Annotated in this window: 53 protein-coding genes (1 of these 53 cut by a window edge); 19 read left to right on the plus strand and 34 right to left on the minus strand. The window is 37.5% G+C overall.

What is annotated here, in order from left to right:
- The first annotated feature begins 183 nt into the window (after window positions 1–183).
- Window positions 184–699, plus strand: coding sequence for a shikimate kinase (locus V6R96_RS17500; RefSeq protein WP_223558424.1), 516 nt, complete (start codon window positions 184–186; stop codon window positions 697–699).
- A gap of 12 nt (window positions 700–711) precedes the next feature.
- Here V6R96_RS17500 and V6R96_RS17505 read toward each other — a convergent pair whose 3' ends face one another.
- Window positions 712–1,152: an RNA-binding S4 domain-containing protein gene (locus V6R96_RS17505; protein ID WP_336379732.1), complete on the minus strand. Its 441-nt coding sequence runs from the start codon at window positions 1,150–1,152 to the stop codon at window positions 712–714.
- A 55-nt stretch (window positions 1,153–1,207) separates the two neighbouring features.
- Between V6R96_RS17505 and V6R96_RS17510 the strand changes: the two genes are divergently transcribed.
- On the plus strand, window positions 1,208–1,954 hold the full coding sequence (locus tag V6R96_RS17510) for a hypothetical protein (protein ID WP_336379733.1): 747 nt from the start codon (window positions 1,208–1,210) through the stop codon (window positions 1,952–1,954).
- Window positions 1,955–2,023: 69 nt separating this feature from the next.
- Here V6R96_RS17510 and V6R96_RS17515 read toward each other — a convergent pair whose 3' ends face one another.
- The 5 genes from V6R96_RS17515 to V6R96_RS17535 form a co-directional block, all read right to left on the minus strand.
- A complete protein-coding gene (locus tag V6R96_RS17515) occupies window positions 2,024–3,541 on the minus strand; it encodes an FMN-binding glutamate synthase family protein (protein WP_111959186.1) in 1,518 nt (505 codons plus the stop codon).
- 51 nt (window positions 3,542–3,592) lie between these two features.
- Window positions 3,593–4,939 (minus strand): tRNA (N(6)-L-threonylcarbamoyladenosine(37)-C(2))-methylthiotransferase MtaB, encoded by a 1,347-nt coding sequence (gene mtaB, locus V6R96_RS17520; RefSeq protein ID WP_223558421.1) that lies wholly within the window; start codon window positions 4,937–4,939, stop codon window positions 3,593–3,595.
- Between the two features lie 70 nt (window positions 4,940–5,009).
- Window positions 5,010–5,597, minus strand: a complete 588-nt coding sequence (locus V6R96_RS17525) for a DUF1572 family protein (protein ID WP_336379734.1) — start codon at window positions 5,595–5,597, stop codon at window positions 5,010–5,012.
- A gap of 96 nt (window positions 5,598–5,693) precedes the next feature.
- On the minus strand, window positions 5,694–7,802 hold the full coding sequence (locus V6R96_RS17530; RefSeq protein WP_336379735.1) for a T9SS type B sorting domain-containing protein: 2,109 nt from the start codon (window positions 7,800–7,802) through the stop codon (window positions 5,694–5,696).
- Window positions 7,803–7,970: 168 nt separating this feature from the next.
- On the minus strand, window positions 7,971–8,768 hold the full coding sequence (locus V6R96_RS17535; protein WP_111959311.1) for a hypothetical protein: 798 nt from the start codon (window positions 8,766–8,768) through the stop codon (window positions 7,971–7,973).
- 203 nt (window positions 8,769–8,971) lie between these two features.
- Here V6R96_RS17535 and glgP point away from each other — a divergent pair, with 203 nt between their 5' ends.
- Window positions 8,972–10,627 (plus strand): alpha-glucan family phosphorylase, encoded by a 1,656-nt coding sequence (gene glgP / locus V6R96_RS17540; RefSeq protein ID WP_336379736.1) that lies wholly within the window; start codon window positions 8,972–8,974, stop codon window positions 10,625–10,627.
- 78 nt (window positions 10,628–10,705) lie between these two features.
- Here glgP and V6R96_RS17545 read toward each other — a convergent pair whose 3' ends face one another.
- Together V6R96_RS17545 and V6R96_RS17550 are read right to left on the minus strand one after the other, a co-directional pair.
- Window positions 10,706–10,891 (minus strand): DUF6496 domain-containing protein, encoded by a 186-nt coding sequence (locus V6R96_RS17545; protein ID WP_111959176.1) that lies wholly within the window; start codon window positions 10,889–10,891, stop codon window positions 10,706–10,708.
- Window positions 10,892–10,903: 12 nt separating this feature from the next.
- Entirely contained in the window at window positions 10,904–11,377 is a 474-nt protein-coding gene (locus V6R96_RS17550; protein ID WP_111959174.1) for a hypothetical protein, read from the minus strand.
- Window positions 11,378–11,498: 121 nt separating this feature from the next.
- Here V6R96_RS17550 and V6R96_RS17555 point away from each other — a divergent pair, with 121 nt between their 5' ends.
- The 8 genes from V6R96_RS17555 (at window position 11,499) to recG (ending at window position 23,374) form a co-directional block, all read left to right on the plus strand.
- Complete coding sequence (locus V6R96_RS17555; RefSeq protein ID WP_111959172.1) at window positions 11,499–13,628, plus strand: S9 family peptidase; 2,130 nt, start codon at window positions 11,499–11,501, stop codon at window positions 13,626–13,628.
- A 4-nt stretch (window positions 13,629–13,632) separates the two neighbouring features.
- The gene (locus V6R96_RS17560) at window positions 13,633–14,346 is read left to right on the plus strand and encodes a hypothetical protein (protein ID WP_336379737.1); all 714 of its coding nucleotides are present in this window, start codon (window positions 13,633–13,635) and stop codon (window positions 14,344–14,346) included.
- Between the two features lie 122 nt (window positions 14,347–14,468).
- Window positions 14,469–16,124, plus strand: coding sequence for a peptide MFS transporter (locus V6R96_RS17565; RefSeq protein WP_223558413.1), 1,656 nt, complete (start codon window positions 14,469–14,471; stop codon window positions 16,122–16,124).
- A 132-nt stretch (window positions 16,125–16,256) separates the two neighbouring features.
- Window positions 16,257–18,011, plus strand: a complete 1,755-nt coding sequence (locus tag V6R96_RS17570) for a peptide MFS transporter (protein WP_336379738.1) — start codon at window positions 16,257–16,259, stop codon at window positions 18,009–18,011.
- A gap of 58 nt (window positions 18,012–18,069) precedes the next feature.
- Window positions 18,070–19,065, plus strand: coding sequence for a PDDEXK nuclease domain-containing protein (locus tag V6R96_RS17575; RefSeq protein WP_336379739.1), 996 nt, complete (start codon window positions 18,070–18,072; stop codon window positions 19,063–19,065).
- A gap of 21 nt (window positions 19,066–19,086) precedes the next feature.
- Entirely contained in the window at window positions 19,087–20,598 is a 1,512-nt protein-coding gene (locus tag V6R96_RS17580) for a peptide MFS transporter (protein ID WP_336379740.1), read from the plus strand.
- 41 nt (window positions 20,599–20,639) lie between these two features.
- Window positions 20,640–21,173 (plus strand): thioredoxin fold domain-containing protein, encoded by a 534-nt coding sequence (locus V6R96_RS17585; RefSeq protein WP_336379741.1) that lies wholly within the window; start codon window positions 20,640–20,642, stop codon window positions 21,171–21,173.
- A gap of 116 nt (window positions 21,174–21,289) precedes the next feature.
- Window positions 21,290–23,374, plus strand: coding sequence for an ATP-dependent DNA helicase RecG (recG, locus tag V6R96_RS17590; protein WP_336379742.1), 2,085 nt, complete (start codon window positions 21,290–21,292; stop codon window positions 23,372–23,374).
- A 594-nt stretch (window positions 23,375–23,968) separates the two neighbouring features.
- On the opposite strand, the gene V6R96_RS17595 is transcribed toward recG, so the two are convergent.
- From V6R96_RS17595 to dapA, 4 genes are all read right to left on the minus strand, one after another.
- A complete protein-coding gene (locus tag V6R96_RS17595) occupies window positions 23,969–24,415 on the minus strand; it encodes a response regulator (RefSeq protein WP_111959154.1) in 447 nt (148 codons plus the stop codon).
- Entirely contained in the window at window positions 24,408–24,989 is a 582-nt protein-coding gene (locus V6R96_RS17600; RefSeq protein ID WP_111959152.1) for an AraC family transcriptional regulator, read from the minus strand. The genes V6R96_RS17595 and V6R96_RS17600 overlap by 8 nt, the downstream gene beginning before the upstream one ends.
- 293 nt (window positions 24,990–25,282) lie before the next feature.
- A complete protein-coding gene (locus V6R96_RS17605; RefSeq protein WP_336379743.1) occupies window positions 25,283–25,786 on the minus strand; it encodes a GNAT family N-acetyltransferase in 504 nt (167 codons plus the stop codon).
- 167 nt (window positions 25,787–25,953) lie between these two features.
- Window positions 25,954–26,826, minus strand: a complete 873-nt coding sequence (dapA, locus tag V6R96_RS17610; protein WP_223558408.1) for a 4-hydroxy-tetrahydrodipicolinate synthase — start codon at window positions 26,824–26,826, stop codon at window positions 25,954–25,956.
- 194 nt (window positions 26,827–27,020) lie between these two features.
- On the opposite strand from dapA, the gene V6R96_RS17615 reads away from it, so the two are divergent.
- From V6R96_RS17615 to recO, 4 genes are read left to right on the plus strand one after another with little or no spacing between them, the layout of a single operon-like run.
- On the plus strand, window positions 27,021–27,779 hold the full coding sequence (locus V6R96_RS17615) for a 5'-nucleotidase (RefSeq protein WP_336379744.1): 759 nt from the start codon (window positions 27,021–27,023) through the stop codon (window positions 27,777–27,779).
- Entirely contained in the window at window positions 27,779–28,729 is a 951-nt protein-coding gene (locus tag V6R96_RS17620) for a bifunctional UDP-sugar hydrolase/5'-nucleotidase (protein ID WP_111959145.1), read from the plus strand. The genes V6R96_RS17615 and V6R96_RS17620 overlap by 1 nt, the downstream gene beginning before the upstream one ends.
- Window position 28,730: 1 nt before the next feature.
- Window positions 28,731–30,989 carry a hypothetical protein gene (locus V6R96_RS17625; protein ID WP_336379745.1) on the plus strand — a complete coding sequence of 753 codons (2,259 nt, stop codon included), beginning with the start codon at window positions 28,731–28,733 and terminating at the stop codon, window positions 30,987–30,989.
- On the plus strand, window positions 30,989–31,675 hold the full coding sequence (recO, locus tag V6R96_RS17630) for a DNA repair protein RecO (protein WP_336379746.1): 687 nt from the start codon (window positions 30,989–30,991) through the stop codon (window positions 31,673–31,675). Before V6R96_RS17625 ends, recO begins: the two co-directional genes overlap by 1 nt.
- A 32-nt stretch (window positions 31,676–31,707) precedes the next feature.
- Here the strand turns inward: recO and V6R96_RS17635 are convergent, their stop codons facing one another.
- The 4 genes from V6R96_RS17635 to V6R96_RS17650 all read right to left on the minus strand — a co-directional run bounded on the left by V6R96_RS17635 (window position 31,708) and on the right by V6R96_RS17650 (window position 36,535).
- Entirely contained in the window at window positions 31,708–34,365 is a 2,658-nt protein-coding gene (locus V6R96_RS17635; protein ID WP_336379747.1) for an MGH1-like glycoside hydrolase domain-containing protein, read from the minus strand.
- Between the two features lie 191 nt (window positions 34,366–34,556).
- A complete protein-coding gene (locus V6R96_RS17640; RefSeq protein WP_336379748.1) occupies window positions 34,557–35,366 on the minus strand; it encodes a glucose 1-dehydrogenase in 810 nt (269 codons plus the stop codon).
- A 73-nt stretch (window positions 35,367–35,439) separates the two neighbouring features.
- Complete coding sequence (locus V6R96_RS17645; RefSeq protein ID WP_336379749.1) at window positions 35,440–35,913, minus strand: GNAT family N-acetyltransferase; 474 nt, start codon at window positions 35,911–35,913, stop codon at window positions 35,440–35,442.
- Window positions 35,914–35,917: 4 nt separating this feature from the next.
- Entirely contained in the window at window positions 35,918–36,535 is a 618-nt protein-coding gene (locus tag V6R96_RS17650; protein WP_111959135.1) for a DUF1684 domain-containing protein, read from the minus strand.
- 138 nt (window positions 36,536–36,673) lie between these two features.
- Here V6R96_RS17650 and V6R96_RS17655 point away from each other — a divergent pair, with 138 nt between their 5' ends.
- Window positions 36,674–38,257: a GMC family oxidoreductase N-terminal domain-containing protein gene (locus V6R96_RS17655; RefSeq protein ID WP_336379750.1), complete on the plus strand. Its 1,584-nt coding sequence runs from the start codon at window positions 36,674–36,676 to the stop codon at window positions 38,255–38,257.
- Window positions 38,258–38,259: 2 nt separating this feature from the next.
- Here the strand turns inward: V6R96_RS17655 and V6R96_RS17660 are convergent, their stop codons facing one another.
- Genes V6R96_RS17660 through mqo form a run of 3 tightly spaced genes read right to left on the minus strand, consistent with a single transcriptional unit; the run spans window position 38,260 to window position 41,119 of the window.
- Window positions 38,260–39,126, minus strand: a complete 867-nt coding sequence (locus V6R96_RS17660; protein ID WP_336379751.1) for an AadS family aminoglycoside 6-adenylyltransferase — start codon at window positions 39,124–39,126, stop codon at window positions 38,260–38,262.
- 8 nt (window positions 39,127–39,134) lie between these two features.
- Complete coding sequence (locus V6R96_RS17665) at window positions 39,135–39,560, minus strand: hypothetical protein (protein WP_336379752.1); 426 nt, start codon at window positions 39,558–39,560, stop codon at window positions 39,135–39,137.
- 53 nt (window positions 39,561–39,613) lie between these two features.
- Entirely contained in the window at window positions 39,614–41,119 is a 1,506-nt protein-coding gene (gene mqo / locus V6R96_RS17670; protein ID WP_111959126.1) for a malate dehydrogenase (quinone), read from the minus strand.
- Window positions 41,120–41,378: 259 nt separating this feature from the next.
- Here mqo and V6R96_RS17675 point away from each other — a divergent pair, with 259 nt between their 5' ends.
- The gene (locus V6R96_RS17675; protein ID WP_336379753.1) at window positions 41,379–42,776 is read left to right on the plus strand and encodes an aminopeptidase P family protein; all 1,398 of its coding nucleotides are present in this window, start codon (window positions 41,379–41,381) and stop codon (window positions 42,774–42,776) included.
- 281 nt (window positions 42,777–43,057) lie between these two features.
- Here the strand turns inward: V6R96_RS17675 and V6R96_RS17680 are convergent, their stop codons facing one another.
- Window positions 43,058–44,098 carry an NAD(P)H-dependent glycerol-3-phosphate dehydrogenase gene (locus V6R96_RS17680; protein ID WP_111959122.1) on the minus strand — a complete coding sequence of 347 codons (1,041 nt, stop codon included), beginning with the start codon at window positions 44,096–44,098 and terminating at the stop codon, window positions 43,058–43,060.
- 226 nt (window positions 44,099–44,324) lie between these two features.
- Here V6R96_RS17680 and V6R96_RS17685 point away from each other — a divergent pair, with 226 nt between their 5' ends.
- On the plus strand, window positions 44,325–45,353 hold the full coding sequence (locus V6R96_RS17685) for a peptidoglycan DD-metalloendopeptidase family protein (protein ID WP_336379754.1): 1,029 nt from the start codon (window positions 44,325–44,327) through the stop codon (window positions 45,351–45,353).
- 113 nt (window positions 45,354–45,466) lie between these two features.
- Here the strand turns inward: V6R96_RS17685 and V6R96_RS17690 are convergent, their stop codons facing one another.
- The 5 genes from V6R96_RS17690 to V6R96_RS17710 all read right to left on the minus strand — a co-directional run bounded on the left by V6R96_RS17690 (window position 45,467) and on the right by V6R96_RS17710 (window position 49,502).
- Window positions 45,467–46,642 carry an MBL fold metallo-hydrolase gene (locus tag V6R96_RS17690; RefSeq protein ID WP_336379755.1) on the minus strand — a complete coding sequence of 392 codons (1,176 nt, stop codon included), beginning with the start codon at window positions 46,640–46,642 and terminating at the stop codon, window positions 45,467–45,469.
- Window positions 46,643–46,660: 18 nt separating this feature from the next.
- Window positions 46,661–47,314 (minus strand): NAD(P)-dependent oxidoreductase, encoded by a 654-nt coding sequence (locus V6R96_RS17695; RefSeq protein WP_223558393.1) that lies wholly within the window; start codon window positions 47,312–47,314, stop codon window positions 46,661–46,663.
- Window positions 47,315–47,374: 60 nt separating this feature from the next.
- Entirely contained in the window at window positions 47,375–47,785 is a 411-nt protein-coding gene (locus tag V6R96_RS17700) for an Rrf2 family transcriptional regulator (protein ID WP_336379756.1), read from the minus strand.
- A 66-nt stretch (window positions 47,786–47,851) separates the two neighbouring features.
- Window positions 47,852–48,802 (minus strand): hypothetical protein, encoded by a 951-nt coding sequence (locus tag V6R96_RS17705; protein ID WP_223558392.1) that lies wholly within the window; start codon window positions 48,800–48,802, stop codon window positions 47,852–47,854.
- A gap of 265 nt (window positions 48,803–49,067) precedes the next feature.
- Entirely contained in the window at window positions 49,068–49,502 is a 435-nt protein-coding gene (locus V6R96_RS17710) for an FKBP-type peptidyl-prolyl cis-trans isomerase (RefSeq protein ID WP_111959114.1), read from the minus strand.
- A gap of 359 nt (window positions 49,503–49,861) precedes the next feature.
- Between V6R96_RS17710 and V6R96_RS17715 the strand changes: the two genes are divergently transcribed.
- The gene (locus V6R96_RS17715) at window positions 49,862–50,866 is read left to right on the plus strand and encodes a catalase (protein ID WP_223558391.1); all 1,005 of its coding nucleotides are present in this window, start codon (window positions 49,862–49,864) and stop codon (window positions 50,864–50,866) included.
- Window positions 50,867–50,938: 72 nt separating this feature from the next.
- Here V6R96_RS17715 and V6R96_RS17720 read toward each other — a convergent pair whose 3' ends face one another.
- The 9 genes from V6R96_RS17720 to V6R96_RS17760 form a co-directional block, all read right to left on the minus strand.
- Window positions 50,939–51,352: a nuclear transport factor 2 family protein gene (locus V6R96_RS17720; RefSeq protein WP_223558390.1), complete on the minus strand. Its 414-nt coding sequence runs from the start codon at window positions 51,350–51,352 to the stop codon at window positions 50,939–50,941.
- Window positions 51,353–51,356: 4 nt separating this feature from the next.
- Window positions 51,357–51,884 carry a TetR/AcrR family transcriptional regulator gene (locus V6R96_RS17725; protein ID WP_336379757.1) on the minus strand — a complete coding sequence of 176 codons (528 nt, stop codon included), beginning with the start codon at window positions 51,882–51,884 and terminating at the stop codon, window positions 51,357–51,359.
- 168 nt (window positions 51,885–52,052) lie between these two features.
- Complete coding sequence (locus V6R96_RS17730) at window positions 52,053–53,096, minus strand: TerC/Alx family metal homeostasis membrane protein (protein ID WP_336379758.1); 1,044 nt, start codon at window positions 53,094–53,096, stop codon at window positions 52,053–52,055.
- A gap of 163 nt (window positions 53,097–53,259) precedes the next feature.
- Entirely contained in the window at window positions 53,260–53,868 is a 609-nt protein-coding gene (locus tag V6R96_RS17735; protein ID WP_111959109.1) for a TerD family protein, read from the minus strand.
- A gap of 59 nt (window positions 53,869–53,927) precedes the next feature.
- Window positions 53,928–54,725 (minus strand): hypothetical protein, encoded by a 798-nt coding sequence (locus V6R96_RS17740; protein WP_336379759.1) that lies wholly within the window; start codon window positions 54,723–54,725, stop codon window positions 53,928–53,930.
- Window positions 54,726–54,890: 165 nt separating this feature from the next.
- Window positions 54,891–56,060 (minus strand): toxic anion resistance protein, encoded by a 1,170-nt coding sequence (locus V6R96_RS17745; protein WP_174772335.1) that lies wholly within the window; start codon window positions 56,058–56,060, stop codon window positions 54,891–54,893.
- Between the two features lie 2 nt (window positions 56,061–56,062).
- Window positions 56,063–56,620, minus strand: a complete 558-nt coding sequence (locus V6R96_RS17750) for a TerD family protein (RefSeq protein WP_111959107.1) — start codon at window positions 56,618–56,620, stop codon at window positions 56,063–56,065.
- Window positions 56,610–57,434 carry a phosphoribosyltransferase family protein gene (locus tag V6R96_RS17755; protein ID WP_336379760.1) on the minus strand — a complete coding sequence of 275 codons (825 nt, stop codon included), beginning with the start codon at window positions 57,432–57,434 and terminating at the stop codon, window positions 56,610–56,612. Before V6R96_RS17755 ends, V6R96_RS17750 begins: the two co-directional genes overlap by 11 nt.
- Before the next feature lie 6 nt (window positions 57,435–57,440).
- A protein-coding gene (locus V6R96_RS17760; RefSeq protein WP_336379761.1) for an HAD family hydrolase crosses the window boundary here: on the minus strand, window positions 57,441–57,671 show its end. It continues 438 nt past the right edge of the window; 231 of the gene's 669 nt are visible here — the last part of the coding sequence; the start codon falls outside the window, past its right edge — the gene reads right to left on this strand; the stop codon is at window positions 57,441–57,443.

Raw genomic sequence — 57,671 nt, forward strand, 5'->3', positions numbered from 1 at the left:
CCGGCTGGGATTCGAACCCAGGACCCATACATTAAAAGTGTATTGCTCTACCAGCTGAGCTACCGAGTCGGTCACTTTGCAACGATTTTACATTTGAATAATGTCCCTCGTTTTCAGTGGTGCAAAGATAGGAGTTTTTTCATTATCTCAAAACTTTTTTGCAAATTTGTTAAAAAAAAATTCATGGTTATTTCACTGATCGGATACATGGGATGTGGCAAATCTCACATTTCCAAAATTTTAAGCGATAAAATAAATTTTAAACTCATTGACCTTGATAAAGAGATTTCCAGAAGAAATAAATTAACCATTCCTGAGATTTTTGAAAAAAAGGGAGAAATTCAGTTTAGAAAGCTGGAAAGAGAGGCATTGGAAGAAATTCTTGCTTCGGAAGAAAACCTGGTTTTAAGTCTGGGAGGGGGAACGCCGGTTTATTATAATAATATGGAAATTATCAACCTCAACTCTAAAAGTATTTTTTTAAGAGCTTCTGTAGGTACTTTATACGAAAGACTTTCCAAACAGAAAGAAAAAAGGCCTTTAATAGCTAACATTTCTGATGAAGATCTGCCTGAGTTCATTGCCAAGCATTTATTTGAAAGAAATGCTTTTTACAGCAAGGCACAGTTTAGCATTAATACGGATTCCAGGGATCCTGAAGATATTGTCCAGGAAATAGTAGAAAAGCTCTATCTCTAGAGCTTTTTTATTTTAATCTTCATTTCCTTCGGGGCCATCTGCCGTTTCTCCAAAGAAATCATCCCAGTCTGTAAAGTCTGAGGTTATATCATTTCCTACATATTCATCCATCTCGCGTCTGTCTTTTTTAGTAGGTCTTCCTTCGCCCTTATTTCTATAATAATCCTGCGACATTTTGCGGAGCTTTAATAGTTCATACTGCTCTTTGTCCGTCACATCCTGGATATGAAGAGGGACAAGCTTTGCTCCCATCCTGCTTTTGGGGATCTGGGTAACTTTTATTTTATAATCGATTTGATTTTTGCGGATCTTGATAACATCTCCCTCTTTTACCTCTTTAGACGACTTTACGGCAGATGTTCCAATAGAAACTCTGTTCTTTTTAATTTCCTCTGTTGCAATACTTCTCGTCTTATAAAAACGAATGCACCATAAAAATTTATCTATTCTCATAATTTTTTATACTTTTGCCGTTATATTATTTGTAAAGTAATTAAAGTTTTTTGAAATGAAAAAAATATTTTTATATATCCTTGCGGGATCTTTATGTTTTTCTGCATGTAAGAAAGATGATGAAGTTGAAACTTATAAAGAACCGGAAGACATTTCCGTTCAGAACAGTTATGACGATCAGGCTATTAAGAAGTTTATGAGCGAAAATTATCTGGACGCCCAGGGAAATATAAAAGCTTTCAGCACAACAGATACCAGTGATGACAATGAAAAAAAATTAATAGATCTGCCGTATCAAACGCTTCCTTCCGGGACCATATACATTGTGAGAGAAGGCGCGCAGCCAGATCCGGCTACTGCTAAAACTATTGGCTCGAAAGACATTCTTACCATGATGATCAGAACTAATGCTTATTTAGCAGTTAATACCGATGGAAATGTTGCTTTTGCAGCGGCACTGCCCATTACCAATACAATTAATGGCAATGGACTTCCAATAATAGACCCAATGTATTATTATGTAAAGCAGTCTGTGTTAGATGCGGCAACAACAGATGCCGCGAAACAGAGAAGTTATTATGAAATTGAAGGCTTCCGTGAAGCTATACAGAAATTCAAAGCATTTGATAATCTTCCCAATTCAAGCCCTTACAATCTTCAGGGTGTTATTATAGTACCGTCAAGAGCTGCCTTTGCAAGAGATCCACATTATCCTTACAGCACGCAATACTCTTTAAGAAATTATTCTATGGTATTTAATTTCCAGGTATATAAGAGACAAGACAGACCAGACGGACAATAATTAAGATCAATATATTTCACATAAAAAAACCGCCCTCAGATGAAGGCGGTTTTTGTTTTTATATGCTTTTTAAGATCTTGCTTTTTGCTTTACATTTCCTAAGATATCCGGAAAATATAAATCTGCCAGATGATCAAACTCGTCTCCTCTCATGAACATAGTGGCATCTACTTCTTCATAAGAGCTTCTTCCTGCCGCCGCAATCAGCTCATTACAGGTATGCAGAGTATTTTTATGGAAATGGTATACTCTTTCACTTTTATCAGTAACATCAAGTCCCTTAACTAACATTTTATCCTGAGTGGCAACTCCCGTAGGGCAATTATTATTGTTACATCTTAAGGCCTGTATGCATCCTAACGAGAACATAAATCCTCTTGCATTATTACACATATCCGCACCCATAGCTATTGCTCTGAGGATATCCAAGCTTGTCAGTACTTTTCCACTGGCTATCACTCTTAACTTACTTCTTAAATTATAATTATTAAGGGTTCTGTTAACGAAAATCAGGGCTGGTTCCAGAGGCATTCCCACGCCATCCGAAAATTCCGGAGGTGCAGCTCCTGTTCCTCCTTCTGCCCCATCTATGGTAATAAAATCAGGATAGATTTTTAAAACATTCATCTGTACACAGATGTCCTCAAATTCTTTAGTATCACCAATACAAAGTTTAAAGCCAGTTGGTTTCCCTCCTGAAAGTTCTCTCAGCTGCTGTACAAACCTCAACAGACCTGCAGCATCAGAAAATGAGCTGTGGGATGGTGGTGAAATAACGGTCATTCCTGGGGTGACGTGACGGATCTTTGCGATCTCCGGTGTGTTTTTCACACCCGGAAGTACACCTCCGTGTCCTGGCTTTGCCCCTTGGGACAGCTTAATTTCAACCATCTTTACATTTGGGAGAGTGGCGTACTTTTCAAACAGTTCAGGATTAAATTTCCCTTCCTCGTCACGGCAACCAAAATATCCGGTTCCAATTTGCCAGCAAAGATCTCCTCCTTCCAAATGATAGGGAGAAATACCTCCTTCTCCGGTGTTATGATAAAAATTTCCTTTTTTTGCACCTCTGTTTAAAGAAATCTGTGCCCTATCGCTTAATGCCCCAAAACTCATTGCTGAAATATTGAACAGAGAAGCATGGTAAGGCTGCGTACACTGCTCTCCTCCTACCCATACTCTTGGGAGCTCTTCCACAGGCGATTTTGCATAAATAGAATGCTTGATTCCTTCATATTTTCGGTGATTAACTTCCAGCTGGGTTCCGAAAGCTACTGTATCACTCAGGTTTTTAGCTCGTCTGTATACTGCAGAACGCTGGTTTCGGGGAAATGGTTTTCCGTCTGTCTCCCTTTCTATGAAATACTGCTGCATTTCGGGTGAAATACTTTCAAAAAAGTATCTGAAGTATCCCAGTACCGGGAAGTTCCTCAAAATAGCGTGTTTCGACTGGTAAGCATTGTAAACACCCAATGCATAAATGGCAGATAACAGGATGGGTATCCAGTAATGCGCTCTGATCAGTAATGCGACGACCCATGTAGCAATTACTAATACAATTCCCCAAGATAAAAACTTATCTCTCATGAATGTAGTATTTAAAGTTAAAATAAATTTAGTAGAAATTTTGCAAAGAGACTACGCTTTTGCTAAAAAACTTTCGAAGGATGACTGCACAGAAACCGTGCCATCTGACAGGATTTTTTCTAAATTTAGAAATTCAATCTGATTAACGAATGCGGGATCAAAATCTTTCTGGACTCTCACATAGTTTTCAGTGAAGCCATACATTTTACCGTCTTTATTTTCATGCTCCCAAAGAACGGGAAGCGTTTTTCCAAGTTGAGTCTGATAAAATGCCATTTTTTTCTTTTCAGAAAGTATTCTCAGCATTTTATTACGTTTTTTTCTTTCAGGAATAGGCACTACTCCATCCATACCGACTGCTTCCGTATTTTCTCTTTCGGAATAAGTGAATACGTGAAGGTAGGTAATAGGAAGTTCGTTCAGGAAGTTATAAGTTTCCATGAATTTCTCCTCTGTTTCACCAGGGAATCCCACAATAACGTCTACACCGATAGCTGCATCAGGCATTACCTCGCGGATCTTATTGACTCTGTCATTATACAGCTTGGTAAGATAGCGGCGCTTCATTTTTTTCAGTAGATCATCACATCCGGACTGTAACGGGATGTGAAAGTGGGGAACAAAGCTTTTGCTTTTTGAAACCAGATCAATACTTTCGTCTTTCAAAAGGTTCGGTTCTATGGAAGAAATACGGATTCTTTCAATTCCTTCTACTTTATCGAGCTCTGATATCAGGTCCAGGAAAGTATGTTCGTGTCTTTTATTTCCGAACTCACCTTTACCGTAATCACCGATATTAACTCCTGTAAGAACGATTTCTTTGATGTCTCTTTCGGCAATTTCTTTGGCGTTTTTGAGAACATTTTCAATAGTATCTGATCGTGAGATCCCTCTTGCCAGTGGAATGGTACAGTACGTACATTTGTAGTCGCATCCGTCCTGCACTTTCAGAAAGGCTCTTGTCCTGTCCCCTATTGAGTAGCTTCCGATAAAGAAATCAGTTTCCTCAATTTCGCAAGAATGTACAATGCCTTCATTTTCCGATTTTTCCAAATCATCCAGGTAGCTTAAGATATTGAATTTCTCTTTGGCTCCCAAAACAAGATCTACTCCATCGATCTGTGAAATTTCTTCAGGCTTTAACTGCGCATAGCATCCTACAATAACGACCAACCCTTCCGGATTGGCTTTCATAGCCCGTTTTACATGCAATTTGCATTCACGGTCTGCGTTTTCAGTTACCGAACAGGTATTGATGACATAGACATCAGCTTTATCATCAAAACTTACTTTATCATAACCAGCATCTGTCAATTGACGGGCAATAGTAGATGTTTCCGCAAAATTTAATTTGCAGCCGAGTGTATGAAATGCGGCAGTTCCGTGAAAAGTAGACATTTATTTACTCCTGAATTTTCTGGGTGCAAAGATAGTAATTTTAATAATAATTCTAAATCGATTCAGTCTATTATTTATATTCGTCCCTTACTTCAGGGCTGTTTTGAAAGCATACCGGAGATGAATTGGAAACATCTTTTTGTTTAGAAAACTTATCTTTCATTCCGGCATTAAACTCCTGAGACTTATTTCTTTCAATAGAAAGCGTTTTCCAGTCATTATTTTTTATCATTTTCGCAATGGAAACGATCTGCCCGATATGATAAGGATAATGGGCGAGCTGACGCAAAACTGCATCTAAGACCAAATGTCCTTCTCCCCTGATATAAATAGTAGAATATAAATTTTCATCATTGATCTGGCTCAAAGCATCAAAAAAACATTCCCAGCCCTTTTCCCAGAAATCAATAACCTCCTGTTTGGTTTTAAAGGTATTGATAAATTCTCCATCGCGGTTGCGCCAGGCTTTTTCTCCGTCTTCCGTTAGAAAGTTGGTCCACCTTGAAAGCATATTGCCGGCAATATGTTTAACAATGACTGCAATGGAATTACTTTCATCATTGTACTGCCAGAACATCTGCTCATCAGAAAGCTGACCGAATGATTTATCTCCGAGAGATTTATAATATTGAAAACGTTTTACAAAAAGATCCTTCATTTTTTCTGTTATTGATCAGACTAATTTAAAATTATTTTAACGACAAAACCATCTCTTTCGAAATGGTTTTATCTATATAGTTTATTATTAAAAAGCTTAATCTCTGTTTTTAACTACGATCCATCCTGAATACTTAATTGGAGTGTTCATTTTATCATTTTCATTCCAGCCTACAGAATACCAATAGTTTCCGGTAGGTACCTTCACTCCGCCCCTACTGCTTCCGTCCCATTTATAGCCGGTAGATTTATCGATCTGATAGATCATATTTCCATAGCGGTCGAAAATATTCATTACCAAATTTTTCTTATTGGCTAAGGCAGAATAATCAATAACATCATTGTAACCGTCACCATTTGGTGTAATCACGTTAACAAGATTAGGGACAACAATACTGATATCTATCGGATCACAGTCGTAAGAATCTTTTACAAATATGGTAGCATCTCCTCTTTTAACATTGCTGAATTCATTAGAATCCTGCCAGTTTATATTATCCATGGAATATTTGTAAGGTGCCGTTCCTCCTATCACAAATACCGTAACGGTAGTATTTGAAATTTCTATACTTGAAACAACCGGTTGTTCAGAAGGATATACTTTTACGTTCTGCACCACGGTACAATCTCCTGTTTTAAGTTTTACCCAATAGGTACCTACTCCAACGTTTGTGACCGTCTGCGTAGTTGCTCCTGTGCTCCATTCATAACCATTAAATCCCGGGCCTGCATCCAAAGTTGTTCTGTCTTCTACACAAATAACTTTATCTTTAAGTATGGTGGAATAAACCGGCGGAATAACCACTAGTGTAATTTTAGCTATGTTATAGCAACCCTGCGCATTGAAAACCCGCACATAAACCACACCGCTGGGAGCAATGTATGCTGTGGGCGTTAAAATTTCATTGGTCTGATTCACGGCATCTGTTGCAGAGGGATAGTATTTTTTACCTGCCCCAGTCTGAGAGGTTACCGATGCACCTGTAAGGTTAAAAGATGCCGTAGACGGATTACCTTCAATAGCACAGGATCTTAATGTAGTATCATTTACCACAACAACCGGGTAGAATTTCAATGTTATCTGTGCAACAGCAGTACATCCGAAGGATGAAATCACTTTGACAAAAATGGTTCCTTCCGCAGAAGTAAATGCTGACGGATTTGTAATTTCATTGATACCTGCATTCAGATCTGAAAGCGTATTGTAATATTTCTTGGTCACGGTTGGATCTGTAATAACATCTGCTGTTGTAAGATCAAATACTGCTGTTCCCGCATTATTATTGTTACATTGTGTGAGTGTTGCATTTTTTGCCGTGATTTTACCGTCCTTAAATTTAAATGTTCCAATCTGTTTACATTTATTGAGCGGACTGTTTGGATTAGTTGGATCCGTATAGCCTATACTGTAATAATAAATAGATGTTGTATTTACAGTAGTAGGAACTGTAATGGCATTATTTCCGGTTAACGCATCATTCTGACTTGTGTGATAGCTTACGCTAAAGTTCGGATTTCCATTTAAAATTCCTGCAGAAAGAGTAGAAAAATCAAATACAGCAGGATTTACACATATGATTACTTCCTTTGGATCGGCCGGATTAGCAGCAGGAATCCCCGGAGGAATGAAAGGATAGGGCTGTAAAGTCGGATCTGTAAATGGGGAAGCCAATGTTGCAGTTCCACCCCATGTTAAAGAAAACGGTGCTGTTGTAGTACTGGTACTGCTCACCCAGTTGTCAATAAACAAATAATAAGTCTGGCCCGGCAAAACATCCAGATATTTACAATAAGGTGTGAGCGAACCTCCGACAGCACTGATAAGGGTGCTTGTCATATTTAAGCCGGTAGCCGGTCCGGGTCCTATAACCGTTGCAGCATTGCATCGTATGGGTGCCCCTAAAGCTCCACAGTTTACATTAGGACCGAAAATGGCCCAGTCATAATCAGCATCCGGGTTATTCGGAACCAGATCGAAGGTAAGTGTTCCTCCTGTAGCAATCGTTATTTTATACCAGATTGAATTGTGTTCACCAGTTCCGTCTATACAACTTCCTGAATTAACCAATTCTTTAATATTGCCATATCCGGTGGGACTGTAAGTAATGTTGGAATTTCCGCAGACGGCAAGCGCGGTTGAACAGTCTGCCTGCGCAAAAAATACCTGAGAAATACCTAAAAAAATAAGGAGTAAAAGTTTTTTCATAGATATATAGTTTTTAGTGAATGATTTGAAAACCACACGCATATGTTGATTGACAACACATAGATCAAATATACCTATATTTTAATCACAAACAATGGATTTTTAAAAATATTGAATTATTTTAAATAAAAACACATAATAATTATGATATCATGCAATAAATACCAACTATTTTATGCTTGTAATATTTCCGCATAGATTTTCAAGATGGAAAATTTTATGAAACGGACTCTTCACTTCCTTCAAATGCTCTTTATCCTGAATAAACGTATATCTTGAGGCAATGGAGTTCATATCGGAAACAATCACCAACCAGCATTCATCTACGGACGTATCGTAATAGGGAAATTTTTCATTTTTCTTATCGATAAGCTCAAGGATCTTTTCTGAGCAAAGCTCATCAAAAAGGTTCATGCTGTATTCATGGGTAATAAAAACATTTCTACGGTGAAAAGATTTTCTCATCCCTTTTACACAGCCTAAAGGTTTGTTCTTTTTAATGCTTCTGTAAATACTGAGAATATTTTCCTCCTGCTGTTCTATATTGTCAAATTTAATATTCGGGTAAAATTCTAAAAAATAAACACCACGATATTTCGCGGTGTCTTCCTGTTCTAATAATATTTCTGCCTGGCGGAACATCTTATTTAAAGTACTTTCCACTTTTTTCATTTCCAGATGATTGATCACTTCGGTCAGTTCTATTCCAATCTTCTTGTCGTTGAGTTTAGCGATAAAGTCCGGACTTTCGCAGGTAAGGTCTTCAAATTTGACATCGGGAAAGTGATGCATAAACGAATTAAGCAATAGAATCTCAGATTTCTTTCTGTATTTTTCTCGGTCATGAAGAAGAGATTCGTCTATTTTACGGTGATACTTTTCCATCGGCTTTTTTTTCAAATGCCGGTTCATATAGTATAGGCTTAGATTCTTTATTAAATCTTCATCAGAAAATGTCTTTTTCATAGGTGATTTTTTTATGTGACCAAAGAACACATGCCATATTGGTTTCACCGTTAGAAGTTTTTGATTTTCAAAAATTTACATAATAAAGGTAAGTAAAAAAACTATTCACAGGATACTTTTAAATTAATTTATCAAATAATTAATGTAAAGTTTATTTTCATAATCAATACCTTTAGCGTTCAAATTATAAAACTGTGATTTATATGGATTTTAAAAATTTTAAAATACCTTACAGCATCAATCCACAATATTCTAAAAAAGCCGTCTATTTTTCGATGGAATTCGCTATTGAACAGGTTTTAAAAATATATTCGGGTGGTTTGGGATTCCTTGCAGGATCTCATATGAGAAGTGCATACAACCTGAAACAGGATCTTATAGGGATCGGAATTCTCTGGAAATTTGGCTATTATGATCAGGCCAGAAATCATGACCAGACCCTTCAGCCGGTCTGGACAAGGAAGATGTACAGCTTTCTTGAGGATACCGGAATCAAATTTCAGATCGAGATCCATAGTGCCCCGGTTTGGGTAAAAGTATGGTACCTTGATCCTGAAATTTTCAATACGGCACCCATGTTTTTTCTTTCTACAGATGTGCCGGAAAACGATCACGTTTCTAAAACCATCTGCCACAAATTATACGATGCCAACGAATCTACAAAACTGGCTCAGTATATTTTGCTGGGAAAAGGAGGGGCTAAATTACTGGACGAGATGAACGCTGAAAGAGAAGTGTATCATCTGAATGAGGCTCATGGACTTCCTGCTGCATTTTACCTGCTGAAAAAGTACAATGGAGATCTGAACCGGGTGAAAGAAAAACTGGTTTTTACCACCCACACTCCCGAAGAAGCAGGAAATGAAAAACATAATCTGAAACTATGTTATGATATGTCTTACTTTTCCGGTTTCAGCATGGAAGAGGTAAAAAGTATCGAAGGAGCAACCGATGATCGTTTCAACCACTCGCTATGTGCTCTGAAAATGGCAAGAATGGCGAACGGCGTATCTAAGCTGCATGGTGAGGTTTCCAGAGCTATGTGGAGTAAATATCCTGGAATCTGCGAAATTACTTCCATTACCAACGCACAGGAATTTAAATACTGGGCGGATAAGCCTCTTTATAATGCCAAAGATGAAAACGACGCTACTGTTTTTGATTACCGCAAAAAACATTTAAAGAAAAGACTGTTCACCATTGTCGCAGATCAGACCGGAAATCTATTTGATCCTAACATTTTCACTATTGTCTGGGCAAGAAGATTTGCAGGGTATAAACGTGCAGATTTACTGCTTCATGATAAGGAAAGATTCTACAGGTTATTGAATAATCAAAAATATCCGGTACAGATTATCTGGTCAGGGAAACCTTATCCTATGGATTATTCCGCTATTTCTACTTTTAATACTTTGGTAGAGGAAAGTAAAAATCATAAAAATATGGCTGTACTTACAGGCTATGAACTTTCTTTAAGTAAATCCCTGAAACAGGGCTCAGATCTATGGCTCAACAATCCGAGGGTACCGAGAGAAGCTTCTGGAACTTCAGGAATGACCGCTGCTATGAACGGATCTGTAAATCTTTCTACCGATGACGGATGGATCCCTGAATTTGCCGAACCGGGAGAAAATTCGTTTGTTGTTCCGAAAGCTGATTATTTAAATATGAGCATTTACGAACAGGATACTTATGATCTGAATAAGCTGTACGAAATTCTTGAAAACGAAATCCTGCCTGCTTATTACGATAATCCGGACCAATGGAGAAAAATTCAGTACAAGGCCATGAATGATGTTCAGCACCAATTTAACAGTGATAGAATGGCAGATGAATATTACAAAGTGCTTTACAAATAGATAAAAGGTAAAAAAGGTTCAATCAACTGATTTATAATAAAATTCCGTGAAAATACTTTCACGGAATTTTTATTGATGTTATTCTTTTTTCTTCTTTGGCACCTTCAAGCCTTTTTCTCTGGCTTCTGAAATTCCTATGGCCACAGCCTGTTTTTTACTGGTCACCTTTTCTCCTGAAGAGGACTTCAGTTTTCCTTCTTTAAATTCGTGCATGACTTTTCCCACTTTGTCCTGAGCTTTTTCTGAATATTTGGTTTTGCTCATGATAAAAAATTTTTAAGGTTTTGGCAGGGATACCCCTAGTTCATAAACTTCGGCGTGCTTCAAATATTTTGAGCGTTCTCTGGAGGTTACCGATTCAAAGTGATCATTTTTAATCACAATAATCGGATCTTCTGCATTTTCAATTTCAAAATTAGCCAGATATCTTTCGTCCGGTGCATCCTGGCGAATCTTTGCTTTTATTTTCTGTAATTCATCTGCGTATTTCCTGAACCCGGGATCAGATGAATGAATAAATTTATATTCATCACCAGCATAAACATAATAGTGAAGTTTTTTCTCAATAAGGCCGGCTTCATTGGTAATCTGTGGATTATCATTCCCATCTTTAAACCCAACTTCTACCAAAGTTCCGCCTTTTTTGTTGGCACAGTCTTCCGCATCTTTGAAGCTTGAAAAGCCTGTATAAACAATCTGATCGGCTAAAACATAACGGTTCAGTTTTTGGTTGTATGCATTCGTTTCCATAATTATTATTTAATTTGATTGTTATAATAATACATTCAATTTTTTTGCCAAAAGCCGTATTAAAAAAGCTTTTTTATGCATTTAATAAAATTATTATCTTTGAGATCCATTAAAATTAGAAATGAAAAAATTACTCTTAACTCTTACCGTGGCTGTAGCATTCCATAATGTGTCTGCCCAGGAAATCACTTTAGATAAAATATATTCAGGATATTACCGCGGAAAAGGCATTGCCGGTATAGCATCTATGAAGAACGGAGAAAATTATCTGGTCATTGAGCCGACAGGAATTGCCAAATACTCTTACAAAACTTCACAAAAAGAAGGAAATATTGTTGATGGTAAATTTGAAAGCTATGAATTTTCTGATGATGAATCAAAAATTCTTCTTTTAACAGAAAGCCAGCCCATCTACAGACATTCATTTCTTGGAAAGTTTGAGGTGAAAGATCTGAAATCAGGTAAGACAATCAGCCTGAATGACGGTAAAACAGTTCAGGAGCCAAGATTTTCTCCTGATGCCTCTAAAGTAGCATTCATTGCTGAAAATAATTTATTCTATCAGGACCTGAGTTCAGGAAAAATTACCCAGATTACAAATGACGGTAAGAAAAATTCCATTATCAACGGGCTAGCAGACTGGGTATATGAAGAGGAATTCGGGCATGCAAGACAATATGAATGGACAAAGAACTCGGATGCCATTGTATTTGTAAAATCTGATGAAAGCCAGGTTCCGGAGATCTATATTCCGATCTATGGAAAAAAACTTTATCCTGAGGAAATGCGTTACAAATATCCTAAAGCAGGAGAAAAAAACTCTATAGTTTCTGCCCAGCTGTACCGTCTTGATACGGGAAAAACAACGCCAATCAACCTAAGTTCTTTTAAAAACTATTATATCCCCAATGTCATTCAGACGGCAAAGCCTGACGAAATGGTTCTGGTGACTTCTGAAAGAATTCAGAATGCGTCCGATATTTTAAAGGTGAATACCAAAACCGGAGTCGTTCAGAAACTATTCACAGAAACGGATGAGAAATGGATCGATACAGATAGCCCTACTCTGGAATTCCTGGATGATGATTCTTTCCTTTGGGCATCCGAAAGAGACGGCAACCGTCATTTATACTGGTATGACAAGGATGGAAAGCTTAAAAAGCAAATAACAAAGGGAAATTGGGAAGTAACCGATTATTACGGATTCAATCCGAAATCTAAGGAAATTTATGTTCAGACCACTGAAAAAGGAAGCATTAACAAAGTTGTTTCCAAAGTAAATATTGAAAACGGAAAATCCCAGCTTATTTCTAATGCGGAAGGAAACAATTCTGCCAATTTCAGTAAGAACTACAGTTATTTCATTGAAACATCTTCTACTGCTGCAAGACCTTACACTTTTGTTTTAAAAGACGGAAACGGTAAAACGGTAAAAGAACTTCAGAACAATAACGACCAGCTACAGAAATTAAAGGCCGATAATTTTGCAGATAAAGAATTCATCACCATTCCAAATGGCGCCGGCGACCAGATGAATGCATGGATCATGAAACCTAAAAACTTTGATCCTAATAAAAAATATCCACTGTTTATGTATCAGTATTCCGGACCTGGATCTCAGCAGGTTGCGAATTCATGGGACAATGGCAATGCTTTATGGTTTAATCATTTGGTACAGAAAGGTTATATCGTTGCCTGTGTAGACGGGCGTGGAACGGGTTATAAAGGAGCTAAGTTCAAGAAGGTTACCTACATGAATATGGGTAAATATGAAATTGAAGATCAGATTACTGCGGCAAAATGGTTCGGAAACCAGTCTTATATTGACAAAACAAGAATCGGAATGTTCGGATGGAGCTACGGAGGTTATATGACCAGTCTGGCAATGACGAAAGGAGCGGATGTTTTCAAAGCCGGAATCGCTGTAGCACCGGTAACCAACTGGAGGTATTATGATTCCGTATACACGGAAAGATTCATGAGAACCCCTCAGGAAAACGCTGACGGATACGATAAAAATTCTCCAACAGAATATGCCAATCTATTAAAGGGTAAATTCTTACTGATCCACGGAACTGCTGATGATAATGTACATTTCCAGAACTCTATGGAATTCTCTGAAGCTTTAATTCAAAATAAAAAACAGTTTGAATTTATGGCTTACCCTGATAAAAACCACGGAATTTACGGGGGCCAGACAAGACCGCAGCTGTATCAGAAAATGACGGATTTTATTTTGAATAATTTATAACATTATGATGAATAAGATTATTTTATCGGTATTTATTATATTCTCATTTTCAGTAAAAGCACAGGTAAAAGCAATAACAGAAGACGGAAAAGAAGTTGTTCTCTTCGATAACAAAACATGGAAATTTGTTAACGAAAGTGATGATAAAACTCTCGAAACTATTACAACCAACGAAGAATTATTTGAGAAGTCAAAAGAATCCACTTTTTTGGTAAAAAGTAAAAATATTAATGCTGGGTTTTATTACAATCCCAAAAGTTGGAAAATTGTAAAAGCTCCTGGTGCTACAGCTTTTGTAGAATATGCCTTCAATAACAATTCTAATTCTGCAATATATGCCTTATTTGGAAGTGAAATAGTTCCAATTCAGAGTTTGAAGAATTTAAAAGACATTTTGCTTCCTGCTATTCAAAGAAATGCAGATTATTTCAGATTAAAAAATTCTGAATACAGGACAATCAATGGGATTAAAGTACTACATATAGAATACAGCGCCAATGTTAAAGGCATAGATTTTGAATACATTGCAAATCTATACCTTACCAACGAAGGGTATGCCAGTATTTCTACTTATACTTACGCTAATAAGTTCGAAGCTAATAAAAAAGAAATGGAAAACTTTGTTAACGGTATAATAAAAACTGAAAAAAGGAAAGATATTGTAGAAATCATAAAATCTGACCCACCTCCCCCAATGCTTCAAAAAAATTCAAAATAAGATAATCCCTTCCATTTTGGAGGGGATTTTTATATTTATTTCATTAATCATTTCTGCCTGGATTATTTATTTTATCAATTGAAATTAAAAACTTATTTTTGGGAAATTTGAAAATTGATTATATGAAGACTAAACATCCTAAAGGCTTACCCTTCCTCTTTTTCACAGAAATGTGGGAACGTTTCGGGTATTATTTGATTCTTGGAATCTTTGTTCTTTATGTCATTGAGCCAACCGGGCTAACAGGAGGACTTGGACTTCCAGACAAAACGGCTGATGATATTTTCGGAACATACATCGCCTTGACCTATTTAACACCGTTCCTTGGAGGTTTTTTGGCTGACAGGGTGTTAGGATATATTAAATCTATTTATCTGGGCGGAATTTTGATGGCTGCAGGATATATAGGAATGGGGGTCTTCAAAGAGCTGCCTCTTTTTTATGGCTCTCTGGCATTAATCATCATTGGGAATGGCTTCTTTAAACCCACTATTTCCACACTGTTAGGAAACCTTTATTCTGAGGAACCTTATAAAGCCAATAAAGACTCCGGATATAATATTTTCTATATGGGGATCAATATCGGGGCATTTATCTGTAATATTATTGCAGCTTTTATGCGTAATAAATTCGGATGGGGTGAAGCTTTCATCACTGCGGGAGTAGGAATGCTTGTTGGTCTTGTGATCTTTACCATCGGTAGAAAACACTATATCCATGCCGCACAGATGAAGCCTGTAGAAGAAGGAGATACCAAGCTTTCTGAAATTTTAATTAAGGTTTTTGTCCCTGCCATTGCAGTGGGAGCTATTGGATGGTTCATTCCCGGAAATATCTTCGGTAGCGACAGCACAGACGCCTTTATTTTTGCCTGTATTCCTGTGATCTACTTTTATGCTTCACTATACTTTAAAGCTAAGCCAGAGGAGAAACCATCAATCGGAGCTCTACTTTCAGTGTTTCTAATCAGTATGTTCTTCTGGGCAGTTTTTAAGCAGAATGGTACGGCTTTAACAAGATGGGCCAATTATTATACGGACAGAAGTGTTCCTGCGTCACTGGAAAAACCTCTCGAGGATATTTATATGGTGGAGGGGAAAAGCTATGAAGACAAAGAGGTTCCGGTTTATGACAATCAATTCCAGTCTCAAAAGGACAAGGACGGAAAAGCCATTAAAGAAACCGGGAAGGATATCTATTTTAAAAATATCTCTGCTGAACAGCGTGCCGCCTTGGAAAGAAATCCGGAATCGAAAGTCTATCTATACAATACGGAATTATTCCAGTCTATCAATCCATTCTGGGTAATTGCTTTAACGCCTGTCATTGTAGGGTTCTGGGCTTTATTAAGAAGAAAAGGAAAAGAACCGCTTACTCCTACAAAAATTGTTTTAGGATTATTTATCTCAGGATTATCATGCCTGGTAATGGTTCTCGCCGTTATGGCAGGAGATAATGGGGCTGAAAAAGTTTCACCGTTATGGCTGGTTGCCGGTTATGGAGTAATTACTGTTGGGGAGCTCTGCCTTTCTCCAATGGGACTCTCATTCGTTTCAAAACTTTCACCGGCAAGAATTACTGCATTAATGATGGGAGGTTTCTTTTTAGCCAACTCAGTTGGTAATAAGCTTTCAGGAATCCTGGCAAGTACGTGGTACAGCTACGACAATAAGATGAATTACTTCCTGGTTAACTTTGCTTTGCTAATATTTGCGACACTTTTAGGTCTGTCAATGTTAAAAAGATTGAATAAGATCATGAGGGAAAAAGGACATTAATCCTCATTTATCATAAAGAATATCAAGCTGCAACATCGTTCTGCAGCTTTTTTATTTAAATATAAAATTAAAACCTTGCCAAAAACTCAAAAAAAACTATATTTGTCAGTCTTAACAAAAATTAACAATAGAATGGATAATATTGAAGCATTAAGTCCGAAACCGGATGAGTTTGTAGAGAATAAGAATTCAAGGCATCCAAAAGGATTGTGGGTTCTTTTCGGAACAGAAATGTGGGAGCGTTTCAACTTTTATGGGATGAGAGCCCTTTTGACGCTCTTCATGGTAAATTCCTTATTAATAAAAGAAGCAGATGCAGCAATTATCTACGGTGGATTTTTAGCTTTATGTTATTTAACACCTCTTTTGGGAGGATTTATTGCAGATAAATATATAGGAAACAGAAATGCCATCTTAATCGGTGGATCTCTGATGGCTATCGGTCAGTTTCTATTATTTATCAGTGCCTCTACTTTCTCTGCCGATCTGGGCAGTTCCAAAATGATTATGTGGCTGGCGTTATTCGTTATCATTTTCGGTAATGGATTCTTCAAGCCGAATATTTCCTCAATGGTGGGAAGTCTTTACCCTAAGCAGGAGAAATCCAAACTGGACTCTGCATTTACCATTTTTTATATGGGGATTAACATCGGAGCATTCCTGGGACAATTTATCTGCCCATACGTAGGAGATGTGAAAGATGCAGCTACAGGAGTAAGAGATATTTTTGCTTTCAAATGGGGATTCTTAGCCGCTTCAATTGCAATGATTATTGGAACCGTAACATTCTTTATCCTTAAAAATAAATATGTGGTAAATCCGGAAGGGAGACCTATCGGTGGATTGCCAAAGAACAATACAAGTGCAGACTTTGAAGAAGGTGAAACTCAGACCGCTAAATTCTCAGGTTTATCTTTAGGGATCACCGGAGTTATATTTGTGGTTTTATTCTTCGCTTTCCGATATTTACTGGTAGGAGAATTCGGATTTAAAGCCGTAGAGATGGGACAATTGATCAAAGGAATTATTTATCCTTTCATCTATGCGGCCGGTATTTCCCTGGCTTTCCTGATCATGAGTTCTGCAGAAAACAAGATTGAAAGACAGAGAATCTGGGTAATTTATATTGTATCCTTCTTTATCATTTTCTTCTGGGCAGCTTTCGAGCAGGCAGGATCTTCATTAACATTTATTGCTGACAACCAAACAGACAGAAACATTTTCGGATGGAATATGCCTCCTTCAATGGTTCAGATCTTCAACGGTATCTTCGTAGTTCTGTTAGCCGTTCCATTCAGTTTGACATGGGATAAATTAAGAACAAAAGGAAGAGAACCCGTATCTCCGTTCAAGCAGGCAATGGGTCTTGCATTAATTGCTCTTTCTTACTTCATTATTGCGCATAACGTAAAAGATCTTGGAAATTCAGGATTATTAGCAATCAAATGGTTAATGCTTCTTTATTTCATCCAGACTTGTGGTGAACTTTGCTTATCTCCAATCGGTCTTTCATTGGTAGGAAAACTAGCTCCAAAAAGATTTGCATCATTATTATATGGAGTATTCTTTATTTCCAATGCTGCAGGGTATGCATTGGCAGGTTCATTGGGAGCTCTTATCCCTGCTACAGGTGATAAATTCACAAAAGCACAGGAAATAGGCGTAAACCTTCAGGACGTTTTAGATAAAAAAGTAACGTTGACTGCTGAACAGGCAGCGGCATTTGAGAAAGCTCAGTTACCATTGCACAATCCTACATTTGCAGGATTTGAGATCCACAACCTATTCGAATTCTTTATGGTATTCGTAGTACTTTGTGGTATTGCAGCTGTTATTTTAGGTTTGATCTCTCCAATCTTAAAGAAAATGATGCACGGTGTAAAATAACCGCATCAATAAAATACAACAAAACCTCTGCAAAGTCAGAGGTTTTTTTTATTTTCGTATGATGGAAATTTCCGAAGATTCTTTATTTCAATCCGTAAAGGAAATTATTAGGCAGTCGCGCGAAAAAGTGTTTCGGATCGCGAATTCTACTTTACTGCTCACCTACTGGCAGATCGGAAAACTGATCGTAGAAGATGAACAGCAGGGAAAAGAACGCGCCGAATACGGAAAGAAAACCTTAAAAAATCTTTCTAAAAAACTTTCTCTGGAGTTTGGAAAGGGCTTTGATGAGAGTAATCTAAGAAATATGCGGTCTTTTTATCAGGCATTTCCAATTTGTGACGCATTGCGTCACGAATTGAGCTGGACCCATTACAGATTGGTGATAAGACTTGATCACCCTCATAAAATGAATTATTACATCAATGAAGCTGTTCAGAATAACTGGAATTACCGGGATTTGAAAAGACAAATCAATTCACTTGCCTACGAAAGAGTTCTGGAACATAAAAAATCCCCGGCAGAAAATATCCACAGTGTTTTAAAAGACCCTTACATTTTTGAATTCTTAGGTTTAACACCGGATCAAAAATTTTCTGAAAAAGAAATTGAAACCGCCATCATTGATCATATTCAGAAGTTTCTTCTGGAATTCGGGAAAGGATTTGCTTTTGTAGCAAGACAACAGCATATTTCTACAGATACATCCGATTTTTATATCGACCTTGTTTTTTACAATTATATTCTGAAATGCTTTGTCATTATTGACCTTAAAACCGGAGAACTCTCCCATCAGGACATCGGACAGATTGATATGTATGTACGAATGTATGATGATCTGAAACGCGGAGAAGGTGATAATCCGACGATAGGAATTTTACTGTGTTCAGAAAAAGACGAAACCATTGTAAAATATTCCGTTCTGAATGACAAAAACAATCTCTTTGCGAGCAAATACCTCCTCTACCTTCCAAAAGAAGAAGAATTAAAAGAAATCATAGACCAGGACAGAATCCGTTTTGAACTGGACCAAAACAACAATAAACAACCCTAATTAAAACAATCATATACAATTATGAGCTTAACTCTAGATGAAATACAAAATTTCAAAGGAAAATACCCCAGACAGATCTGGAGCCTGTTTTTCTCTGAAATGTGGGAGCGTTTCTGTTTTTACGGAATGCGCGGAATGCTGGTTTTCTTTATGATCTCCCAGCTTAATTTCCATGAAAAAGAAGCTAACCTTCAATACGGTGCTACCCAGGCATTCGTATATGCCTTTACTTTCGTGGGCGGCCTTTTTGCAGATAAAATCCTCGGATTCAGGAAATCTCTCTTTTGGGGCGGGCTACTGATGATCGTTGGAAGCTTGATTCTGGCAACTGATCCACACAAATTCTTTTTCTTAGGAATTGCATTCACTGTGGTAGGAACAGGTTTCTTCAAACCGAATATTTCATCTATGGTTGGACAGCTTTACAAACCTAATGATTCAAGAGCAGATGCAGGTTTTTCTCTTTTTTACGCGGGAATCAATCTGGGAGCTTTATTGGGTGGTTATTTATGTATCGCTATCGGTAAAGGAGAAATTCTAAGCGGTATTATTTCAGAAGCCATGAGATGGAACGTCGCTTTCGGTCTGGCCTCCGTGGTAATGGTAATAAGCCTTATCAATTTCATTTTCACTCAGAAAAGAATGGGAACAATAGGTCTTCAGCCAGGGCATCCTTTGGCAGAAGTAAAAGCTGCTCCAATCCCAAAATGGAAAGAATATGGAGTTTATATTTTATCTCTTATTTTCGTACCAATTATCATGAAGATGGTTGCCAAAACGGAATATACAGATTATTTTATGTGGACCATCGGGCCTTTGACACTGATCTACCTATTCTATGAAATGTCAAAAGTAACCGCATCAGAGCGTAAAAAACTTTGGGCAGCTTTAGTTTTCATTATTTTCTCGATCCTATTCTGGGGAATCTACGAGCAAAGTGGTGGGTCATTAAGTATTTTTGCAGCTAAAAATCTGAATAAAGACCTTCTTGGATTAGATCCGAACGGTGTAAATAACTCAGGAGGAGCCTTTTTTATTATTTTCCTTGCGCCGCTTATCGGGCTTCTATGGATATGGCTGAATAAAAGAAAAATTGAACCCAATACTATCGTTAAATTTGGATTAGGATTTATTTTTCTGGGAATCGGGTATTATGTTTTATTTGCAACAAGACTTTTTGCGGACCTTCAGGGAATAACATCGCTGAATTTTTTCACGTTGGCATTATTGATCATCACTCTTGGAGAATTATGCCTGTCACCAATAGGATTGTCTATTATGACTAAACTTTCTACCAAAAACCTTCAGGGAATGATGATGGGAATGTGGTTCCTGGCCTCAGCTTACGGACAGTATGTTGCCGGGATTATCGGTGCCGGACTTGCTACAGCAAAAGAGGGATCTACTAACTATGATGCTTTGATCACTTATACTGATGGATATAAACAATTGGGATTATACGCGGTAATTGCCGGTGTGGTATTAATTTTGATATCTCCGTTCGTAAAAAAATTAATGCAGGGTGTAAAATAGAATAAGCTATATTATGCTTATTTTTACGCAAATATCAAATTATGAAAAAAATTATAAGCATAATACTCTTATTTTTAGTAAGCTTTAGCTTTGCTCAGATAAAATGGATGACTATTGAAGAAGCTTTAAAGGCTCAAAAGGAGAATCCAAAAAAAATCCTGATCGATTTTTATGCCGACTGGTGCGGGCCATGCAAAATCATGGATAAAAAAACATACGGTCACGAAATTATCGCCAAAATCTTAAATGAGAATTACTATCCGGTAAAATTTAATGCTGAAGAAAAACAATCTATTAATGTTTTCGGAAGAACATTTTCCAATGATAATACTGAACATAAAAAAGGAAGGAATTCTTTGCACGAATTCACCCAATATATGAACGTCGGCGCTGTTCCAAGTACTGTATTTCTGGACGAGAAAGGCGGACCTATCACAATCCTTCAGGGAGAATTGTCAGCCAAAGAACTTGAACCTTATTTGGAATTTATTTCGAAAGATCTCTTCAAAAAGATCCGTACCAGGGAACAGTGGGAAGATTACCAGAAAAAATTTAAATCCAAAATCAAAGATTAAACTATACAGCGGCTTTCAAAAATTGAGAGCCGCTTTTTTTGATTTTAAGCTCAATATTTTCGGTAAAAAATTTTAATCTTAAGCCTATTTTCCCGAAATTAGGGCTCATTTTTAAAATGACTTTAGATACTTCTATAGAATATGTAAAAGGCATAGGTCCCGAAAGAGCCAAACTCATCAAGAATGTGTTGGGCCTGTCAACCGTTGACGACCTTCTGAACTTCTACCCTATCCGTTATCTGGATAAAAGTAAAGTATTTAAAATTTCTCAACTCGAGGAAAGTAGTATTGAGTTACAGCTTAAAGGAAGAATCACACAGGTACAGGAAATTCAGACCGGGAAGGTAAAAAGACTTTCTGCAAAATTCAATGATGATACCGGAACGATGGATCTGGTATGGTTTCAGTATTCAAAATGGCTGAAAGAACAGATTCCGATCAACCGTGAAGTTTATATTTTCGGGAAGATCAATGTTTTTAATCGTCAGTTCTCCATGCCTCATCCGGAAATTGAAGCCGTGGAAAATAAAGAAAGCGACACCCGGCTGAAACCTATTTATCCAAGTTCTGAAAAGCTCACTAAAAGAGGTTTGAATCAAAGATTTTTCCAGGTTGTCTTAAGGAATATCTGCAAAGAGATCCCCAACCTTATTGAAGAAAATTTCCCTGATTATATGATGAAAGCATTTAAGTTTTTATCAAGGCAGCATACTTTTTTAAATATTCATTTTCCAAAGGATATGAAACATTTTGAAAAAGCTGATAACAGACTGAAGTTTGAAGAGTCCTTCTTTTTTCAATTAGGGTATGCCCTCAAAAAGCTTCATCATAAAACCCATTCACCGGGAAATCCATTTCCTGTTGTGGGTGACCATTTTAATGGTTTTTATAATCATCATATCCCTTTTGATCTTACCAATGCACAGAAAAGAGTTTTAAAGGAAATCCGGCTGGACATGAAAAGGCCTATTCAGATGAACAGGCTTCTCCAAGGTGATGTGGGATCCGGAAAAACCATGGTTGCATTGCTTACCATGCTGATTGCTATGGATAATGGTTTTCAGAGTTGCATAATGGCTCCTACTGAAATCCTTGCACAGCAGCATTATAATGGAATTAAAGACCTTTTAACAGAAACAGGGATCAATATCCGTCTTCTGACGGGTTCCACCAAAACTTCAGAGAGAAAGGTCATCCACGAAGAGCTGGAAAACGGAACATTATCGATATTGGTAGGAACGCACGCGGTTCTGGAAGATAAAGTGAGATTTAAAAACCTTGGACTGGCTATCATTGATGAGCAGCACAGGTTTGGTGTCGCGCAAAGGGCAAAATTATGGGCAAAAAATAGAATTCCTCCGCATATTCTGGTGATGACGGCAACTCCTATCCCAAGGACCCTGGCAATGAGCTTTTACTCTGACCTGGATGTCTCCGTGATTGATGAAATGCCTATGGGAAGAAAGCCTATCATTACTGCCCACCGACGTGAGAAAGACAGAACGTATGTGTATAATTTCTGCAGGGACGAAATAAAAAAAGGAAGACAAGTTTATTTTGTATATCCGTTAATTGAGGAATCAGAAACTTTGGATTATAAAAATCTGATGGAAGGGCTCGATCATGTGATGAATGCATTCTCCGATTACAATACCACAATGCTGCACGGTAAAATGAAACCTGCTGAAAAAGATATCGCCATGAATTATTTTGCCTCGGGTAAAGCTGAGATTATGGTAGCTACCACCGTGATTGAAGTAGGGGTTAACGTTCCTAATGCTTCTGTAATGGTGATAGAAAGCTCAGAAAGATTCGGGCTTTCGCAGCTTCACCAGCTTCGGGGGCGTGTTGGGAGAGGAGCAGAGCAGAGCTACTGCATACTTATGACTTCTGATAAATTATCGAAGGAAAGCAGAACCCGCATCAAAACGATGACGGAAACTAATGATGGATTCAAGATTTCTGAAGTGGATATGCAGCTCAGAGGTCCCGGAGATATCCTGGGAACACAGCAGAGCGGCGTTGTAGATTTTAAAAGACTTGATCTTGTGAATGATTCCGCCATTATAAAAACCACAAAAAATACAGTTGATAAAATCCTGGAGGCAGATCCACATCTGATAAATCCAGACAATCTGATCATCAAAAATTATTACCTGAAACACTACAGGGGAAAGAATAAGTGGAGCAAAATTTCATAAAAAAACCGCGAAAAGAAAATCTCTCCGCGGCCCCCTTATAAAACTGTTATTTAGAAGAAATTACTTTTAGTCTGCTTAAAAAATTTATTTTAATAGTAGGAACTAATATCTGATTTGGTTTGAAAATATTTATAGGTATTTAAATTCTCAGCCCTGACTATTAAAATAAATTAAAAAAACAAAATGAATTATTTTTCCAACTTGCTTATTATAAAAACTAACTGTTTCAAGTTGAAGGAGTGGGAATGAAACGAATAAATACCCTTCAACTCTCTTAAGTTTTCATGATTGTACCGTTTTGTTTAAAGATCTTCTATGCTTTATAGCTGGAAATAAACATAATTCATTTTGTTAAACTAACATTGTGACTTATATCTTACTTTCTAAATGAAATAATCTATTTTCTACCATCCATTGCTTTTTTATATAGCTAATTTGTGTTCCAAAGTTTACATTTACAAAATTGATGATATTGCGTGGAATTCTTATTATATTATTTTAATTATTAATTATACAATTTTCACTTTTATGTGAATAGTATGCGCTGAATATTATCACTTATTTAAAAAATTAACATCATAAAACCTTTATCCATCATACTTTCATAATAAAATTATCTTTGTTCAGACCTGAAGAATGATACTGCCAGTTTACGGTAATAATTTCTGTAAGTGATTTTTTAAGACCATCATAAGTCTCAGGTTTTCTCATAAAAATATTGCCTCCGTTAACGAAGATTTCTTCTGTTTCGTTTTCGGAAATCTGGCCGGCATATACTGCAATTATGATGTTGCTGAATCCATGATTTATTTTAATTTCTCTCAGGCATTCCATACAGCTTTTCCCTGAAATATCATACTTAATGAATATTACTTCAGGAATAATTGCACCATTGCTGCTCAAATATTTCATAAGATCATCTCCGTCCGAGAAAAACTGTGATTTCACCCCTATCTTTAAATCTCTGAAAATATTTTTAAAGAATATAATATTACCCTCATCATCATCTACTGTGATTACATTCAGATATTCTTTATTCATACAGCGTTTTTGAATTTATATTAATACTTTGGTTTTCCCTTCTTTTTATAATGGTTTTATGAAATTGAGAAGGTGTGATGCCGGTTGTATTTTTGAATTGGGTGCTCAAATGAGCCACACTTGAATAATTCAGTTTATGGGCAATCTCTGTCAGGCTCTGCTTATTATCCAGAATCAGCTCCTTGGCATACTCTATTTTCTGAAGGATGATGAAGTTTTCTATTGAGGTGTAGGCAACCTCAGAAAAAAGATTGGAAAGATATCCATAACTGTGGTTCAGCTTTTCAGCAATATAAATAGATGCTTTAACAGGAACAGCGTTTTCAGAGAAAACAAGCTCTACAATCGCATCTTTTATTTTCTGTACTAAAGCCGTTTTCTGGCTTTCAATAATCTCTATGCCGTAATCTTTAAGATTTTTCTTAAAAAGATTATGCTGCTCCTGGGTAATGGGTTCATAGAACTCCACTTCACCAAAGTTCAGCAGGCGGTATTTTAGCCCGTGCTCTTTTAGCTTCTCATCCAACACTTTCTTGCAGAGAGCATTGAAATCAAATTTTACATACATTTTCATCCTGATATAAGTGTGTCAAATTTCGAAGTAAATATAATAATTTATTTCATTTAAAAGTGAAATAGATTATTAATTTTTAACATAATATATAAAAAAAGAAAAACTCCTGCATATTGAATACAGGAATTAAACACTAAGGATGAAAAAAATATACTGATAAAAAGCTGCAAAAGCTCAAAACCAAGCATATGAATGTATTATTGAAAGTGATTTGGTTCTGTTACAAAGATGGAATAAAAAAAAACATCACTTGTTATAGAATTAAAATTAAATGTTACAGAATTTTAAGTCAATTATTTGTGAAATACATATTCCATTAAATAATCATCCATAAAATAATTATCGCCTATATCCAAAACCACCTCATCATATACTTTATACCCTTGAGATTCATAGAATTTTTTAGCAGAGTTTTCTTTATTAACATTTAAAATAATCCTTTCATCTCCGCTTTCAGAAACTCTATCTTTCAAAAAATTCAATGTCTCTTTTCCAAATCCTTTTCCTTTGCTTTCCGGCACCAGATAAATACGGTGAAGTTTTGTAGTTCCCACTTCATAATTATTCTCATAACCGATAAAGCCTTCAAAAGAACTATTACCCTCATCAAAAATCAGGTAATAATGATAATCCGGATTCTGAAGCTGACTGAGAATTTCTTCTTCTGAATACATCTTCTCCAACATATAATCTATTTGTTCCTGAGAAATAATTCCCGTATAAGCGCTTTCCCATGATCTTTTGGCCAAATTCCGTATCAACGGAATATCCTTTTCTGTTGCTGCTGTTAATTTCATATTTTTTGATTAAAAAAAGTGAAAAGCCGGAACTTTTCACCTGTTATTTTATTGTTAATGGTAAATAGTCAATAGTGAATTGTCAATGGTGAATTTTTAATTAAACTAAAAATTGACGATTCACTTGCGAAGCTAATTCACCATTCACATTTTACCAATTGACTTTTTTAAATTTTCGCCATTTCAGCTTTAATTTTCGCGTAAAGACCTTCTGAAGCAGGAACTAAAGGAAGTCTCAGATAGTTTTTAATAATTCCTTTTTCTGTAAGAATTACCTTGATTCCGCAAGGATTTCCTTCTGCAAAAATCAGTCTTGTAATTTCTACCAGCTTATTATGAATATCATAAGCTTCCTTCACTTTTCCATCAAAGGCCAGCTGGACCATGGTAGAAAATTCTTTCGGATACCCCTGCCCTATTACAGAGATTACTCCGTCTCCTCCCGCTAAAGTCACAGGAAGGGTATATTCATCATCTCCGGAAACCAATGAAAATCCTTCAGGTTTCTTTCTCAAAATATCAAAATACTGAAGAATATTGGGTGCCGCTTCTTTGATCATGAATAGATTCGGGAATTCATTGGCCAAACGAATAGTGGTATCAGCCTCAACATTCTGACCTGTTCTTGACGGAACATTGTAAATAATAATATTTTTTCCGGTAGATGCCAGCATTTTATAGTGCTGGTAAAGGCCTTCCTGATTAGGTTTATTGTAATATGGAGATACCGAAAGTACGGCATCAAATGCAGAAAGATCTGCTTCTTCAATCTGTTTCTTTACTTCAAGAGTATTATTTCCGCCAATTCCCAAAACCAGGGGGAGACGTTTATTATTAACCTTAATGATATGCTCAATTACCTGTTTCTTCTCCTCTTCAGAAAGTGTTGCAGCTTCTGCTGTAGTTCCCAAAACAACCAAATAATTGGTTCCGTTTTCGATATTATACTCAACAAGTTTTGTTAAACTATCGAAATCAACGGATAAATCTTCATTAAAGGGTGTTACCAACGCAACACCTACTCCTTTTAAAATGCTCATCTGTTAGAATTATTTTTTTCAAATTTAATAATTTACGATAAGAATTTATAATAAATAATAATGTTTTATTATACATATAATTATATTTGCATATACTAAAAGATATTATGACATCGCTATGATCGAAGTTGTTTACAAAAACACTATAATTAATGGTGATTACATATGACCTTTAAAAAAATAATTTGCAACATATGAAAAATAAATTCTTGTTATTAGGAATTGCTCTGGCCACACTTACTGCCTGCAAAACAGCATCTACACTGCAGTTGGCACAAGTTCAGCCTCAGAAAAACATTTCTATTAATAATGAGCTGAAGAATGATGAGGAGTTTGTAAAAGTTATTGAACCCTATAAGCAAAAACTGGACAAAGAGATGAATCAAAAGATCTCCCACACCAGTATAGATCTTACAAAACAGGGTGATAACAGTAATCTGGGCAATCTTTTGGCCGACTATACCTTTGAAGGTGCCGATGCATGGACGAAAAAGAATCTTAATAAAAGTGTAGATGCTGCTCTGATCAATATCGGCGGAATACGTACTACAATTGGAAAAGGAGATATTCTTCTGAAAAGTGTTTTTGAAGTAATGCCTTTCGAAAATGAAGTGATCATTGTAAAAATGAAAGGATCGGATCTGCAGGGACTTTTTGATTATTATGCAAAAACTCAGGTCAATAATCCTGTTTCTCATTTATATATTGAAACCAATAACGGGCAGCTTACCAAATCCCAGATTAATGGGAAGCCAGTAAATCCTGATCAGGATTATTATATCGCTACTTCAGATTATCTGGCACTTGGCGGAGATAATATGAAATTCTTTTCCAAAGGGGAATCTATTTCTACAGGAATCAGATTAAGGGATCTTTTCATTGAATATTTCAGAAAAACGTCTGAGGTAGTTCCGAATACAGATGTTCGTTTAAATTTTATCGGTAAGAAATAATGGATAGAAAAAGTTTTTTAAAAGTAATAGGTAGCGGATCTTTAGCAGCAGCTTTAGCTCCCAATATGATGATGGCAGAAGAATTGAAATTCAATCCTTTTCAATCTGAAAATAAACTCACCATTCTTCATACCAACGATCAACATAGCAGAATAGAACCTTTTGACGCAAGCTATACCAAAAATCCCAATCAGGGAGGATTTGCAAGAAGGGCAAGCTTGATACAGCAGATCAGAAGCCAGGAAAGCAATGTTCTTCTTCTGGATTCCGGTGATATTTTTCAGGGCACTCCTTATTTTAATTTCTTTGGGGGCGAACTGGAATTTAAGCTGATGTCTATGATGAAGTATGATGCTTCAACAATGGGAAATCATGATTTTGACAATAGCCTGGACGGTTTCCTGAAAGTTCTTCCTAATGCAAAATTTCCATTTATCTGTTCAAACTATGATTTTAAAAATACAGTTCTGGATGGAAAGACCTCACAGTATAAGATTTTTAATAAAAATGGAATAAAAGTCGGAATTTTCGGAGTAGGTATTCAGCTGGACGGCCTTGTGGGCAAGAAGCAGTATGGTGAAACCGTATATTCAGATCCTGTAGATGTAGCACAACATTATTCCAATTTTCTGAAAAACGAACAAAAATGTGATCTTTTGATCTGCCTTTCTCATATCGGCTATGATTATAAAGATGAACCCAATAAAGTAAGCGACAAAATTCTGGCTGCCAAAACAGAAAATATTGATATTATCCTGGGTGGGCATACCCATACTTTTTTACCTGAACCGCAGACGTTTACCAACAGACAGGGTAAAAATGTTCTGGTAAATCAGGTAGGATGGGCAGGTCTTCTTCTTGGCAGAATAGACTTTTACTTTGATGCAAATAAAAATGTAAAGCATATTTCCTGGAACAACCAGATCATAGACAGCAGCATAACCGTATAATATGAAAAAACTCTCTTTAATCTCTCTTGGTATTTTAGCATCCCTGCAGTTCGTGAATGCGCAGGTGATTTCGTCAAAAAAATGGACGGATCTTTTTTCTTATAACAATGTCTTGGCTATGAAAGAAGACAATGGGAAAATAATTGCCGCTACTGAAAACGGGATATTTTACTATACCATTTCAACCGGAGAGATGACCAAGCTGTCAAAAGCTAACGGACTCCATGACGTTAATATATCCGCCTTCGACTATAATCCACAAACTAAAATAGGTGTAATAGGATATGCAAACGGTTCTATGGATGTGATTACCCCGCAGGAGATCAAATATATTGTTGATATTCCTATCGCAACCGGCTATAACGGAAGCAAAAGGATCAATCATATTTCAATTACAGGGGATCAGGCTGTAGTATCAGTAGGCTATGGAGTTTCTATATTTAACATTAACAAAAAAGAATTCGGAGATTCTGCATTCTTTGTAACCGGTGGTGTATATGAAGCCAGCAACGAAGCAACCCTATTTGGAAACAAAGTATATTCTGTAACCAATACCGGCCTTAAAAGCCACGAAATGAACACTACATTTCCGGTATTCTCTACCTGGTCGACAGAAATCCCCGGATCTTATAAACATATTGACGCTGAATCCTCTCTTATATTTTCATCCGCCACCTCAGCATTTATCTACAATAACGGTACGGGCACTCCGCTTCCGGCAAGTTTCGGAAACATCCAGGATATTGTTATCAATTCAAGCAACATTATAGTAACAGACAGCAGAATATATACATTCGGACTAAACGGAGTATCTTTAGGCGCTGTAAGTATGGGGGAAGATTGCAACACAGCCATAACAGCTAACGGAAAGGTATACGGCGGAACAATACTGTCGGGAATAAAGGAAGAAAATGGTACTACTTATAAACCATCAGGTCCATATTCAAATTCTTCATACAAGATCAATCTGTATGACAATAATCAAATGCTGGTGTCTTCCGGATCAAGACTGAACAGATACAATCAGCCAGGAGATAATCCTAAAAAACCCGGATTTTATTATTTTAACGGATCAGAGTGGCTTCGATCATCTTTTTTTTCAACAACTTCCGCTCCAATCAATGTCCTGGATGCTGTAATGAATCCTTCTGACAACAGTGAAGTCTTTTTCACCAATTATACAGTAGGTTCACAAGGTGTATATAAAATGAAATACAATACTGGCAATAAAGATTTTGATTTAGTAAAGTATTATGATTTAGGAGCACCAAGTATGTATTACCGTCGTCCTGTAGGATTTGCACATGATAATCAAAATAATCTTTTTGTTTCTTTTGGCTTCAACGATGGAAGTCCGTCCATTGGAATCTATGATAGGGGAACTGATGATTTTGTGATAAAAAAATTCGGAATAACAAGTGATGGTATACAAACTCCTGTCTACTATGAAAATATGCTGTGGATCCCAACCCCGAGAAGCAATAATTTTATAGTTTACGATTATAAAAACGCGACCAATCTTTCTGATGACACTGATTACATATTACAAGATACCAACGGATTCGCAGGAAATGCAAGAGGAAGCTTATCAGTAGCTTTTAGTAAATCAGGGGATGCCTGGATCGGCACCGACAGCGGCTTAAGAATATTGCCCAATGCTGCTACAGGAATAAAAAATCCGGATCCGAAGGTGGAACCTATCATCATAGAACAGGGCGGACTTGGAGAAGAACTTTTCAGAGATGCCCAAATACAGCAGATAGAAGTAGACGCCGGAGATTATAAATGGATTTCTATAGACGGTGGTGGTGTATATTACCTTTCTTCCGACGGACAGCAGACTATAAAACATTTTACAAAAGAAAACTCCCCTCTTCCAACCAATTCCGTTACCGATATAAAGGTAGACAGAAAAACAGGAAAAGTATATTTTGTAACGTTTAACGGTATTGTAGCTTATCAGGGGGATGTAGCAGATGTGACTGCCAACTTCGGGAATGTGGTAGTCTATCCTAATCCTGTAGTCTATTCAAACTTTAAAGGAAAAGTTACTATTAAAGGGCTTGCAGAAAAAACAAATATCAGAATTGCTGATGCGGCAGGAAATGTAATACATTCTGCAGTAGCCAGAGGAGGTTATTATGAATGGGATCTTAACAACATGAAAGGGAACAGGGTAGCTTCAGGTATTTATTTTGTATTGATGACCAATGAAGACGGTTCAGATAAAGCTACTGCAAAAATAGCTGTGGTTAATTAATGAATTCACAAAACGGATTTTTATTATCATTCATAAAATACGGTGAAAATGATGCAGTTCTGCATTGTTTTACAGAAGACGAAGGCTTTCAGACCTATTTCGTAAAGGGGATTTATTCCAAAAGAAATAAAAAGAAAGCTCTGCTTCAGCCTTTGAGTATGCTCAGCTTTACCATTAATCCTGTAAGAGGTAACGGAATTCCTTCAGTCTCAAGATTTGAGTTGGTAAAGAACTATGATATGTATATGGATATCAAAGCCAATACAGTCATATTCTTCATCTCAGACTTTCTGAATCAGGTTTTAAGACACGAAAATAAAAATCCAAATCTATTTTTCAGTATCGATGAATTTGTCAATGAACTGGCCGGCAAAAATTATCAGTGCCATCTTCTTTTCTTAATTACGGTATTGAAAATTCAGGGAGTAGCTCCTTTGATCAATGACGGCCAATATTTAGATCCCGAGACAGGAACATTCTCTGTAACTCCTTCTCATCAGTTGTTTACCGAAGAAATATCAGCCATCTGGAAAACAGCCATCTGCTCAGAAAATCTTTATGCAACAAAGATACACCCCTCATTAAGAAAAGATTTTTTGGATAGTCTTCTGGTCTATTACCATTATCATATTACAGACTTTAAAATACCGACATCGCTGGAGGTTATCCAACAGATTTTTGAATAGTCTGAAGGTAAGGAATGTTGAACTCCCAGCCATTATCCCTTTGCCTCTTCAGGCATTTCCGTTTCAGATTCTGCTATTTCTTTTTTGGAGAATCTTGGCTGCAGAATCTTTGCAATAAGGCCCGTCCATCCTGTTTGATGGGAAGCTCCTACTCCTCTTCCATTATCCCCATGAAAATATTCGTAGAATAAAATATAGTCTTTAAAATCCGGATCAGTCTGAAATCTTTCATACTGGCCGTTGACCGGACGTTTTCCGTTTTCATCCATTAAAAAAATTTTAGATAGCCTTTTACTTAACTCATCTGCAATCTGGTCCAGGTTGGAATAGTTTCCGCTTCCGGTAGGATATTCCACCAGAAAATCGGGGCTGTAATAGAAGAAAAACCGCTGAAGACTCTCAATAATCAGAAAATTGATTGGAAACCAGATTGGTCCGCGCCAATTGCTGTTTCCCCCAAAAAGACTGCTGTCACTTTCCGCAGGAGTATATTTTACACAATAATCCGCTCCGTTCAAATTCAAGGTATAGGGATTCTGTTCATATTCTTTCGACAATGCCCGCACTCCATACTCGCTTAAAAACTCTTCAGGATTCAGCATTCTTTTGAGCAGCCTTTTTAACCGATGGCCACGCAACAGCGACAGAAGATGTTTGGAATCCTGTCCCTTCACTTCCCATCTTGATACCAGGGAAGCCAGTTCCGGTTTATTTTCAAGAACCCATTTCATTCTCTTTTTAAAATTGGGCAGATTTTCGATCATTTCATCATCAATTACCTCTACGGCAAACATAGGTATCAATCCCACGATAGTTCTCAATCTTAAATACATATGATTGCCATCACTGGAAGAAATAGCATCATAGAAAAATTCATCTTCCTGATCCCAAAGACTGAAATCCTCATCCCCCATATTATCCAGTGAATTGGCAATGGAAAGGAAGTGCTCAAAAAACTTCATCGCCATTTCTTCATACACATTGTTATACAGTGCCAGCTCAAGAGCAATTCTCATCATATTCAGGGCAAACATGGCCATCCAGCTTGTTCCGTCCGATTGTTCCAGCTGCTCACCATTCGGCAGCGTTGTGTTTCGGTCAAAAACTCCGATATTATCAAGACCTAAAAAGCCTCCTTCAAAAATATTATTGCCATTATTGTCTTTTTTGTTGACCCACCATGTAAAATTCATGAGCAGCTTCTGAAATGCACTTTCCAGGAATTCAATATCAGGTTTCCCTTTGATATATTCATCAATTTTAAAAACCCTAAAAACCGCCCAAGCATGAACCGGAGGATTCACATCGCTGAAATTCCATTCATAGGCAGGAAGCTGTCCGTTAGGATGCATATACCATTCAAACAGGAAAAGTTTCAACTGGTACTTTGCAAAATCCGGGTCAATTAACGAAAAACTGATCGTATGAAATGCCAGATCCCATGTCGCATACCACGGATATTCCCACTTATCGGGCATAGAAATGATATGTTCATTATTAAGGTGCTTCCATTCAAAATTTCTGATCTTCTCTCGGGATTTTGGAGGCGGCATTTCTGCAGGATCTCCTTTCAGCCACTTTTCTACATTATAGTGATAAAACATTTTGTTCCAGAGCATTCCGGCAAAAGCCTGCCGTTGGACCAATTTTTCATCTTCTGAGTCTATACCTTTCTGAATTTCAGCATAAAACTCATCCGCTTCTTTTTTCCTCAGATCAAAAATATCTTCAAAATCAGCAAATGGATCTTTTAAGTCCTTATCCGTCATTCTGAATTCAAAAGTTCTTGTTTCTCTGGCTTGCAGGATTTCATCAAGAAGAAAAGAAGCCTTAGTTCCGGTACTCTGGGGATTTACGGACTGGGAATTTCCATTAATAACAAAATCATTGATTCCATCCTTACAGTATTTTGATTCGTTGGCCGACTGATAAAGTTTTTCGGTATTGGTTTCATTATCACAAAACAGGGTCTTCAGAGACTGCCTGGCATATACATTTTTGATTTCAATATTTTTGTGGTTAACCGAAATATGCCGCGCATCTTCGCTGCCCAGTTGTGGCTTATAGCTATCATAACCCCATTTCCAGGTATTCCTGAACCAAAATGTCGGCAGTATGACAATAGGAGCTTCATTCTGAGATTTGTTGATTATTGTAAGCCTGATCAAAATATCATGCTCACTTTCTTTAGCATATTCAATAAAGAGATCAAAATATTCATTCTGATCAAAGATTCCTGTATCAATCAGTTCATATTCCGGTTCATTCTTATTTCTTTCTGCATTGACTTTTAAAAGATCTTCATAAGGGAAAGCATTCTGAGGATATTTGTACAGCATCTTCATATAAGAATGAGTAGGTGTGGAATCCAGATAATAAAAATATTCTTTTACATCTTCCCCATGGTTTCCCTGTCCGTTGGTAAGACCAAAGAAACGCTCTTTCACCATTTTATCTTTTTTATTCCAGAATCCTATAGAAAAAACCAACTGCTGAAGGTCGTCACAGATCCCGCAAATACCCTCTTCACCCCAACGATAGTTTTTGGCTTCTGCAGTATCATGAGTAGTATAATTCCATGCATCCCCTGTTTCGCTGTAATCTTCACGGACCAGTCCCCACTCACGGTTGCTGACATAAGGACCCCATTTCTTCCATAATATTTCTGAAAGTCGTTGTTTTTCGGACATGTGTAGTTTTTTTGTAAAATTTATTGATGAATAGAGATAAGAATAAAGAGGAAAGACTTAAGACGTGAGACGTCAGATTTTCAAACTATTAAAATAAAAACTTTAATTACTAACAACAAGCAAACTAGCAACCATTTCACTCTCAAACCCTAAAACTCTCATGCTCTCAAACCCCGAAGCCTGCACCGCGTCTACCCTCCTGTAGAAAAGCTTTCGAAAGTAGTCATTCCGCCATCTACAAAAATGCTGGTTCCCGTGATGTAATCTGCCAGGTCACTTGCTAAAAAGGCAGTTAAGTTTCCGATATCCTGTGGCTGCCCGATTCTGTTGTAAGGGATAAGATTAAGCAGTGAACTCAAAGCTTCAGGAGTACTCCAAGCATCTTTATTGATCGGTGTCTGAATAGCACCGGGACAGATAGAATTGACACGGATCTTATCTGCTCCATATTCCTGTGCAAGGGTTTGCATCAGCATTCTTATGGCTCCTTTACTGGCTGCATAATTGGCATGGCCTGCCCAAGGAATAATTTCATGTACCGAACTTATATGAATGATTTTTCCGCAGGCAATGGAACGGGACGGATCTATACCACGACGCAGAAATTCTTTTATGGCTTCGCGTGCGCAGAGAAACTGTCCGGTAAGATTCACTCCTATCACTGCATTCCACTGGTCGAGGGTCATTTCAGTAAATTTCGAGTCTTTTTGAATTCCGGCATTATTGATCAGAATGTCTACCGTTCCGAATTGTGATACGGTATCCTGAAACATTTTGATGACCTGATCTTCTTTGGAGACATCACATTGGTAAGTGATTCCGTTTCCGCCTGCATCTGTAATTTCTTTTAAGACAGCCTGTGCCTCATCTGTTGATCTTTCTGAAGAATGATTGACAATAACCATCGCCCCCGCAGAAGCCAGAGATTTTGCAATTCCTGAACCTATTCCGCTGGAGGCTCCTGTAACGACAGCTACCTGATTACGAAGTGATATTTCCATATTTTATGATTTGATGTTACTCAAAGTTATGGAAACAATTCAGCAGGATGGAATTTTTGAATTTAAAATTTTCTTAAAATTTTTTATACATCAGGTACTGGGGACCGCTTCTTCCCATTCTGGTTTTACCGTCGTACAGATAACCTGCTTTCAGGTAGATATGATATGCTGAAACATTTTTCTGATTAACCGCAAGAACAATTTCATCACAATCCGGAAAATTTTCTTTGACAAATCCATCCACTTTCTGCATGGCTTCTTTCCCGATTCCTTTTCCCTGTAAGCCAGGATTTATAGACAAAGATCTTAGTAAAACAGATTTTTCGTTGTCTGTAAGATCCAGCTTATCTTCCCCGAAATCCAGGACAAAAAAACCTGCAGGTTTTTCATTTTCAAAAATGGTAACGGCGAATGCTTTACCATCATTCCTCTCTTTTATCCTATCCAAAGCTTTTTTTACCGTTGAAGTATACTGCTCCTGATTTTCATCCAGAGCATAATCAAGTTCCGTGAAATCGGGTTCTTTAAAAAACTCTAATCTGACCATATTCTTAATGATGATAAATATCCTGATACATTACACCGGCTCTGATCTCAACCGGAAGCTTATTTTCCTCAGGAACGATCGGACAGTTGTAATCGTAGGCATTGTACGCACAGTAAGGCTGATAGGATTGATTGAAATCCAGGATAATAGTATTTCCCTTTGGAATCTTCAGATCCATATATTTTCCGCCACCGTAGGTTTCTTTTTCGTTGGTAGCGTCCCGGAAGGGTAGAAATAAATAGTCTTTATATTTTTTCTGCTTAATCAGATCAAGGCTTTGATACAAGGTCAGTGTATAGGACTTTCCGTCCAGCTGAAATGTTGCTTTTCCATATTCCTTATAAGATTTCGTTTTACCGGAAGAAGTTGGAAGCTCAAAAGGTCTGGCATTTTTTGTTTTACTAAATTTAGCGGTGACCATATATTTTAAATCTACCGGAAAGAACGGATGCCCTTTAAAATTGGTAAAGTTATCTCCACGCAAAGGCGTTTCCTTTGGGTTAAGATATTCTGCATTGAGATCTTCCTGAAACTTTCTGATTTCCATGATCTCTTTTGAGACCATTTTTTGAGAAAAGATAAAAAGCGGAAACAGCAGGAACAGTAAAATATATTTTTTCATGATTTTTTCAAAAACTATGAGTAAAACTATGAATTTTCCATGGCATGAAAAGTTAAAATTATAATAAAAACGTACAATCTGTTTTAAATAATCCGTCCTCCAATTTCTTTAGCATATTTTTTGCCCCCTACAGAGCACATGGACAGAAAGAAATTCATTAAGACAGGCATTCTCGCGGTATCAGGTTTTTATTTCCTTAATTCTAATATGTTTCAGGCCGTAGAGCCCAGAACAGGAAAACTGGAAAAGGAAACTATAAACGCCCCCATACTTATTATTGGCAGCGGGTACGGAGGTGCTGTTTCTGCCCTTCGGCTCTGTGAAGCCGGAAAAAAGGTCATTATGCTGGAAATGGGCCTCAACTGGGAAAAATCAGGGATTCCATTTTCAAATATGCTGAAACCGGGGAAAAGTGCTGCATGGCTGAAAAAAAAGACCATTGCGCCATTCATGAATATTTTTTCTCTGACTCCTTTTACAGGAACCCTGGACAGGATGGATTTTGAAAATATCAATATCTGGGTTGGCAGAGGCGTTGGTGGCGGCTCTCTTGTCAATGGCGGAATGGCAGTAACTCCGAAGGAAAGTTATTTTAAAGAAGTATTTCCTGATCTGGATGCTGAAAAGTTCTATAATCACTATTTTCCTTTGGTACATAAAGAACTGAAGGTAAATGTTATCGGTGAGCAGTTTTTAAAGGATTGTCCTTATTATAAATTTACGAGAGTGGGTGAAGCAGAAGCCCATAAAGCAGGCTTTAAAACCGTGCGGGTTCCGAATGTCTATGACTTTCAGTATATGGAAAAGGAATACAGAAATGATGTCCCCCGCTCTGCTTTTAACACGGAAGTAATCTATGGAAATAATCACGGAAAGAACAGTCTGGATAAAACGTATCTTAAAAAAGCCCTGGAAACCGGAAATCTTGAGATCCTGGACCTTCACTGTGTTGAAAATATTAAGCTTAATGATGATAAAACCTATACTTTAGAAGTTCAGCAAACCGATACTTCAGGAACTGTAATTTCTGATAAAGTATTCAATTGCAGAAAGTTGATTCTGGCTGCCGGAACAATGGGAACTTTAAAACTGCTGCTACATTCTCATGCAGTTCATGGTTTTCCTATTCACGAACAGGTTGGAAAAAACTGGGGGAATAACGGTAATTTCATGACCGGAAGAAACTGGGTAAAACCACTTTCGGGTGGAACAGGTTCCAAACAATCGACCATTCCTGTGGGTGGTATAGATAACTGGGATGATAAGGAACATCCTTTTTTTACAGAAATCGCTCCGCTTCCGATGGGAATGGATGTGGCAACGGCATTGTATCTGCTGATCAACCGGGTGGATAAAAAGGGAGAGGTTTCTTATGACAGCACAAAGAAAAACCTCAGTTTGGACTGGAACCAGAATCATACAGCTAAAATGAGGGAGAATGCTGATTATTTCATAAAAAAGATGAACAGAGCCAATGGCGGAACGAGAAGCCATTTCTTATTTAATAACGGTTTCGGTGCAGATGTGTGCTACCATCCATTGGGCGGCTGTGTTTTGGGTAAAGCTACGAATGAATACGGAAAATTAAAAGATCATGACAATCTTTATGTTCTGGATGGATCTTTGATTCCGGGAACTATTGGTGTCAATCCGTTTGTGACAATCACTGCTATTGCAGAATACTGTATGGAAAACCTGATTACGCAGAATGAATTTGTCTGACATCAGGGCATGGATTTCACCTCAGCAAGGTACTTCCTGATATCATGTTCATGTTTTTGTGGGTATTCAAAATCAAGCTTCTGTGCCAAAGCCGTTCCCAGCTCATGTACAAGATCAGCAGCAGCGTATAGGGCATGCCAGTTATCATTAATATTGCTGCCTGAAAATGTAGCTTCTACTCGTTCCCAGAGTTCCGCAGAAAGATATTTTCTGAAAAGGCGGCCGTGTTTATTGGTCGTTATATTTTTCCAGTCGTGAAAGCTGGCAATATACCACTCGATGAGAGGGACCAGATAATCTGCCCTGATCACATCTTCGGACATGAATTTAGCATAAAACAGATCTCCGCGTTTAAGACATTTTGCCACATAGGTTGTATCCCACCAGAAATCGTTCATTAATTGCTGAAATCTTTGTTCTGTTGGCTTCTGGATCATAACAGATTGATAGGTTGGAGACTTCAGGTTTTTAGTAAGGTTGTCTTTATCAACCAGAACTTTATAGCCTACGTCCCAATCTTCCGGAAGCTGCTCTTTCTGTACCTCTTTTAAAAACTCTGATCTCTGATAAAGTTTAAAATCAACCTTCACATGATCGGCGTACAATACCATTTTCATGGCATGTTTTCCGTCAAAATAAGTCTCATTTTCCTCTACCATGGAAATAGGCTCACCAAAAAGATAAATCCATTTTTTATCAGCCTCGTATTCCTTCATGTTTTCAAAAACCAGCTCTACATCAAGATCACTTAAATCATCTACAGGTGCATAAGGATTGACCAGTGAACTGGTCAGCAGTACAACGTGAATATCAGGATTGTTTTCTGCCCAAATAATGATCTGTTCCAGTTTTTCTTGGCGTACTGTCATGTTTTCTGTTAATACGATTCTGATATTTTCACTCGGTAAACGTCCAGAGAATTTCTTTTAATAGACTCCACAAAAAAGCCTCCTTCTTCCGGAATAACTTCTTTGAGGTCGAAACTTTTACAGTCTCTCGGCAAACCGGAAAACACTAAAGTAAACCAGAAATCCCGCATAAACGGAACAGCTGTCCAGTTGGGATAGATCGTAATATTCTCAGCATGGATCAGCTTACTTTTATGGTCAGACTGGTTATCAAGAAGATAAGTGGAGTTCCAGATCCTGATCAGATTACCCCAAAACGGTGATGCAGGAAAACAGCAGTGTACAATAACCTGCTTCTCCTCTTCTATTTTGGTTTGAAGAGATTCCAGGAGTTCTTTGGCAATAACGGGCTTTACAATTACTTCTTCCACCTTTATAACAATGTCAATTGTCAATGGTGAATAGTCAATTTTTAGAATTCACAATTGACTATTCACCATTGACTTTTTTAATATTCTAATTCCAGTTTTTCTTTGGTATAATTTCTTACTTTCTCTGTAAGCTCAGGATTTTGGGCTAATTTTTGTCCATACGAAGGAACCATTTCCAATAACTTCTCTTTCCATTCTCCGTTTAATTTTTCAGGGAAGCATTTCTCGAGAACATTCAGCATGGCATATACTGCTGTGGAGGCTCCCGGAGAAGCACCAAGCAATGAAGCGATGGTTCCGCTTTTATTTACAACGACTTCGGTTCCGAATTCCAGCTTTCCGCCTTCTTTTTCGTCTTTTTTAATGATCTGTACTCTCTGCCCGGCTACTTTCAGTTCCCAATCTTCTTCTTTGGCATCTTTGATGAATTCTCTCAGGTGCTGCATTCTCTGGGATTTCGTCATCGCCACCTGCTGAATAAGATATTTAGTCAGAGGAAGATTATGCCACCAGGCACCAAATAGTGATCTTAAATTTTTTGTATTAACACTTTCAGGCAAATCCAGATAACTTCCTTCTTTCAGGAATTTTGTAGAAAATCCGGCAAAAGGCCCGAAAAGAAGTGCTTTTTTACCATCAATAATTCTAAGGTCTAAGTGAGGAACAGACATTGGCGGAGCATCTACTGTCGCCTGGGTGTATACTTTTGCATGATGCTTTTCTACCAATTCCTGATTATGACTCACGAGCCATTGGCCGGAAACAGGGAAACCTCCATATCCTTCGCTTTCTTTGATATCCGAGCTGCCCAGCAGCGGAAGCGCATACCCTCCGGCACCAATGAATACAAAATCAGCAACTACTTCCTGTTTATGATTGTGGATTCTGTCTTTCACCTTCATTTCCCACTTCCCGTCTTCTCTTGGATCAACGTCTTTTACTTCGTGATACAGGAATACCTCAACATTAGAATCTTCCAGCAAATGCCTTCCCATTTTTCTGGTTAATGTTCCGAAGTTAACGTCTGTACCCATATCCATTTTGGTCGCTGCCATTACTTCAGACTGATTTCTTTTGCTCATTACCAAAGGAATCCACTTTTTAAGCTGTTCATGATCTGTAGAGTATTCCATCCCGGAAAACAATACAGATCCCGCCATTTTTTCATGACGTTTTCTAAGATATTCAGCATCTTTTTCACCAAATACCAAGCTCATGTGGGGGCAGGAATTGATAAATTCTTTAGGATCTTTAACGTATCCCTGGGTAACAAGGTAAGACCAAAACTGTTTTGACATTTCAAACTGCTCTGCGATACTTTCCGCCTTAGAGATATCAATACTTCCATCCGGCTTTTCAGGAGTATAATTTAGTTCACAAAATGCGGAATGCCCTGTTCCTGCGTTGTTCCACGCTGCTGTACTTTCTTTTGCAAACCTTCCGAGCCTTTCAAATATGGCGATCTCAAGATTTGGATCAAATTCATGAAGCAGCGTTGCTAAAGTGGCGCTCATAATTCCGCCGCCTATCAGTACAACGTCATATTTTGGTTTCGGTGTTCTGCTTGTAAGCGAGTGTGGCATAATTCTAAATTTTACTCAAATTTCGGGAAAAGTTTTATAAATAAGGATGGGTTTAACGATTTTAACACGTTAATTTTTTGTGCTTAAACAGTTTTCTAACAGGCAAAAAAATTCTATGGAAACTGTCAATATTGCACTATCGAAATAAGTAATCGGATTATCTCTTTATTATTTATTATAACTTTTATATTTTAGCTTATAATTTGCAAATATCAATTCATGAACGCTTTTTGAGATATTTGTTTTAATATTTAATAACATGTTTGAAAAGAAAGTGTACGTTCAACGACGTTCTGTGTTAAAATCGAAATTAAATTCCGGGATATTGCTCTTTTTAGGTAATGAGGACAGCCCTATGAACTTTAAAGATAATATATATCACTTCAGACAGGACAGTACCTTTCTGTATTATTTTGGAATTAATGAACCCTCACTGGCAGCCATTATCGACCTGGATGAAGATGAAACCATTCTTTTCGGAAATGAAATGAGTATTGATGATATTGTGTGGATGGGCAGGCAAAAAACGTTAGCAGAAAAAAGTGCAGATTCCGGCTTATCAAATATTCTTCCGCTGGATCAGCTCGACATTTACCTCAAAAAATACCAGGGAAAAAACCGTACCATTCATTTTTTACCCCCTTACCGTCCGGAAAATAAAATTAAACTCGCAAATTGGTTTGATATTCCTATTGATCAGTTAAAAGAACGTTCGTCACTAAGTTTCATAAAAGCTATTGTTGCACAGCGTTCAATAAAATCGGCTGAAGAAATTACAGAGCTGGATCGTGCAGCATCGATATCAGCTGACATTCATCTAATGGTAATGCAACAGGCAAAACCAGGAATGTATGAGCGTGAACTTGCCGCAAAAATACAAAGCGAAGCATTGACTTCAGGAGGTAATCTGGCTTATCCCGTCATTCTAACGGTTCAGGGTGAAATCCTGCATAATCACTATTATGGCAATCAACTTAGGGAGGGTCAATTAGTCTTAAACGATTCCGGAGTGGAAACCGCTTTAGGATATGCCGGAGATCTTACCCGTACTTTCCCTGTAGGCAAAACATTCAGTGCAGAGCAAAAGGATGTTTATGATATCGTACTCAGTGCCTATCATCATGCAAAAGGTCTTTTGGCACCTGGTGTCAGGTATCTGGATGTTCATTTGGCTTCGTGCAAAATACTGGCACAGGGCTTAAAAGACATCGGCCTGATGAAGGGTAATATAGAAGATGCTGTACAGGCTGGTGCCCACGCTATGTTTTTTCAGTGCGGTACAGGTCATATGATGGGTCTGGATGTTCATGATATGGAAGATCTAGGTGAGCAATACGTAGGATATACTGATGACCTTGTTAAAAACACTACTCAGTTTGGCCTTAAATCTTTAAGGTTGGGTAAAGCACTGGAAGCAGGTTATGTGTTAACCGTTGAACCGGGTATTTACATTATCCCGGAACTTATCGACCGTTGGAAAGCGTCTAAGCAATTTGCTGAATACATCAATTATGATAAACTGGAAACATTCAGAAACTTTAGCGGCATCAGGGTGGAAGACGATTTTCTGATTACGGAAAGCGGAAGCAGAATGTTGGGTAAACATTTGGCTTTAACTACTGAAGAAATCGAATCGATCAGACGCGAGGCTTATTAAAAAACAGAATATTTTTGAACCATTAAGATAAGCTTCGCTTTAAGTGACGCTGAATTAAAAATCTATTTGATTTTTCTTAATGAGCCTTAATCCCTTTAGTATTCTTAATGTTTCAAATGTATGGTGTTTGGTTACCCATTTATAGTTATTAAGTTCAGTCTCATTTCCGGCAGCTTGATTTCTAATCTTTATTTCGAAGTCTGATCACAAAAATAAAAACCTTCATTCACTTAAAGCGTGAATGAAGGTTTTTTATTTTTAAATTGGTGGTTAAACCGGATTTAATTCAGTTTTGCCGTTAATTTTTTAAACTGTTTTTCTGCATTTTTACCTTCATAAAGGATAGCGTAAACCGTATCAATGATTGGCAGTTTCAGATGTTTCTGCTTAGCTGTTTTATAGATGGAATCTGCTGCATAATACCCTTCTGCCACCATGTTCATAGACTGGATTGCTGATTTCACAGTATATCCTTTTCCGATAAGGTTTCCTAAACTCCGGTTTCTTGAGAACAAAGAGTATGCTGTTACCAGCAGATCACCCAGATAAGCGCTTTCGTTAACATCTCTTGGGGCTTCATATACGGCTTCCAGGAAGATTTCCATTTCACGGATCGCATTGGAAACGAAAACAGCAGTGAAGTTATCTCCATAACCCAATCCGCTTGCTATACCCGCACCGATCGCAAAAATATTTTTAAGGATGGCACTATATTCATTTCCTAAGATATCTTTACTTGAATGTACTTTGATAAAATCTGAACTGAAAATTCCTTCCAGCTTGTCAGCCGTTTCATCCTCCACGGCAGCAACGGTAAGGTAAGAAAGTCTTTCCATAGCGACTTCTTCTGCGTGGCATGGTCCTGCAATAACAGCCTGGTTTCTGAAACCTATTTTAAATTCATCTCTTAAATAGTGGGCTACCACATCATTTACTTTAGGAATAATTCCTTTAATGGCGGAAACAAAGATCTTATCACCATATTCACAGGTCATTTTATCCATTGTGTCCGACAGGTAAATGGAAGGTGTTGCCAATACGATCACGTCGCAGGCACTCACCAACTCGTTGATATCTGTTGTAAGTTTCAGACTTTTAAGATTAAAATTAACTGCTGTAAGATAGGAAGGGTTGTGCCCGCGGAGTTCAATAGCTCCTTTTACAAATTCACTTCTTACGCACCAGTGTACTGTTTTACAGTTTTCAACAAGCATTTTTACGATAGCGGTTGCAAAACTTCCGCTTCCTACTACTCCTACAGAAATGTCTTTCTTATTCTTTTTTGGATGAGAAGATTCTGAAATTATTTTCTTTTTAGCCATAATTGGAATGTGAACTGCAAATATATTAAAACATAGACGGAACGCAGACTTTGAGGCTATGATAAAAACCACTTTCTGAAAAAATTAACACTTGAACACAATTAAATATCTAATCAGACGTTAAATACAGAAAAAACTAAGTTTTATTTAAAAATATGCCTCAAATAGTATTTTTAATTAAATTTGCACGCTTAAAACCGTTTTGTAATATACTAAGAGAAGAAAAATGAAGAAATTTCTAAACAGCAAGAAGAACGTAAACATTCTCCTCGGAGGACTTTTGCTAGTAGTTTTTGCCCAGGCCATCTTTATCGCCAGGTTATTTTCTGAAAAGGATGACAAGATGTATGAAGTGAACCTTGTCAAAATAAACACTGAAAAAGACAGTGTAGATTATTTAAAAATGAAAACAGATCTCACTTTGGTAGATCAGACTGTAGCTGAACTTAATTCATTCCTGAGGTCCAAAGACATCGCCAACGAAAAAATGATGATCCTTAGTAAAGACAGTATCTCGAATTCTGTATATCTGGCAAAGCAGGCCAACCGCTACAGCCAATATCTGATGAATCTTCAAAAAAAGCTGATGGAAGTTCCCCTAGGAATGCCTACCGATGGATATATCTCCTCTAATTTCGGCATCAGAAAAAATCCAATTCCTTTTAAAACCGTATTTGCTTCTGTAAAACCTAGTGCCGCAGAATCCAAACCTATGGCTGCTGCTGCACCAAAACCGGAAGTAAAAGCTGAACCCGTTGAGAAAATCATTGAATTAACAGACAGCTACGGAAATAAAAGGGAAGTAAAAGTGATGGTTACCCCAAAAGCTGCTCCGGTTGCGACCACACCACCTCCAGCTGCTGCATCAACAAAAGCTGTTGCCGGCAATACCTCAACGAAAGCCCCAATGGAAAAGAACAATCCACCTGCTGAAGCCGATCAGATGCAGTTTCACAAAGGGCTGGACATTGCGGTTGCTTACGGCTCGGATGTAAGAGCTGCTGCTGCAGGAACAGTCATTTTCTCCGGCCAAAAAGGCGGTTATGGCAACTGTGTTATTGTATCTCACGGAAATGGGCTGGCTACACTTTACGGTCACTTATCCCAGCTGGTTTCAAAAGTAAACGATAAGGTAAAGGTAGGACAGATTATTGCCAAATCCGGGAATTCCGGGCGTTCTACGGGACCCCACCTTCATTATGAAGTACATAAAAACAATACTCCGGTGAATCCGAAACTGTTTATGAACTTATAAAAAAATGGCTGTCTGTTCTGACGGCCATTTTTTTGATATTATTCAAGGACTAAAATCTGTGGGAGATTGATTCACACAAAAACTGCCATCATGTGACGGCAGTTTTTTATTTATTATTTCAGAATTTTAAGGGTTCCTTTCAGGTGAGTGAACGATCCGTTAGGTTCTGCAATATTGGTGTAGATTATATTCTTATTATAATCCTGAACATGGGTAACATTAGAACCTAATTTAGGTTCGTGCCAGTATACCATAAATACATTCTTTGCTACTTCTACAGCAGTGTACTGTACGGTATCTGTATTGCCTTTCCCAATTCCTGAAACTCCTGTAAAGGACATTTCTTTGTTATCTTTAAAATCCAGAATGAATTTAAGTGTTCCGAAATCAACTTCCACTTTGTTTCCTATCGCCGGATAAGGAGACTTCAGATCCCAATTCATTTCGCCAAAGAAAACTTTTGCTCCCATTCCCAGCTCATCTTTTCCATGAAGATCAGGATATTTTTTAACCATAAAATCTACAACAGCAGAAGACGTTTTGTTTTCAGTGACTGCTTTTTTATAGGTTTCCAGATAGTTTTTAACGAAATCCAGAGATTGTGGAGACAAAGACTGTTTTGCAAAATGAGAAGGAACTACCTGTTCAGGTTTTAATGCTTTCATCGCATCAATTTGTCCTATCCACTGATCAATGGTTTTGATATTCTGAGTGTCTGCCATCCAGATATGGGAATCTACGGAAACAGAAATACCGCCAGCCACTGTTTTTAAAGATGGGATCCACACAAAACTGTGAGCCGGATCTTCGGCAATCTGTTTTATCTCGATCTTATTTCCTTCCAGGTCCGGAATTGCATTGGCAGCTTCCGGAATAATAATTTCTGAGGGAGCATCTTCTTTTAGCTGTGGTTTCCATACGGCCATTTTTTCATCTTTGGATGCGGATATAAGGTAGGCAGTCTGTGCTGTTGAAATGATCTTTGCATTGGGAAATGCTTTTTTAATGACATCTAAACCAAAATAAAAATCGGGATCACTGTGGGAAATAAAAACTGTTTTCAGATTTTTTCCTGTTGCCTTGATTTCTTTCACCAATTGTTCTGCATACTGCTTCTGAAACTGGGCATCAATAAGCACAGCGTCTTTGTCACCATAAATAATGGTGGATGTAATAGGAAAAATAGCCTTGGGGCCGGGATTATAAACTTTAATCTTTACATTCCCTGCAAACACGATGGTTACAAATCCCAGCAGTGCCAGCAGTGATAATAATTTCTTTTTTAACATTGCATATTTTTTAATGAATTAATAAGCTGCTGTGAAACGCTCGCGGATATGGTTATTTTGTTCCAGTTCGTCTACCAAAACTGCAGCTACATCTTCTACAGAAAGACGGCTTCTTCCGTTTTCATCAAAAACAGGAGTTTCTAAAGAGGTTCTGTACTTTCCTGTTCTCTCTCCTACATTCGCCTGATTCATTTCAATGGCAGGGCTGAAAAAAGTCCAATCCAGTGTACTGTTTTCTTTGATTTTGTTTAAATAATCTCTTGCTGCTGTTGCTCCCGGTTTGTAAGCTTCAGGGAAATCCGGAGTATCTACGATCTGTACGTTGTCCGGAGTGTAAAGGCTCCCCGCTCCCCCAACTACAATAAGTCTTTTTACACCTGACTGCTCTACTGCTTTTTCAATATTAATGGAACCGTTCAGGAAATCGTTATAAAGATTTGGATTGGTCCAACCTGCATTGAATGCACTGATCACGGCATCACTTCCTTTTAAAGCTTCTGCAAGTTCTTCTGTATTGTTTACGTCAACACTTTTTGCGGTTACATTTTCCTTTGATTCTACTTTAGAGGCATCTCTTACCAAAGCTTCTACAGCATATCCTCTTTCTGCTAATTCATTAACTACTTTTTTTCCTACAAAACCGGTCGCACCGATTACTGACACTTTTTTCATAATATTTTATTTTAAAAATTAAATTGTAATAAAACTTGTTACATTTTGGGTTAAAAAATTTTATTCGAACTGCTCCGAAAATTCTTTCAGGGACTTATCGCCTAAAAACTGAGTAACCAACTGATCCGTTTCTTCAAATAAGCTATTTAAATGGATATTGATCTCTTTACCAACACTGCATGCAGGATTGGGATTCTGATTTTTTTTGCCTAAAACCTCTGTATTTTTTACAGCTCTGTAAATCTCTGAAATACTGGTCTGTTCTGCATTTTTGGCAAGTTGGCTTCCCCCGTCTTTTCCTTGTCTGCTGGCAATCAGGCCTGCTTCTCTCAATACGCTGATCTCTTTTCTTACAATCGCCGGATTGATATTGATGCTGCCGGCAATCCATTCAGAAGTGAGCCACTCCTGAGGGCTTTTTGCCAATAAGGTCATAATATGTATTGCCGTAGCAAATCTTGTATTGTTCATTGTAATTACAGGACAAAGGTAAACAAATTTTTAAATGTAACAAATTTTATTACAGTTAAATTTTTCTTAAAGGATTAATTTATCCAGATCCAGCAGCAGATAATTGATGTTCTGATTAATGGTTCTTGTTGCAGACTGCATCTGATTGAGCATGGCAGCACGGTTATGAAGATCATCTGCCCTGTAAAAGCCTCCATCACTGAAAATCACGGACTGATCCGCTTCCGCTTTATTGTCATCAAACTGATAATGAAGCCATCTTTCCTTCATATTACCAATTATAGAATGTGCTTCTTTATTGGAAAATTTCTTTTCTGTATACATATACCAGATGAATGGCGGAAAATTCGGAGATTCCAGTTTTCCTCTCCAAATATCTCTCAGCAGGTTTCTCTGATGGATAAATTCTACTTTTTTGCCTTTCGGATTAAGGGTTGCAAGCCCGAAACCTGCTCCCAGAACCCCTCCACTGATGTCAACGGCATTGCTCCAGCCTCCATCACTGATGATTCCTCCGGCCACAGAGGCAGCCGCTCCTGTTACAATAGAAAGCAGAATCAGCTTATTATTTTTGGAATCGTTAAGATTATCCACATAATTTCCTATTTGCGCCACTCTTTCTCCTTCACAGTCAAATTCCGCAGCAACGGCATCCAGTTCTGTAAGGGCAATAGTGATTTTGCTGTTGATCTTGGTTTTAAGCTGCAATACTTTAACCTGGGAAGCAATGGATGAGTCTTTTTTAAGATCAATAATTTGATGAACCTCATCCAGATTATCCAAGGCATTCAGAATAAGGATACTCTGATCGGAAAACAGGCCCTGTAGCTCTTTATTGGCAGCCAGAATAGAATCCGAATTATAGGATGGGATTCTGTTGCTGTAATTGTATTTGAAAGGTGCTTTACAGTAACTGTCCTTCAGCGTAAGGATATTTTGCTTAATCACCTGATTCTTTTTGGAGACACAGGAAGCTAACAGACTGAATACTGCCAAAAAGTAAAATAGTTTTTTCATTCAGTTTATATTTTTTGCTTTGGGTAGTATTGTTGGGTAACCGCAAAGGCGCAAGAGATTAATGGTTTACTTTTTTAAAAGGCGCAAAGATTTTATCTCCGATAAAATTTAAAACTGCATATTTTGTACACCATTTTCCGGGGTTCTCTGAAACCTTAAAAAATTACAACCATCTTTTTCTTTTATAATTGATCAACACGAATATAATACAAATAAAAAAAATTACCTGAAATCAGGTAATTTTTTAAGCTATTTTTAAGCAGGATTATTTTATATCCAACAGTTCCACTTCGAAAACCAGTGTAGAATTCGGTCCTATTTCTTTGCTGATCTGCTGATCCCCATACGCTAAATGCGGAGGAAGGATCAGTCTCCATTTACTTCCAACAGGCATTAACTGAAGAGCTTCTGTCCATCCTTTAATTACTTTATTTAAAGGGAAAGATGCAGGAGTTCCTCTTTTTACGGAGCTGTCGAAAACCTTACCGGAAATAGTAGTTCCGTGGTAATGGCACTTTACTGTGGATTTAGGCCCTGGTTTCGGACCATTTCCTTCGGTAATGATCTCATATTGCAAGCCGCTCGGCAACTGTACAACACTTTCTCTCTTACCATATTCTTCCATATATTCTTTACCGTCATTAAGATTCTTTTCGGCAAGTTCTTTTTTCTTTTTAAATAACATATCTGCTACTCCCATTATTGATATTTTTTACAAAGATAAGGGTTTTGGGGAGAATGGAAGAGGGAAGCTGGAGGATAGAAGTTATGGAGGTAGATGGGCAGGGATAATAGTTAAGATGTTGCTGGTTGCTGGTTTAGAATATAATGAAGAAAAAATTTACATCACCACCAGCTAATGGGTAAATAAAGAGTTCTTCCATCTTCAGGCTTCCATCTCCCCTCCTTTCAGCTAAACCACAGACTAACAACAATTTCCATCCCGATTCTTCCATCTTCTCTTTCCAATCTCATTCTCTGCCGGAAAATTCAAACACTTTTAACACTGGGTTAACACAGATTCGGAAACTTGGCGTTATAATTGGATTTAAAAACTAAATGCCACAACCACTAAAATATAATAAGAAGTTTGATGAGCTAAATGAAGAGGAAAAACAACTTCTCGAAATCAATAAAAAGTCGATTGCCGACTTTGTTGAACAGTCCTCTTCTATAAGCGATGTCAACTATGCTACCAGAAACGCTCATGCAAAAACGTATGCAGCAGCTGATGGCACATTCATTATTGATAAAAATATTCCTGAAGAACTTTTTCAGTTTTTTGACGGTGAAAGATTTGACCTGACCATAAGGATTTCGAATGCTAATCTGAAGATAAATACGACTGAAAAAGATATTCCCGCCTATGGATTCGCAGTAAAAGTAAAGGATGAAAACGGTGATCTGATCGCCAATTTTCCACTTGTTAATTTTCCTTTATTTCCTACCAATTCGGTTTCTCATTTTCTGAAACTGTTTACTGCGGTCAACCGGTTGTATATGAAAAAATGGAGAGGTATGTTCTCGCTGGCCGCTCAGGCTGTTAAGATGATTCCTTATTTTTTTACGCTGTCTTTTTTCAAAAACATTATAAAACTTCTGGGCAAAAGGAATGATTTTATTCTCTCTTTTGATTATCATTCTGTGGGCGCCTACCGTCTCGGTGAAAATATGATTAAGATAAAGCTGGTTCCAAAGTCCGTCAATAAAAAATTTGGCAGGAAACTCAAGATGAAAGATGCCTTGAAAAGCTATTTTCAGGATAACAATTATACAGCAGAGGTCTTTATACAGTTTTGCTATGACCTGAAAAGCCAACCAATCAACCGGCTGAATGTCGAATGGAAAAATTCTCCTTACATTAAGATTGGGGAAGTGATCATCAACCAGGGAGCACTGCTTGATCCCCGAGACTGTACCAATGAGTTGCTTTCATTCAACCCATTTGAAAGTAAACCTTTTTTTCAGCCTGTGGGAAAGATACAGAAACTGCGTGATGAGGCGTATAAGGTTTCTTTGCAGACGAGAAGGAAAATTAATAAGCTGCTGAATAAGCATCAATAAATCAGGGCTTTATTTTTAACTGGATTTGATATTTTCAATAAAAGACTGCTCAGGTGAGCAGTCTTTATACCGTTATTTAAATTTCCGGTCTTCTTCCCGGATGCTTACATCATTAATACTTGCATATCTTTTCTGCATAAGGCCATTCCCATCAAACTCCCAGTTTTCATTTCCGTATGCTCTGAACCATTTTCCATCTTGGGTTTGGTATTCATATTCGAAACGGACAGCAATACGGTTGTCTGTATGGGCCCAATATTCTTTTTTAAGCTTATAGTTAAGTTCTTTTTGCCATTTTTTCTGTAGAAAAATAACGATTTCCTCTCTTCCGTTAATGAAAGTATCCCTGTTTCTCCATTCACTGTCAACTGTATAAGCTTTGGATACTTTCTCAGGGTCCTGACTGTTCCAGGCATCTTCTGCCATCTGTATTTTTTCTATTGCCGTTTCAAGGGTGAAGGGCGGAAGTGGGTGTTTCTGTTCCATATTTTTAAGGAATTAAAGTATTGATTATTTTTTTTGAACTTTCTATGAATTCATTGGATTTAAAAAGCTGGCTTTCTATAATACTGCTTTCAAAAAGCAAATAAATATGATCTGAGAGAATATCATCCTTCAAAAGTTTTGTGAAATAATGTCTAAGGTCTGTTTTATGATGCTGGATGACGTTTAAAATTTCAGCATTATTCATAGGTATTTCTGACAGAATATTCAGGAAACTACATCCCTGAAAGTTTTCTTTCTGATTCATATGGATCAGAAAATCGAAAGATCTCAGGACTTTTGATTTCGTGGTCTCTTCCTGTGCGCAAAAATGATTCAATTCATTGAACCAATATTGATGTCGTACATTGAGGTATTCTACACACAGGTCATCCTTAGATTTAAAGTACTGGTAGAAACTTGCTTTTGCTACTTTAGCTTCGGAAATAATCTGGTTGATGCCTGTGGAATTATACCCCTGCTTACCAAATAAACCAGAAGCTGTCTGAACAATTCTATCTCTTGGTGATGCCATCTGTTTTAATTTATAGGACAAATGTACAATAAAATTCAATACATACAGACAAGTCTGTCTATTTTTAACACTATTATTTTAATTTAAAAAAACTTGTGGCTTCACATAAAAAAAACCCTTGAAAATTTAATATCAAGGGCTTCTATTTTTAAAGAAAATTCTTAAAATTTACTGATCTTCCAGTTTTTCTTTTTCATCTTCATTCTTTTCAGGGAAAAGAACAGAAACAAGAACGGAAAGCACCAATACTCCTCCAACGATTCCCAATGAAATCGGAGACGGAATATGGATCCAAGGTGCAATCAGCATTTTTACCCCGATAAATGACAGAATAATAGCCAGTCCGTACGGAAGCTTGCTGAACATATATATAAAGTTCGCCAACAGGAAATATAATGATCTCAATCCTAAGATCGCGAAAATATTTGATGTATACAGGATAAACGGGTCATTGGAGATGGCGAAAATCGCCGGAATAGAATCTACCGCGAAAAGAACATCGGTAAATTCAATTACTCCTACCACTACTAAAAGAGGTGTTGCCATCTTGATCCCGTTCTGAATGGTGAAGAATTTATCTCCATCATAGTTATCGGAAACTTTCCAGAAACTTTTGATCAGTCTTGCACCGGCCGTATTGCTGTAATCTTCATCATCTTCACCATCTCCTTCACCCCAGGATTTGATTCCGGCATACACAAGGAAGAGACCGAAAAGGGTCATCACCACATTAATTTTCACTGCTTCTCCGAAAATATTCATTTCAGGAAGATACGTCAGGTTAATAAGTCCTACTCCTGCGAAGATAAATATTGCTCTGAATATCAGTGCTCCAATAATTCCCCAGAAGAGAACTTTGTGGTGAAGGTATTTCGGAACTTTAAAGAACCCGAAAACAAGGATGAATACGAATAAGTTATCCACAGAGAGAGCCTTTTCAATCCAGTAGGCGGCCTGATACTGCGTAAATTTTTCTACGGCCACGGCATGGCTCTCAGGAGATCCGTCTGTATTGAAAACCCAATACACTACTCCGGAAAATATCATGGATAATGAAATCCATACGATAGACCAGATGGTAGCTTCTTTGGACGATACTTCATGGCTTTTTTTGTTGAATACTCCTAAATCCAGGAGCAGCATGATAACGACTGTTATCGCAAATCCCCACACCAAGCCCGGGTGCAATTCTAAAATACTTTGATGTTCCACTTCAGTTTATGTTATTATATGATAAAAGCAATAGATGTACGGCATGCACAAATATTGCTAATTTTTAATTATTTAAATTCAATATGTAAGTTTTGGCTCAAGCCGTAAAACTATTCATTTTTTTCGAATGAACCAAAGCCCATTCTAACTGATTACCTATTGATTATAAATAATTGGCCTGAACAGTCTGGATCGTCTGCTCCAGCTTTCTGTCTGAGGTAGGGTCTCCGATCGCGTTGAACTTCCATTCACCGTTTCTTTTATAGAAAACACCCATGACCATGGCAACATGTCCTTTGAATGAAGCATCGTTGGCAATATCATATTTAGCGAAAACCTCTCTTACGTTGGTAGGAGTTCCTTCATAGATACGGATAGAAGCGAAAGGAATTGTTCCAAAATCCTGCCCCTGATAGCTGTTCAGTACCAGTGCAACATGTTCCACGTTCGGCTCCAGCTGGCTGAAGTCCACTGTGATCACTTCATTATCCAGTCCATCGTCCCCGTTTACGTCTCCGGTAAGGTCGTCCCCGCTATGTCGTACAGAACCGTTTCTAGATTTCAGGTTTCCGAAATAGATTACTTCTGTAAGCGTTTTGTTTGAATCAAATAAGATACAGCTTCCGTCTAAGTCTACTGCTTCTTTTTTAGTTCCGAAAAGTCCTTTTTTCTCAATTGCTCCCCAGTTGATTCCCACACAGGCTTGGGTAAGCTCGGCACCGTTTTCCTTTTTCAGGTTTATTCTTTGACCTTTTTGTAAGTTAATAGCCATTTTTTTATGGTTTAGTATTGTTATTTTATTGTTGGGCGAAATGATAGCTTTCTTTCGCTTTAATTATTATTTAAATTCAGATTAAGCATGGCACGCAGGATATTCGTTTCTTCGTCGAAATCAAATATTTTGCTCATAATATCTATATTTTCCAGGTTTTTGAGATAGTCTTTCAGTACATTTTCCACTTCTGTAGGAAGCATTCGCTTTCTTTCATTGATGGAATTTTCCAACAGCTCATTTTTATTTTTCAGCTGGTTGATGATCGTTGTCTGGTTCGACTGGTTCTCGGAAATATCTAGTTTTTCCAGATCACCGTCAAACAGGTAAAGTTTTTTTTCATCAATACCAAAAATAAAATAATCATCCGACTGAAATATTCTGAAGAGCTCATATTCATAAGTCCCGATCAGATAACCGCAAACAAAGCGCACCTTGAAATTCTGGATATTCAGTCTTCCCAAAAGTTTCCTTTCTATTGCATAATCTTTATACTGATAGGCCGGAAAAGGCTGGGACTTCAGCTGTTCTTCATCTACATTAGTCCTGTAGAACTCTTGTCCGTATTTTTTATGGAAATACAGAACCTTGTTCCAATCTGCCGTAAAGATATTTTCGGTAAGATCTTTATAGAGCGTTTTCAGATGTTGGGAAAATACGCCGCTGTACATTTTCCGTTCGGTCTGAAAGCTGTCTCCACGCCTTTCTTCAAAACCTTCAATATATTTATTATTGACATCAATTTCGTTAATCACAGCCAGCATATCATTTTCCTTCTGCCTTTTGATCTTGGTGAGAAGTTCTATGAGGCTGTCGGTATACTGCAGGTGAAACAGTTCCAGCTTCTTGTAGTCCAAAGCCTTATTTTCATGAAATAAATTGTGTATAATATCTGTTTTGATGTAAATAGATATGATATCAATATGTTCAAAAAAATTAGCAAGAAGTTTAAGCTTTGTTAATCTTCTTTTACTCTGAGACATTATGGTTGCTGCATCATCCCCCACCTTGGTATTCTGTTATTAACCTCTGACGTTTGCTTTTAATTCATGTTCCAGTGTCTGAAGATCCTGATCCAGTTTTCTTCTTCCTTCAGCACCTTGCTTTTGGATCTGTTTCACCTCATTCAATGTATTGATCAACATGGAAGTCGTTTCTCTCAATGTTTCTACCGATACGATGGTCTGCTCGTTCGCTCTCGCTACATTCACTGAATTCTGACCCAGACGTTCTGCATTTTTCTTCAGAATCGCTTCCGTAGTGGAAGATACCTTTTGCTGGATCTCGATATTCTGCTGCTGTCTGTACATGGCCACGGCCAGTGAAAGCTGGTTTTTCCAAACCGGAAGTGTTGTAGTAAGAATTGTCTGTGCTTTTTCAGCAATAGAAACATTGTTATTCTGTACCAGTCTGATCTGCGGAAGTGACTGCATCATGATGATACGCACTACTTTAAGGTCAGCCATTCTTCTGTCTAATCTTGCGATGAAATCTCTCTTATCAGCAATCTGATAATCCTGGTAGCTTTGCGGGTCAGCTTCCATTTGGGCCAATTCCCCTGCGGCTCTTTCCATTCTTACATTTCCCGCGATCACAAGGTCTTCAATTTGCTTGATGGAATTCACATTACTCTCAAAAATTGTCTGTAAAACAGCGTTGTCTTTGGTAGACGTTATAATTCCTGCGTTTACTTTATGAGCAATCTGTTCGATATTGTTGATGATCTTATCATATTTCGCGAACAGATTTTCTACCTGTGAAACAATTTTTTTCATGAACGGGATCTTGCTGAGGAAACTTTTCACTTTATTCTGTTGAAGTTCATCAACATCTACGTAGTTCAATTCTACCAACAGATCATTGATAAGCACTCCCACTTCTCCTGAGTTGGATCTTCTTACATTTCCTAAAAAGCTGTCACTCTGGTTGGATAAGGTTTTCTGAAGCTCTGCTCCGTAATTCACGATGGAGCTCGGATTGGTCTCATCGATGGAATTGGCAAGAACCTCATACTTTTGGCGTTCTTCTACCTGCAGCTGATTCAGATTTACATTTCCTTCTTTATCCACAAGAACCGCAGGTGCCGTATTTTGTACAGGCTGGCTCGGTGGAGCCATTGGGGTGGGTTCGAATGTTTTAAGAGGTTCAATTGATCCCATTGGATCTATGGGTTGATTGTCCTGGTTGTCCATAATTACTTTTGATAAATTGATACGAATTTGTCAAGGCCGTCTCTCTGACCAGCTCCAACAGCTTCAAATTTCCATTCTCCGTTTCTGTTGTAAATTCTTCCGAATTCCACTGCAGTTTCAATAGAGAAATCCTCGTCTAATTCATATTTCAGGATTTCTTCGTTGGTATCAGTATTGAAAATTCTGATGAAAGAATTTCTTACCTGTCCGAAGTTTTGTTTTCTTGCATCAGCATCGTGGATCGTCACCACTACCGTAATTTCCTGAATTGCTGAATCTATTTTTGTAAGATCTATCTTGATCTGTTCATCATCTCCTGAACCCTCTCCTGTAAGGTTATCCCCTGTATGGATCACAGATTTGTCCGGAGATTCTAAATTATTATAGAAAATAAAGTGATTGTCTGAAACCAGCTTTTTGTCCTCGCCAAGCAAAAATAAAGAAGCATCAAGGTCAAATGCTGTTCCTGTAGAAGTATTATTGATATCCCATCCTAAACCTACAGTGAATTTAGGTGCGTTAATGTTTTCTCTCTGTCCTTTTTGTAAGTTAATAGCCATAATATAGTTCCGTTTGTGTTAAAGTATTAATGTTATTTTCGTATTCTTTTATTAAATGATAATTATTGCTGATGGCCAGCTCAAGCAGCAGGTCCATCTGCTCCTTTTTTACTTTAGACGTAAGATAGTCAAAATTACTTGAATCCAGGCCTAAAATATATTTTACGATCCTTGTGTTAAATTCAAAACTTGTCTTTCCCATTACTTCTGCGACGTGTTTTACATTTTTCACGGCGTAATAATTGAAGTGGTTTTCGATTTTCGGATCAATATCAAAGTTCATCAGTTCCGCATAATAGAGAAACATAAAATCTGCTTCCACATTATACTCATTCAAAATCCTGTTCACCGTATATTCGTGGCTTCCTGTGATTTTTATATCGTCAATAAAAATACAAAGTTTTCCACGTAAAAAATCCTTATCAATATAATAAGTATCATTCGCAATCAGATTTTTACGGTCCTCAAAATTAAGGTTCCCATAATCCGTGATATAGGTATGGTTACGGTTGATTTTGGAGATAATACTGGATCTCATTCCTTTCTGAAACAGGTACAGATCCAGATGCTTTTTAAAGAAAAAACATAAAAAATTAGAAGCCGTAGGAATGGCCATATACGGACTTGGCAGAACCACAATCTCTTTTTCTGTGTTTAAAAGGTCTGCATGTTCTGCAATAAATCCGTTGAATAATTCTTTAGCAAACTTTTCAGCATACGACTTATCGCCATACTTGAAATAGCTGTATTCCTCGGGTGAGAAACTGAACTCATCCGCCGAATGAATGTGGTGTAAGCTGTATCTTTTATTCATAGTAATTTAGTGTTTAAGTAAATGGGCACTGAAGCCAAAATCTTTTGCGCCCTTATAATCTGCCACGGGATTGTCTCCAATGTGCAGGATACGGTGCATCGGAAGGTCCCGGTCTTTAAGATTATTTTTCACTTCCTGGAAAATAAGAGGATTCGGTTTGGAAATATTGATCTCATCGGAATAAATATGGAAGTCTATATACTGATCCAGCTCTTCCTGAATCAGAAACTTTCTCAT

Origin of the sequence: Chryseobacterium sp. CCNWLW53 (assembly GCF_037083525.1) — a bacterium.
GTDB classification, from domain to species: Bacteria; Bacteroidota; Bacteroidia; order Flavobacteriales; family Weeksellaceae; genus Chryseobacterium; species Chryseobacterium lathyri.

Bases quoted from the DNA above. Each gene is read 5' to 3' on its own strand.
- V6R96_RS17615 (WP_336379744.1), top strand. From the start codon at position 27,021: ATGAAAAATAAATTCTTGTTATTAGGAATTGCTCTGGCCACACTTACT.
- V6R96_RS17735 (WP_111959109.1), bottom strand. From the start codon at position 53,868: ATGGCTATTAACTTACAAAAAGGTCAAAGAATAAACCTGAAAAAGGAA.
- glgP (WP_336379736.1), top strand. From the start codon at position 8,972: ATGGATTTTAAAAATTTTAAAATACCTTACAGCATCAATCCACAATAT.
- V6R96_RS17685 (WP_336379754.1), top strand. From the start codon at position 44,325: ATGAAGAAATTTCTAAACAGCAAGAAGAACGTAAACATTCTCCTCGGA.
- V6R96_RS17645 (WP_336379749.1), bottom strand. From the start codon at position 35,913: ATGGTCAGATTAGAGTTTTTTAAAGAACCCGATTTCACGGAACTTGAT.
- V6R96_RS17655 (WP_336379750.1), top strand. From the start codon at position 36,674: ATGGACAGAAAGAAATTCATTAAGACAGGCATTCTCGCGGTATCAGGT.
- V6R96_RS17680 (WP_111959122.1), bottom strand. From the start codon at position 44,098: ATGGCTAAAAAGAAAATAATTTCAGAATCTTCTCATCCAAAAAAGAAT.
- V6R96_RS17705 (WP_223558392.1), bottom strand. From the start codon at position 48,802: ATGAAAAAACTATTTTACTTTTTGGCAGTATTCAGTCTGTTAGCTTCC.
- V6R96_RS17525 (WP_336379734.1), bottom strand. From the start codon at position 5,597: ATGAAGGATCTTTTTGTAAAACGTTTTCAATATTATAAATCTCTCGGA.
- V6R96_RS17505 (WP_336379732.1), bottom strand. From the start codon at position 1,152: ATGAGAATAGATAAATTTTTATGGTGCATTCGTTTTTATAAGACGAGA.
- V6R96_RS17515 (WP_111959186.1), bottom strand. From the start codon at position 3,541: ATGAGAGATAAGTTTTTATCTTGGGGAATTGTATTAGTAATTGCTACA.
- V6R96_RS17755 (WP_336379760.1), bottom strand. From the start codon at position 57,434: ATGAATAAAAGATACAGCTTACACCACATTCATTCGGCGGATGAGTTC.
- V6R96_RS17690 (WP_336379755.1), bottom strand. From the start codon at position 46,642: ATGTTAAAAAAGAAATTATTATCACTGCTGGCACTGCTGGGATTTGTA.
- V6R96_RS17620 (WP_111959145.1), top strand. From the start codon at position 27,779: ATGGATAGAAAAAGTTTTTTAAAAGTAATAGGTAGCGGATCTTTAGCA.
- V6R96_RS17595 (WP_111959154.1), bottom strand. From the start codon at position 24,415: ATGAATAAAGAATATCTGAATGTAATCACAGTAGATGATGATGAGGGT.
- recG (WP_336379742.1), top strand. From the start codon at position 21,290: ATGACTTTAGATACTTCTATAGAATATGTAAAAGGCATAGGTCCCGAA.
- V6R96_RS17545 (WP_111959176.1), bottom strand. From the start codon at position 10,891: ATGAGCAAAACCAAATATTCAGAAAAAGCTCAGGACAAAGTGGGAAAA.
- V6R96_RS17530 (WP_336379735.1), bottom strand. From the start codon at position 7,802: ATGAAAAAACTTTTACTCCTTATTTTTTTAGGTATTTCTCAGGTATTT.
- V6R96_RS17585 (WP_336379741.1), top strand. From the start codon at position 20,640: ATGAAAAAAATTATAAGCATAATACTCTTATTTTTAGTAAGCTTTAGC.
- recO (WP_336379746.1), top strand. From the start codon at position 30,989: ATGAATTCACAAAACGGATTTTTATTATCATTCATAAAATACGGTGAA.
- V6R96_RS17660 (WP_336379751.1), bottom strand. From the start codon at position 39,126: ATGACAGTACGCCAAGAAAAACTGGAACAGATCATTATTTGGGCAGAA.
- V6R96_RS17700 (WP_336379756.1), bottom strand. From the start codon at position 47,785: ATGAACAATACAAGATTTGCTACGGCAATACATATTATGACCTTATTG.
- V6R96_RS17500 (WP_223558424.1), top strand. From the start codon at position 184: ATGGTTATTTCACTGATCGGATACATGGGATGTGGCAAATCTCACATT.
- V6R96_RS17575 (WP_336379739.1), top strand. From the start codon at position 18,070: ATGATGGAAATTTCCGAAGATTCTTTATTTCAATCCGTAAAGGAAATT.
- mqo (WP_111959126.1), bottom strand. From the start codon at position 41,119: ATGCCACACTCGCTTACAAGCAGAACACCGAAACCAAAATATGACGTT.
- V6R96_RS17555 (WP_111959172.1), top strand. From the start codon at position 11,499: ATGAAAAAATTACTCTTAACTCTTACCGTGGCTGTAGCATTCCATAAT.
- V6R96_RS17650 (WP_111959135.1), bottom strand. From the start codon at position 36,535: ATGAAAAAATATATTTTACTGTTCCTGCTGTTTCCGCTTTTTATCTTT.
- dapA (WP_223558408.1), bottom strand. From the start codon at position 26,826: ATGAGCATTTTAAAAGGAGTAGGTGTTGCGTTGGTAACACCCTTTAAT.
- V6R96_RS17550 (WP_111959174.1), bottom strand. From the start codon at position 11,377: ATGGAAACGAATGCATACAACCAAAAACTGAACCGTTATGTTTTAGCC.
- V6R96_RS17510 (WP_336379733.1), top strand. From the start codon at position 1,208: ATGAAAAAAATATTTTTATATATCCTTGCGGGATCTTTATGTTTTTCT.
- V6R96_RS17535 (WP_111959311.1), bottom strand. From the start codon at position 8,768: ATGAAAAAGACATTTTCTGATGAAGATTTAATAAAGAATCTAAGCCTA.
- V6R96_RS17560 (WP_336379737.1), top strand. From the start codon at position 13,633: ATGATGAATAAGATTATTTTATCGGTATTTATTATATTCTCATTTTCA.
- V6R96_RS17635 (WP_336379747.1), bottom strand. From the start codon at position 34,365: ATGTCCGAAAAACAACGACTTTCAGAAATATTATGGAAGAAATGGGGT.
- V6R96_RS17715 (WP_223558391.1), top strand. From the start codon at position 49,862: ATGCCACAACCACTAAAATATAATAAGAAGTTTGATGAGCTAAATGAA.
- V6R96_RS17580 (WP_336379740.1), top strand. From the start codon at position 19,087: ATGAGCTTAACTCTAGATGAAATACAAAATTTCAAAGGAAAATACCCC.
- V6R96_RS17745 (WP_174772335.1), bottom strand. From the start codon at position 56,060: ATGGACAACCAGGACAATCAACCCATAGATCCAATGGGATCAATTGAA.
- V6R96_RS17725 (WP_336379757.1), bottom strand. From the start codon at position 51,884: ATGGCATCACCAAGAGATAGAATTGTTCAGACAGCTTCTGGTTTATTT.
- V6R96_RS17565 (WP_223558413.1), top strand. From the start codon at position 14,469: ATGAAGACTAAACATCCTAAAGGCTTACCCTTCCTCTTTTTCACAGAA.
- V6R96_RS17710 (WP_111959114.1), bottom strand. From the start codon at position 49,502: ATGGGAGTAGCAGATATGTTATTTAAAAAGAAAAAAGAACTTGCCGAA.
- V6R96_RS17695 (WP_223558393.1), bottom strand. From the start codon at position 47,314: ATGAAAAAAGTGTCAGTAATCGGTGCGACCGGTTTTGTAGGAAAAAAA.
- mtaB (WP_223558421.1), bottom strand. From the start codon at position 4,939: ATGTCTACTTTTCACGGAACTGCCGCATTTCATACACTCGGCTGCAAA.
- V6R96_RS17750 (WP_111959107.1), bottom strand. From the start codon at position 56,620: ATGGCTATTAACTTACAAAAAGGACAGAGAGAAAACATTAACGCACCT.
- V6R96_RS17605 (WP_336379743.1), bottom strand. From the start codon at position 25,786: ATGAAATTAACAGCAGCAACAGAAAAGGATATTCCGTTGATACGGAAT.
- V6R96_RS17720 (WP_223558390.1), bottom strand. From the start codon at position 51,352: ATGGAACAGAAACACCCACTTCCGCCCTTCACCCTTGAAACGGCAATA.
- V6R96_RS17600 (WP_111959152.1), bottom strand. From the start codon at position 24,989: ATGAAAATGTATGTAAAATTTGATTTCAATGCTCTCTGCAAGAAAGTG.
- V6R96_RS17675 (WP_336379753.1), top strand. From the start codon at position 41,379: ATGTTTGAAAAGAAAGTGTACGTTCAACGACGTTCTGTGTTAAAATCG.
- V6R96_RS17640 (WP_336379748.1), bottom strand. From the start codon at position 35,366: ATGGAAATATCACTTCGTAATCAGGTAGCTGTCGTTACAGGAGCCTCC.
- V6R96_RS17625 (WP_336379745.1), top strand. From the start codon at position 28,731: ATGAAAAAACTCTCTTTAATCTCTCTTGGTATTTTAGCATCCCTGCAG.
- V6R96_RS17570 (WP_336379738.1), top strand. From the start codon at position 16,257: ATGGATAATATTGAAGCATTAAGTCCGAAACCGGATGAGTTTGTAGAG.